The organism is Paraglaciecola sp. 25GB23A, assembly GCF_040012495.1.
Taxonomy (GTDB): domain Bacteria; phylum Pseudomonadota; class Gammaproteobacteria; order Enterobacterales; family Alteromonadaceae; genus Paraglaciecola.
Genome location: NZ_JBDYKM010000002.1, coordinates 403,487 through 448,213, shown reverse-complemented (window position 1 = coordinate 448,213; position 44,727 = coordinate 403,487). Strand labels below are relative to the sequence as shown.

Annotated in this window: 47 protein-coding genes and 1 pseudogene; 34 read left to right on the top strand and 14 right to left on the bottom strand. The window is 40.6% G+C overall.

Going from position 1 to position 44,727, the window contains the following annotated elements; translation table 11 throughout:
* Positions 1-180, top strand: a pseudogene (locus ABKW31_RS07320) (transposase); the annotation flags it as partial.
* 492 nt (positions 181-672) lie between these two features.
* A complete protein-coding gene (locus ABKW31_RS07315; protein WP_348615643.1) occupies positions 673-1,782 on the top strand; it encodes a cystathionine gamma-lyase in 1,110 nt (369 codons plus the stop codon).
* 201 nt (positions 1,783-1,983) lie between these two features.
* Here ABKW31_RS07315 and ABKW31_RS07310 read toward each other — a convergent pair whose 3' ends face one another.
* The gene (locus tag ABKW31_RS07310; RefSeq protein ID WP_348615642.1) at positions 1,984-3,195 is read right to left on the bottom strand and encodes an FAD-dependent oxidoreductase; all 1,212 of its coding nucleotides are present in this window, start codon (positions 3,193-3,195) and stop codon (positions 1,984-1,986) included.
* 381 nt (positions 3,196-3,576) lie between these two features.
* Positions 3,577-4,059, bottom strand: coding sequence for a DUF2165 family protein (locus ABKW31_RS07305; protein WP_348615641.1), 483 nt, complete (start codon positions 4,057-4,059; stop codon positions 3,577-3,579).
* Positions 4,060-4,552: 493 nt separating this feature from the next.
* Between ABKW31_RS07305 and ABKW31_RS07300 the strand changes: the two genes are divergently transcribed.
* On the top strand, positions 4,553-5,620 hold the full coding sequence (locus ABKW31_RS07300; RefSeq protein WP_348615640.1) for a hypothetical protein: 1,068 nt from the start codon (positions 4,553-4,555) through the stop codon (positions 5,618-5,620).
* A gap of 299 nt (positions 5,621-5,919) precedes the next feature.
* On the opposite strand, the gene ABKW31_RS07295 is transcribed toward ABKW31_RS07300, so the two are convergent.
* Together ABKW31_RS07295 and ABKW31_RS07290 are read right to left on the bottom strand one after the other, a co-directional pair.
* Entirely contained in the window at positions 5,920-6,693 is a 774-nt protein-coding gene (locus ABKW31_RS07295; protein WP_348615639.1) for an endonuclease/exonuclease/phosphatase family protein, read from the bottom strand.
* Positions 6,694-6,752: 59 nt separating this feature from the next.
* The gene (locus tag ABKW31_RS07290) at positions 6,753-8,207 is read right to left on the bottom strand and encodes a phospholipase D-like domain-containing protein (protein ID WP_348615638.1); all 1,455 of its coding nucleotides are present in this window, start codon (positions 8,205-8,207) and stop codon (positions 6,753-6,755) included.
* Between ABKW31_RS07290 and ABKW31_RS07285 the strand changes: the two genes are divergently transcribed.
* Together ABKW31_RS07285 and ABKW31_RS07280 are read left to right on the top strand one after the other, a co-directional pair.
* Positions 8,139-8,729, top strand: a complete 591-nt coding sequence (locus tag ABKW31_RS07285) for a PGPGW domain-containing protein (RefSeq protein ID WP_348615637.1) — start codon at positions 8,139-8,141, stop codon at positions 8,727-8,729. The genes ABKW31_RS07290 and ABKW31_RS07285 overlap by 69 nt on opposite strands.
* Before the next feature lie 265 nt (positions 8,730-8,994).
* Positions 8,995-9,333 (top strand): BON domain-containing protein, encoded by a 339-nt coding sequence (locus ABKW31_RS07280; RefSeq protein WP_348615636.1) that lies wholly within the window; start codon positions 8,995-8,997, stop codon positions 9,331-9,333.
* A gap of 189 nt (positions 9,334-9,522) precedes the next feature.
* Here ABKW31_RS07280 and ABKW31_RS07275 read toward each other — a convergent pair whose 3' ends face one another.
* Positions 9,523-10,350 (bottom strand): SDR family NAD(P)-dependent oxidoreductase, encoded by an 828-nt coding sequence (locus tag ABKW31_RS07275; RefSeq protein ID WP_348615634.1) that lies wholly within the window; start codon positions 10,348-10,350, stop codon positions 9,523-9,525.
* A gap of 514 nt (positions 10,351-10,864) precedes the next feature.
* On the opposite strand from ABKW31_RS07275, the gene ABKW31_RS07270 reads away from it, so the two are divergent.
* From ABKW31_RS07270 to ABKW31_RS07250, 5 genes are all read left to right on the top strand, one after another.
* Positions 10,865-12,166: a site-specific integrase gene (locus tag ABKW31_RS07270; protein WP_348615633.1), complete on the top strand. Its 1,302-nt coding sequence runs from the start codon at positions 10,865-10,867 to the stop codon at positions 12,164-12,166.
* 109 nt (positions 12,167-12,275) lie between these two features.
* Positions 12,276-12,983: an alpha/beta fold hydrolase gene (locus ABKW31_RS07265; RefSeq protein WP_348615632.1), complete on the top strand. Its 708-nt coding sequence runs from the start codon at positions 12,276-12,278 to the stop codon at positions 12,981-12,983.
* 258 nt (positions 12,984-13,241) lie between these two features.
* A complete protein-coding gene (locus tag ABKW31_RS07260) occupies positions 13,242-13,601 on the top strand; it encodes a diacylglycerol kinase (protein ID WP_348615631.1) in 360 nt (119 codons plus the stop codon).
* A gap of 147 nt (positions 13,602-13,748) precedes the next feature.
* Positions 13,749-14,273 (top strand): GNAT family N-acetyltransferase, encoded by a 525-nt coding sequence (locus ABKW31_RS07255; RefSeq protein WP_348615630.1) that lies wholly within the window; start codon positions 13,749-13,751, stop codon positions 14,271-14,273.
* A 66-nt stretch (positions 14,274-14,339) separates the two neighbouring features.
* Positions 14,340-14,519 carry a hypothetical protein gene (locus ABKW31_RS07250; protein ID WP_348615629.1) on the top strand — a complete coding sequence of 60 codons (180 nt, stop codon included), beginning with the start codon at positions 14,340-14,342 and terminating at the stop codon, positions 14,517-14,519.
* 150 nt (positions 14,520-14,669) lie between these two features.
* Here ABKW31_RS07250 and ABKW31_RS07245 read toward each other — a convergent pair whose 3' ends face one another.
* A complete protein-coding gene (locus tag ABKW31_RS07245) occupies positions 14,670-15,626 on the bottom strand; it encodes a sensor domain-containing diguanylate cyclase (protein WP_348615627.1) in 957 nt (318 codons plus the stop codon).
* Between the two features lie 216 nt (positions 15,627-15,842).
* On the opposite strand from ABKW31_RS07245, the gene ABKW31_RS07240 reads away from it, so the two are divergent.
* The gene (locus tag ABKW31_RS07240) at positions 15,843-17,237 is read left to right on the top strand and encodes an MATE family efflux transporter (protein ID WP_348615625.1); all 1,395 of its coding nucleotides are present in this window, start codon (positions 15,843-15,845) and stop codon (positions 17,235-17,237) included.
* A 37-nt stretch (positions 17,238-17,274) separates the two neighbouring features.
* On the opposite strand, the gene ABKW31_RS07235 is transcribed toward ABKW31_RS07240, so the two are convergent.
* Positions 17,275-17,916, bottom strand: a complete 642-nt coding sequence (locus ABKW31_RS07235) for a glutathione S-transferase family protein (protein WP_348615624.1) — start codon at positions 17,914-17,916, stop codon at positions 17,275-17,277.
* A 328-nt stretch (positions 17,917-18,244) separates the two neighbouring features.
* Here ABKW31_RS07235 and ABKW31_RS07230 point away from each other — a divergent pair, with 328 nt between their 5' ends.
* Positions 18,245-19,087, top strand: coding sequence for a M90 family metallopeptidase (locus ABKW31_RS07230; RefSeq protein WP_348615623.1), 843 nt, complete (start codon positions 18,245-18,247; stop codon positions 19,085-19,087).
* Positions 19,088-19,107: 20 nt separating this feature from the next.
* On the top strand, positions 19,108-20,175 hold the full coding sequence (corA, locus tag ABKW31_RS07225) for a magnesium/cobalt transporter CorA (protein WP_348615622.1): 1,068 nt from the start codon (positions 19,108-19,110) through the stop codon (positions 20,173-20,175).
* A gap of 42 nt (positions 20,176-20,217) precedes the next feature.
* Here the strand turns inward: corA and ABKW31_RS07220 are convergent, their stop codons facing one another.
* Positions 20,218-20,445: a LapA family protein gene (locus tag ABKW31_RS07220; RefSeq protein ID WP_348615621.1), complete on the bottom strand. Its 228-nt coding sequence runs from the start codon at positions 20,443-20,445 to the stop codon at positions 20,218-20,220.
* 238 nt (positions 20,446-20,683) lie between these two features.
* Between ABKW31_RS07220 and ABKW31_RS07215 the strand changes: the two genes are divergently transcribed.
* The 13 genes from ABKW31_RS07215 to ABKW31_RS07155 all read left to right on the top strand — a co-directional run bounded on the left by ABKW31_RS07215 (position 20,684) and on the right by ABKW31_RS07155 (position 30,407).
* Positions 20,684-21,676 (top strand): 2-hydroxyacid dehydrogenase, encoded by a 993-nt coding sequence (locus ABKW31_RS07215; protein ID WP_348615620.1) that lies wholly within the window; start codon positions 20,684-20,686, stop codon positions 21,674-21,676.
* A 25-nt stretch (positions 21,677-21,701) separates the two neighbouring features.
* Positions 21,702-22,787, top strand: coding sequence for an ATP-dependent 6-phosphofructokinase (locus ABKW31_RS07210; RefSeq protein ID WP_348615619.1), 1,086 nt, complete (start codon positions 21,702-21,704; stop codon positions 22,785-22,787).
* A gap of 129 nt (positions 22,788-22,916) precedes the next feature.
* Positions 22,917-24,383 carry a F0F1 ATP synthase subunit beta gene (atpD, locus tag ABKW31_RS07205; RefSeq protein ID WP_348615618.1) on the top strand — a complete coding sequence of 489 codons (1,467 nt, stop codon included), beginning with the start codon at positions 22,917-22,919 and terminating at the stop codon, positions 24,381-24,383.
* A complete protein-coding gene (locus ABKW31_RS07200; RefSeq protein ID WP_348615617.1) occupies positions 24,373-24,762 on the top strand; it encodes a F0F1 ATP synthase subunit epsilon in 390 nt (129 codons plus the stop codon). The genes atpD and ABKW31_RS07200 overlap by 11 nt, the downstream gene beginning before the upstream one ends.
* Before the next feature lie 4 nt (positions 24,763-24,766).
* Positions 24,767-25,123, top strand: coding sequence for an AtpZ/AtpI family protein (locus ABKW31_RS07195; protein ID WP_348615616.1), 357 nt, complete (start codon positions 24,767-24,769; stop codon positions 25,121-25,123).
* A complete protein-coding gene (locus tag ABKW31_RS07190) occupies positions 25,113-25,439 on the top strand; it encodes an ATP synthase subunit I (RefSeq protein ID WP_348615615.1) in 327 nt (108 codons plus the stop codon). Before ABKW31_RS07195 ends, ABKW31_RS07190 begins: the two co-directional genes overlap by 11 nt.
* A complete protein-coding gene (locus ABKW31_RS07185; protein WP_348615614.1) occupies positions 25,429-26,148 on the top strand; it encodes a F0F1 ATP synthase subunit A in 720 nt (239 codons plus the stop codon). The genes ABKW31_RS07190 and ABKW31_RS07185 overlap by 11 nt, the downstream gene beginning before the upstream one ends.
* Entirely contained in the window at positions 26,148-26,426 is a 279-nt protein-coding gene (locus ABKW31_RS07180) for a F0F1 ATP synthase subunit C (protein ID WP_348615613.1), read from the top strand. Before ABKW31_RS07185 ends, ABKW31_RS07180 begins: the two co-directional genes overlap by 1 nt.
* A gap of 3 nt (positions 26,427-26,429) precedes the next feature.
* A complete protein-coding gene (locus ABKW31_RS07175; protein ID WP_348615612.1) occupies positions 26,430-27,230 on the top strand; it encodes a F0F1 ATP synthase subunit B in 801 nt (266 codons plus the stop codon).
* Positions 27,227-28,780 carry an alternate F1F0 ATPase, F1 subunit alpha gene (locus ABKW31_RS07170; protein ID WP_348615611.1) on the top strand — a complete coding sequence of 518 codons (1,554 nt, stop codon included), beginning with the start codon at positions 27,227-27,229 and terminating at the stop codon, positions 28,778-28,780. Before ABKW31_RS07175 ends, ABKW31_RS07170 begins: the two co-directional genes overlap by 4 nt.
* 1 nt (position 28,781) lies before the next feature.
* The gene (locus ABKW31_RS07165) at positions 28,782-29,687 is read left to right on the top strand and encodes a F0F1 ATP synthase subunit gamma (protein WP_348615610.1); all 906 of its coding nucleotides are present in this window, start codon (positions 28,782-28,784) and stop codon (positions 29,685-29,687) included.
* Between the two features lie 145 nt (positions 29,688-29,832).
* On the top strand, positions 29,833-30,033 hold the full coding sequence (locus tag ABKW31_RS07160) for a hypothetical protein (protein WP_348615609.1): 201 nt from the start codon (positions 29,833-29,835) through the stop codon (positions 30,031-30,033).
* 11 nt (positions 30,034-30,044) lie between these two features.
* Entirely contained in the window at positions 30,045-30,407 is a 363-nt protein-coding gene (locus ABKW31_RS07155; protein WP_348615608.1) for a carboxymuconolactone decarboxylase family protein, read from the top strand.
* Positions 30,408-30,495: 88 nt separating this feature from the next.
* Here ABKW31_RS07155 and ABKW31_RS07150 read toward each other — a convergent pair whose 3' ends face one another.
* Positions 30,496-30,930: a hypothetical protein gene (locus tag ABKW31_RS07150; RefSeq protein ID WP_348615607.1), complete on the bottom strand. Its 435-nt coding sequence runs from the start codon at positions 30,928-30,930 to the stop codon at positions 30,496-30,498.
* Between the two features lie 204 nt (positions 30,931-31,134).
* On the opposite strand from ABKW31_RS07150, the gene ABKW31_RS07145 reads away from it, so the two are divergent.
* Positions 31,135-31,650, top strand: coding sequence for a hypothetical protein (locus ABKW31_RS07145; protein ID WP_348615606.1), 516 nt, complete (start codon positions 31,135-31,137; stop codon positions 31,648-31,650).
* A 165-nt stretch (positions 31,651-31,815) separates the two neighbouring features.
* Positions 31,816-32,613 (top strand): rhamnogalacturonan acetylesterase, encoded by a 798-nt coding sequence (locus ABKW31_RS07140; RefSeq protein WP_348615605.1) that lies wholly within the window; start codon positions 31,816-31,818, stop codon positions 32,611-32,613.
* Between the two features lie 9 nt (positions 32,614-32,622).
* Here ABKW31_RS07140 and ABKW31_RS07135 read toward each other — a convergent pair whose 3' ends face one another.
* Positions 32,623-33,831, bottom strand: a complete 1,209-nt coding sequence (locus ABKW31_RS07135) for a hypothetical protein (protein ID WP_348615604.1) — start codon at positions 33,829-33,831, stop codon at positions 32,623-32,625.
* 423 nt (positions 33,832-34,254) lie between these two features.
* On the opposite strand from ABKW31_RS07135, the gene ABKW31_RS07130 reads away from it, so the two are divergent.
* Positions 34,255-35,166 (top strand): universal stress protein, encoded by a 912-nt coding sequence (locus ABKW31_RS07130; RefSeq protein WP_348615603.1) that lies wholly within the window; start codon positions 34,255-34,257, stop codon positions 35,164-35,166.
* A 46-nt stretch (positions 35,167-35,212) separates the two neighbouring features.
* Here the strand turns inward: ABKW31_RS07130 and glgC are convergent, their stop codons facing one another.
* Positions 35,213-36,523, bottom strand: a complete 1,311-nt coding sequence (glgC, locus tag ABKW31_RS07125; protein WP_348615602.1) for a glucose-1-phosphate adenylyltransferase — start codon at positions 36,521-36,523, stop codon at positions 35,213-35,215.
* A 146-nt stretch (positions 36,524-36,669) separates the two neighbouring features.
* Positions 36,670-37,092 carry a universal stress protein gene (locus tag ABKW31_RS07120; RefSeq protein ID WP_348615601.1) on the bottom strand — a complete coding sequence of 141 codons (423 nt, stop codon included), beginning with the start codon at positions 37,090-37,092 and terminating at the stop codon, positions 36,670-36,672.
* Between the two features lie 271 nt (positions 37,093-37,363).
* Here ABKW31_RS07120 and ABKW31_RS07115 point away from each other — a divergent pair, with 271 nt between their 5' ends.
* Both ABKW31_RS07115 and ABKW31_RS07110 read left to right on the top strand, forming a co-directional pair.
* Positions 37,364-38,122 (top strand): hypothetical protein, encoded by a 759-nt coding sequence (locus tag ABKW31_RS07115; protein WP_348615600.1) that lies wholly within the window; start codon positions 37,364-37,366, stop codon positions 38,120-38,122.
* Positions 38,123-38,304: 182 nt separating this feature from the next.
* On the top strand, positions 38,305-38,670 hold the full coding sequence (locus ABKW31_RS07110; protein WP_348615599.1) for a hypothetical protein: 366 nt from the start codon (positions 38,305-38,307) through the stop codon (positions 38,668-38,670).
* A 75-nt stretch (positions 38,671-38,745) separates the two neighbouring features.
* On the opposite strand, the gene ABKW31_RS07105 is transcribed toward ABKW31_RS07110, so the two are convergent.
* Positions 38,746-40,866 (bottom strand): TonB-dependent receptor, encoded by a 2,121-nt coding sequence (locus ABKW31_RS07105; RefSeq protein WP_348615598.1) that lies wholly within the window; start codon positions 40,864-40,866, stop codon positions 38,746-38,748.
* 607 nt (positions 40,867-41,473) lie between these two features.
* Here ABKW31_RS07105 and ABKW31_RS07100 point away from each other — a divergent pair.
* From ABKW31_RS07100 to bfr (ABKW31_RS07090), 3 genes are all read left to right on the top strand, one after another.
* Positions 41,474-43,051 (top strand): cation:proton antiporter family protein, encoded by a 1,578-nt coding sequence (locus ABKW31_RS07100; RefSeq protein ID WP_348615597.1) that lies wholly within the window; start codon positions 41,474-41,476, stop codon positions 43,049-43,051.
* Positions 43,052-43,171: 120 nt separating this feature from the next.
* Positions 43,172-43,648: a bacterioferritin gene (gene bfr, locus ABKW31_RS07095; RefSeq protein WP_348615596.1), complete on the top strand. Its 477-nt coding sequence runs from the start codon at positions 43,172-43,174 to the stop codon at positions 43,646-43,648.
* A gap of 2 nt (positions 43,649-43,650) precedes the next feature.
* Positions 43,651-44,118: a bacterioferritin gene (bfr, locus tag ABKW31_RS07090; protein WP_348615595.1), complete on the top strand. Its 468-nt coding sequence runs from the start codon at positions 43,651-43,653 to the stop codon at positions 44,116-44,118.
* A 66-nt stretch (positions 44,119-44,184) separates the two neighbouring features.
* Here bfr (ABKW31_RS07090) and ABKW31_RS07085 read toward each other — a convergent pair whose 3' ends face one another.
* A complete protein-coding gene (locus ABKW31_RS07085) occupies positions 44,185-44,658 on the bottom strand; it encodes a hypothetical protein (protein WP_348615594.1) in 474 nt (157 codons plus the stop codon).
* Positions 44,659-44,727 lie beyond the last annotated feature (69 nt).

Sequence of the window (44,727 nt, the reverse complement as noted above, 5' to 3'; positions counted from 1 at the left end):
CCGATACTGCAACGCTTAGGGATTAACGATGAGCAATGGTTAACCTTAACCACAGAGTTTGAGCAACACTTCAGCAGGGCAGTGGGTAGCGAGCAGATGCTGCAACAATACAAAAATAATACTCACCATAAACGCATACGAGGCATGAGTCAGGCTAAAGCTTTATTAAAACGCGCCTAAGCTGAATAACCTCCTATAAAAAATACGTAACAACACCCAGTTGTTCAACAAGGCTGTCCGACATTTACCCAAAAGCCCGAAATCTAGCCTAACCTGCGATTTCTCAATTCAAATCAGCCTTTTCTAAAACGCAAACTGGGCATTCCGGCCAATTCTTTTTATTTTTGGGAAAATCTTGGAGTAAACAGATGATGTGTTTTTATTTTGGCTGTCATGATAATAATGATGGCTGTCATATTAACAGTCGCCAGCACTTAGAAGGGGACTTGGAGCAAGTAATTGATAGGTTGACGGTAAAGATATTTAGTATTTGGACTGCTTTCAATAAACTTTCGTGCTAATTGATTTGCGATCAGAAATTAATTGCAGTTACTTTGAGCAATAGCCAAAACGGGCTAAAATTCACCGTTAATTTGGCTTTATTCCTTTGGTTTACAAGTGTCATTTAAATACCTAATATGAGGGCAATTATTATTTTCATTGTTGTCTATTATGAGCATAAAGCGACACCGAGGCACCCAAGTCATTCATGCGGGTTTGCCCAAAGCAGAGCAGGGCAAACCGTTTAACAACGGACCTGCATTCGCCAGCACCTATCATCTATCTGGCCCAGCAGACAGTGCAGAACATCAGTATGGTCGATTTTCTAATCCTACTTGGCAGGCACTTGAACAAGGTTTAAGCGAACTTGAAGGTGGTGAAACTGTGATTTTTCCATCAGGCATGGCCGCTGCGGCTGCGATTATGAGTAGTCTAGTGGTAGCTGGTGAAACCATTGTATTACCCAGCGATGGTTATTTTGCAATCCGCGCTTACGCTCATGAATTTTTAGAGCCCAACGGAATAAACCTAAAACTAGTACGCACCAAAGATTTGCTTGCATTTGATTATACTAACGTGCGTTTGGTATTGGTCGAATCACCGAGTAATCCCTTGCTTGATGTGGTGGATATCAAAGCTCTTTCTGCTAAGGTTCACTCTGCGGGAGGTTTAATTGCTATTGATAACACTACACTAACGGTATTAGGCCAACGTCCACTTGAATTGGGCGCAGATTTATCCATGTCAGCAGATACCAAAGCACTAAATGGACATAGCGATGTGGTATTTGGCCATGTATCTGCAGCCACTTCAATGCTAATTGAACGGGTTCGCTTATGGCGTAAACTAGCGGGTAATATTCCTGGCCCAATGGAAACTTGGTTAGTGCATCGTGGTTTGGCGACTTTAGATGTACGCCTTGAACGTATGGTCAGCAATGCCCAAAAAGTGGCTGAGATGCTGGCTAATCATCCTGCGGTAAAATCAGTGCGTTACCCAGGCTTACCCAGTGATGCTTCATACGCTATAGCAAAAGAACAAATGGATCATTTCGGATTTATTATCAGTTTCGATCTCGGTTCTATACAAGCGGCAGATCGATTTTTACAAGCGGCATCATTAGTTTTCGAGGCAACTAGTTTTGGCGGAGTGCATACCATAGCCGAACGTCGAGCACGATGGGGGACAGACAATGTGCCAGAGGGCTTAGTCAGATTAAGTGTAGGTTGTGAGCGTATTGTTGATTTACTGGATGCATTTGAAACCGCCTTAGCCACTTAAAGCAAAATGTTAATGTTTATTGAACGATTATGCTCAGCACTAAAAGTGGTCGTTATGTCAAAAAATCATGATGCAATTATGATTTGAATCCGCTGAGCTCTGCTTCTTAAATTAATTGAAATTTGCACGTTTCAGGTCTTAATCGTTGCTCCCAGGAGGTCAAGACCTTATGATCGTAACTATTAGTGTCGAAAACATAAATTAAGCTATTCGCGTGAAACCAAATAATTTCGATAGTGGATGTTGCCGACCTTCAATATTAGCGCGCAACAAACCCGCACCGATCATGCTGTAAGTAATACCGTTACCACCAAAAGCCATGGCAAACTGTACCCTTGGTCCATATTGGGTGTTTTCACCAAAAAATGGTAGGCCGTCTATAGTTTCAGCAAAGGTGCCGCCCCAACTAAACGCTGGTGGGATCGACAGCTTAGGGAAAAGCGTTTTAACTTTTTTGCACAATCCTTTTGCCTTACTCTCTACTCGCTTATCACGCCGTGCTGGAATATCGATATCGTCGTCATCACCACCGACTAATAATCTGCCATCGCCTGTGGAGCGCATATATAAGTATGGTCTGGCAGATTCCCATACCATTGTTGAGGCCAACACGCCGAGGTCAGACTGGTCGATCGGATCAGTAATAAAAGCATAACTACTGCGATTAGTCGCTACGGTTTGTTTAAGCCATGTTTGCGAAGCGAATCCCGCTGCCATTACCACAAACTTGGCTTGAATCTGCAAACCTTCTGGAGTGCGAAGAATTACTCCGTCAGAGGAAGGTTCAATAGCACCGATAACAGTTCGATCGAAAACTCTCCCGCCGCGTTCTGCCAGCCGGAGTAACAATTTGGAAGCCATGTTGTAAGGGTCGATTCGCGCAGCAAGTTTAGTTAAAATTGCGCAGGATGCATTGATTCCAAAGCGTTGCTTCAAATTGGTCGAGTCTAGCCACTGCGCATCAAAACCATGCTTGATGCGCAGTTCATATTCTTCTCGCATTGCGAGCTTATGGGAGCGCTTACTGGCATAGTAAAGACTTTCTTGCATGCTGAAATCCACATCACCCAACTCATTGGCGATGTCACGTAAATTTATTATCGCATCCGCGCAAGCCCTGTAAGCTAATACCGCCTGTGATTCACCATACAGCTTAGTCAGATCAACCAAGTGCGTATCTATCTCGTACTGCAGTAAAGCTGTGCTTGCTGCGGAGCTACCCCAGCCTATATCTCGTTGCTCAACCACCACTACATCAAAACCATTAGTGCCTAGCTCGTCAGCGATTAAGGCACCTGTAATACCCCCACCGATTACCACTACATCACAGCAAATATTTGCCTTAAGTTGGGGGAATACGCACATCAGGCCATTTTTTATTGCCCAAAACGGGTAACCGCTCTTTAAGTCCATATTCTGATCCTTTGACAAAAGTAGGTAAAAGTTGTTTGCTCAACGAACGAATAAAATCTTCGGGAGGAGTGCTAGCTTATAGTCAAATTTGCTGATATTCATCTTGTCTCAAGTATTTATTTTTTGTACCCAGAAGTGTCGAAAAGGGAGTTTAAATTGCCTATTACACATGTTGCTCGATTAACTCAGTCAACTATTGCTATTTAATATTTAAAACCTGAGTTTTATTTTTGTAAACACACAGATAGGTACTGACATTCCGCGCGTTTATTCGCTAGGTCCATAGCATCAGTATATATGACACACGGTATTACTCTGTTGCTCGCTATTCAATTATTACACTTACGCTGCGTATCAAGACTTAGCCGCGCAAACTCGAGTTTAATCATTGCTTGCCACAAATATTGCTATAAGGGAAATCATGCCAGCATATCGAAAAGCTGATTGAAGTACCGGTCCGAGCATTGATTCCGAGCGCCAAAGTTCAAACCAACTTTCACCAATCACAATAAATCCACCAAACAACATAATTATTGCAATTGCACAACCAGTCAGAGCCAACTCTTTACCTGAATTATATGTTGTTACTTCTGTTCGCTGTGCTCGCCACATTCTTACAGCTCCAATGGCACATAGTGTCCCAGTTAATAACTTACACCCAACAATAAACAGCGCGCCCAACCAAATGACCAGTAGATTGGAAGTAGCCTGCCAACTTTCTGAGCCTCCGGGTATGGTAGCCATGGAAGTAGCCGCCCCCACAGCGCCGATTGTTCCGCTCCAATCAATCATATTGTGAAAGGCTCCTACAAAGCCCCAAAGTGCGACGGTGAAAATCATTATTGATTTAGATTGCTTAAGCATTGTATTTCTCCAGTAACAGACAAACTAAGTTGCCTATATAATCTAGCAGAATGTCTCAAAATCAGTAGTGCCGGACCATGTTTTTTAACCAGTGAAGGATCAAAGCAAATAGATTATTTGCTATCAGTTTTAGAGAATAATTTACACTTTTGGAGCTAAAAGTGTCAGAGAATTTTACGTTTTTCCATTGCAAATTAAAAAAGTTTCATAAAAACAAGAGCATCAAATTTGGCATTTTTAATGCTTGATTTTCATTGCGAGTGATTGGGGGATTTCGGCACATCGTGAATAAATTAACTGCTGTATTATGACGACCTGCTTCATTACTTCATAGACTCCCAAAATATGTTATCGAAAGTACGAGCTGGTTTTAGTCGCAGTGCAAAGGTTGTGCAGAAGGACGTGTGTGCATCTTGGCTAAAATTGGGTCCCAGCGTCTATGGTAAAACCTTAACTTTATTCGTTAATAAAAAAAGGAATAATAGCGATGATTATGACCACAAAAAGCATCTACCTCGATGTTGTTGATTTAGCCCCGACACAGAAGAAAACAGTCCTAGTAAGCCGGTGTAGTATCCTTGCTGCTATGCTGATAAGCAGTTCTTTTGTGCCATTAGTAGCAGCAACGCCAATAACGGTTACTCAGAAATTCACTTACGGCTACACCTATCTTCCCAAGTGTACAGCCTTCGACATCTTTGGAGCATGCATAAGCAACACAGACCCCATAGTCGTCGATTCAGTTACTCAAACAAACTCTTTGTTGCAAGCTCATACTCGCCTTGAGCCCGCCATTGAGGTTAAAGGAACAGACGAAACCTACGCTGAATTTGATATCGACGTCAATAATGGCGGTGTTGTCAAATCAAAGTCTTCTGTGCGTGCTAACAGTAATTACAGTGACGATGGAGTTAATTTTGATTACGTTACCGCTTTTAATGCTTCAGCGAGTACTTTAATACAATTTGAAGACTTGGTATCTACCGACAACCCTAATGGCAAAATTTTTCGCTTTCAGGCAGAGGTGACAGGACAGTTTCGCACTTTGAGGAACTTCTCAGATGGTTATGGTGGTCTTTATCCGCAAAACGGTGATCCTGCCGCTAGGTTCGATCACAGCCTTAGTTTGTCAGGTTTGCTTACCAATGACTCGCTCACAAGTGACTCAGCGAGCTTCAATAACTTACCGGGCCTGCAGCCTATCGATATTCAGGAAGATACAAAAGACGTAGATCTTACTCTCACCTTCTTAGATATATTGTACCCATCTACAACGCCTCAACTATTCTATTTCGATTTCAGCGACATCATGTCGTTTGAGATGAATAACCCTGATACTGGCGCTTGGTCGATGTTTATGGAGAACGATTTGTCAAACACGATCCGGATCTACGCGAGTGTGTTCGATGAAAACGGTAACCTACTGCCCGATGCGCGGGTTAACTCGTCTTTCGGATTTACTTACGACACACTGCCAGTAAACACCAGTAGTGTGCCAGCGCCAAATGGTTTGTTGGCTTTAGGTGGCTTAGTATTTTGGTTGCGACGCAAGTTTGCCTAGCACACTGTGCTGACTGAACAATTTTAATTTGCTCAGATTACTTGGCAGAAAAAAAGAGTGTTTATCACCGCATAGACGCTTTCGCCTTTTAACCTAGAAGTCAGTTGCTAAACTGGCTTCAAGCCAATAGAGTTTGATAACCTTGTGGGGGGAAAACACGGCCAGTATTTAGCAACTATATCGACAATAACTTTTAATTTACTTTGTATCAAAGTGCTCATTACCAAACAACAAAAGCCCTAATTTGCTACTTACCGCTAAGAATGAAGAGCTATTGATTTGAACTTAAATCACCGTGATTATACTTTTATAGCTTTACTTACTGTGCGTAAAGACAAGCTGATGGGGTAATGATCTGAAGAGTGAATATGGGTATGTACGTGTGCATCGACCACCTCCAGTCCGCGACAATAAATATGATCAAGATGCCGGAATAAATGGCTTAGTTTTGGCTTACGCAACATTTCAACTTCTTGTAAAGCAAACATCGTGGCAAGTTGATTAAAATATTTTAACCTTCTGCCATTCCAAGTATTAAAATCACCCGCCAATACTATCGGTCCATCATGCTCTTCCAAGGTTTGAAAAACTTGATCTAAGTGGGATTTGAATTTTGCAAAAGATACAAAATTAATAAGGTGAGAATTTACCACCAACAAAGACTGTTCAGGGGCAAATAATGGATAGACAGTTGCTAGCAACATTTTTTTAGTGTTAGAAATGGGCTCACTGTATTTTGATACTGAAAAATAGTGTTTTTCTGCAGCAACAGTTGAACCGGTCTTTACACCTGTTTCAATATTCGTTTTTAGGTTTTTAAAGCTACGTGCCATCATCCATTGGTGCTGCAATGATTTGTTAAAATGACTATCGAAAGGAGTGTTTAAAATAGCCTCCTGCAGGAGGATTAAATCTTTGTCACGGGTGAGTGTTTTAAAATCTTCTTGCCAACCCTTTTTTTTGCATTTGAATACATTCCACAGTAATACTTCGATGTCTGGTCCCATCAACTGTTTTGATGCACTGCCCATGGTTTTTAATGACTCAATTGGGCTAAAGCGACTTTTAAACATGAAAATAATGACCTTAAATTAAACAGCTTATATTTATATCCCTAATTGTAATACCTGCATTACAAATAGGGCGAGAACAAACGAAACAAGTTGTTGCGGATTTTTTTGTAATTAGGCAAACCATTGATCTGGGCCTCAATAACGGGGATAGCATTGTGTTTTTTTAAGGCAAAAAATACACTTAGTTTTGCATTAAGATCCTTATCAAAACATTCTAGGTTGATTTCAAAATTAAATTCCAGACTTCTGGCGTCCCAGTTAGTGGAGCCTATAAATGACCAAAGATCATCAATAATGACGATCTTACTGTGGTCAAACGGCCGACTATTTTTGTAAATCTGGATACCGTGTTGCATTATTCTAGAAAAATTGGCTTCCATCACCCAGTCAACAAACGCAATGTTACTGTGCTGGGGCACAATAATTTCGATTGCAACGCCGCGTAATGCAGCAGCGTGAAGAGAGTTCATTAATACTTGGTCGGGGATAAAATAGGGTGTCATGATTTTTACGCTGGTTTGCGCGCAGCTTAATGCATTAATTAAAGTCCAGCGTATTTTATTATGATCTTCATCTGGACCATCCTGAATGACTCGGGCAACAACAGATTGTTCTTTAGTTTGCTGTGCTGGTTTGGGCACAAAACAGGGAAATTGAATTAACTCACCTGTGGCAAAAAACCAATCCTCGATAAATACCTGACTGATCTGGTCAATTACGGGTCCTGTTACCTTAAAATGAATATCATCAATCGGGTGAACTGCGGTGCTAACCACATTGTTCTGACTCAAGTTCATACCGCCGATGTAAGCTACGTCACCATCTACGCAGAGTATTTTTCTGTGGTTTCTTAGATTAATAAAACGAATACTGGTAAAAGAAATTGCGGGCAAAAAACGGGCTGTCTTTATTCCCAGTTTTTTTAGTACCCGATCTGATTTGTGCCAGCTGTAGCCAATGCCTATTCCGTCTAATAATACATTTACAATGACACCACGTTGATGGGCTTTGGCCAGAGCATCAACAAATTGGTGACCAAGTGAATCGTAATCAAATATATAACTGGATAAAACGATGTAACGCTCAGCGTTATTAATTGATTGGAGCATAGCGGGGTAGGCGGTATCGCCATTAATCAAAGGGTCGACTCGATTGCTAGCAACAAAATTAACCGGGTGAATGGTATATCCAGCAATGATTGCGCAATGCCAATTTTTGGGAAGATGATGAAATTTAATGGTATTTTCTTGCTGGCGAAAATCTTGCTTGAGTGTTTGAGGATGCTCTTTTTGCGCTAAACGCTTGATGCGATTTATACCAAACAACCAATAAAAGAGGCTACCAATAACGGGCGAGAGTATAACTAAGCCTATCCAAGCTAATGAGGTACGTTCGTTTTCTTTGAACAATAGTACATGTAACGATGTCACAGCAGATAAGCTAATATGCACAATTACTATGATGGTTACCCAATGGATGTAAATCCAATTAACCATTGCTTCAAATATTTGCATAAAACCCAACCAGAAAAAACACAGTTAAATCATTTACGGAACACAAAAGTGCTAACAGATTATTATCATCAAATAGAAAATTATCTAACTGAAACTTTTGGCGCCAACTTTATTTTCTTAATCATACTGTTAACAACAAGCGCATCTATTATTTATTTCATTGCGATAAGTTACATCATTACACAGATGGATAAAGAATATTTTCTATCTATAAACAGGCGATGCATAAAAAACGCTACAGATGAGGACACTAAAAACGTTTCTTCCAGGTGGTTGAACAGGGGAGGGAGTTACTTAGTAAAGATCGTAAAAATCATTATTGGCATATTTTTATTGGTCTGTGGTATTGCGATGTTAGTTTTACCTGGCCAAGGTTTGCTCACCATGTTAATAGGTCTGAGCATGTTACCGTTTCCCGGAAAACATAAGATCGAACAGAACCTTCTCGCGCGCAAGTCAATCCGGTCTTCACTAAACTGGATCCGAATAAAAGCCAACAAAGAAGTCTTTATTTTTGACTGAAGCGACAACTAATTCTTGCAATAATCATAATATCGCCAGCTCCCTCGATTGAATTGACCGAGTCTCGTCTTTTGCAACGCTGAAGGTGTTAAAAAAGCTCATTATTGTCTGGATTATACCTGCTTATTTACTCCACTAGCAGAATCGCTTAAGTGCGTTACCGCACAGAACCATAGGCGGTAAAAATGTATGCTAAAAAGACCTTGTTGAGGTAAAAAGCTTTCCACAAATGGCGGCTTGCCTAGGCAATATTGAGGTCATTTCTATGAATAAAAGTTTTCCAAAATTAGCATGGGGCACCTTAGGTGTCGCTCTTTTACTATTGTCAGCTTGTAACAAACCTCCCGAAGTTGGCAGTACCATCCAGCCCAGCACCACAACTGCAGCCAATGTTTTGGATCTTGATGTCTCGCTTAATGTAAAGATGGCACTAATGAACGATCCAATTCTTAACACATTCGAAATCGAAGTTATCACAAGTAATGGTGATGTGCGCTTAATTGGCTTACTTGACAGCCAGGACCAAATTGATTCTGCGATAACGCTCGCCAAACAAGCAGAGGGGACTCTCGCTGTTCATAGTGAATTGACTATCAAGCAGTGATTATTTAACACCAAAAATTGATAGATACCTTCTATCGAGCGCTTTTTTTGGAGGTAGTGATGAACACAAATTTATTGATACGGGACAATTTTATCTTTTCATTGTGTCTTGGCCGAATATACATAAAACCCGCACTTAGCGGTTTAATATAGTACGTAGTTATTAACCTTTTTTGGTATCGAGCATTTATTATTCATTAATCTGTCGATGACGGTACTTGTCTTTATTCTTGCGTCCCATAGCGTATAACTTTGGACGAAGATAGCGACGTAGCCAAGGAAAAAGATAACCGAGGTTAACCATCCTGCCACTGGCAGCTGGCATGGCAATTTCTAATTTATTTCCTGCAGCTATGCTTAACACTGCATCGGCTACTTCGCTGGCACTGCTCATTGGTTGAGAAAAGACGATGTCTTCAACCTTATCAATCTCATCCATAATAAAACCAGTATCAATTGGCCCAGGAGATACCACGCCAACATATATGCCAGTACCACGCATTTCGTCGGCTAGGGCATAGGCAAATGCGCGCAACCCAGCTTTAGTGCCTGAATAGGTAGCCGCGCCTTGCAAAGGAGCCATGCCTGCAAGTGAACCAACCATAACAATTGCACCACCGCTAGCACGGCGCAAGTATGGAATAGCTGCGCAAGACAGCATTAGGGGGGCGCGAAGATTGATATCAACCATGGCACCTACGTCAGCTGGAGAAACCGTCTCAAGGTTACCTCGCTTGTGCATCCCAGCATTATTTACCAATACATCTACATTGCCAAATTCCGCCTCAGCTTTAGCAAACAGAGCTAAACATTGCTCGGTATCTGCTACATCCATTGCCACAGTTAGCACTTTGGTCTGCGCCGCTAGTTCATCTTTGATTAAGTCCAACCCTTGCTGACCTCTAGCCACCAATACTAGATTAGCCTTTTGCGCAGCAAAAGCTCTTGCACAGGCAGCGCCGACACCAGCAGAGGCACCCGTGATAACAATTGTCTTTCCTGTAAATCGTGCCGTCATAGCAGACTCCTTTGGAGCTTGTTAAATTAATTTAGTAAAGAGCCAAATTTTACATTACCTCAAAATCAAAATTCAATCTATCAATGACACGTACGAACTAGTCATAAAATAAAGGTATGAGGCCAAACAAATGGATGCAAAAATTAAACTCAAAATAGGTTTCTAAAACCAAAATCAACAGAAATGCTTAACGTAATTTATAGGATAAAATGAGAGTTTACTTAAAGGCACTGAGTAAATCAGGCAAAGTGTGATTAATATAAGAGCCTTATATTTGATTTAAACAAACTATAGAAGAGTAAATGTCACAGATTTCAAGCTAAAGCGTGTTTCATAGAACGCAGCTAAGAAAGAAACGGGTAAAACAGGATAAGATTCGGAGAGCACAAGCACTATAAATACAATATATGTATATTCGTAATAATAACTGTTATTACGAATTGACAATATAATACTACACACCTATTATCCTAACTATTACCTTAACCTTGTCTCTCTGAGTTTCTGCAGGCTTATGCAATATCATCCTATTACCGATTCATTTAAGTTAATCACTCTACAACGTGAGTTACTGAAACAGCCAGAGTTTAAATATATCTATCCATCACTCGATAGTTATTTAACAACAATGGAAAACCAAGGTGTACCTGCTTATCGTGATTTGGATATATTATTGAGCTATTTAATCAATGTCATTGGTAATGCCAAAGGCACCCAAACCCGTTTTAGAAATGAAGCTGAACGGTACATGTTGTTTTGCTGGACAGATAAACATAAGTCAGTCCTCAAATCTAATGTTGAGGATGTGCGAGATTATATTGATTGGTTATGGTCACCGCCCAAGGCCTTAATTGCTGATAACACCATCGCTAGCCGTTATAAAGCTAAAGGCGATTCAGATGTCAGATTAGTGAATGAAGCTTGGCGACCATTTGTATTACGTGGTGCTAAAGCCAATCGCAAAACCAATGAGTTTATTTCCCCAGAGCGCGCTAAACTGGCTAAACCTAAACAGGCTTACAGCTTAAACCAAACCTCCTTGCAAAACTCTTATGCCTCGTTAAACGTGTTTTTTAAAGAATTATGGGAAACTGAACTGATCAGTCGCAATCCAGTGAGTTTGGTTAAAAAAAGCTGCAAATATTTAGTTAAAGGTAAAATCTATCAACCACCACATACCCTAGATGATGAAACTTGGCAGTTATTTGTTGATACATTAACGACGGCAGCTGATGAAAATCCGCTGTTCGAAAAACACCGTTTTTTGGTTTTATCCTTAAAAGTACTATTTTTGCGTATTTCAGAGCTGTCTAACCGAGATTATTGTATTCCTATATTTGGTCATTTTAGACAAGACGCCAGTGGTGAAGGCTGGGTATTAAACGTCATTGGTAAAGGCAAAAAGCAGCGTTTAGTGACGGTGCCTGATGCTTTTATCGACGGAGTATTAGTACGTTACAGAGAATCACTAGGGCTAAGCCCCCTGCCCCATATCGATGAAAATATGCCCATCATGCCATCAAATAAAACTGGCCACGCATTACATCAAGACAGTTTGAATAATATGGTGGAAGAAGCCTTTGATTTAGTGATTAAATCACTCAAGGCCTTAGGTAAAACTCAGCAAGCCCACGCGATATCAGGTGCCTCATCCCATTGGTTGCGCCATACCGGCGCCACCCAAGCTTTAGCCGAAATTAATGAAACTATGTTGGCCGTTGAACTGGGTCACGCCAGCGTAAAGACCACAGTAGAAGTGTATGTTGCGCCAGCGCACAGAGACCGGATCAAGAAAGGAGTGTCTAGAAAACTTTAAGTTGTTGACTTGAGCAGCAACTAAACGTGTTCCCTGTACAAAAGTACTATGTTAAAAATTTGTAAATTCTTTATTGTGTTCATTTCCATCACTTAAAAGATAAACAACAATGAAAATTAACCAACTATTGAGCAAGTTTTCTAAACTAGTCTTCGTATCAGGCTTATTATTGTCGAGAACCGCCTTTGCCTGTGTCGATGCAGTGGTGTTAGTTCACGGTAATACAGCAACACCAGCGAGTTGGGATAATACCTACAACAAACTTATCAGTGAAGGATATTCAAACTCAGACATATACCGGCCTAACTGGGGTTCGAAAACATGTGCCTCTTGCAACAATCATAGTGGCAGCGAAGAAGCTCCGGTGCGCCAAGCTATTTTAGATGCCCTAGCAAATTCCTGTACGGGTCGAATTGACGTGATCGGACATTCCATGGGAGCCACGCTTGCCGCACAACAAATTAGCAAGTTGGCCGTTGCGAGCTATGTTGATACCTTTGTCGGCATTGCTGGTGCGTTCAGAGGATTGTGGAGCTGCGGTGTTTACCCCTTTAATGTTTGGAGTTCAACTTGTGGTTCTGCCGGTTTGTCGGTGCAAAGTCCGTTTCTGGATAGTCTTTATGGCGAGCCCCTTGCTAGCAAAGTCTATTCAATAAAAAGCTATATTGATCAGATAGTTTGCTCAACAGGTACCTGCACTGTAGGCGGAATACATAGCAGTAGTATTTGGAATGAGAACGCCACTTACAACTATGCTTTAGGTCATTTTGGTTTACAAAGTGACACTGCAGGCAAGCAATATGAACTAATTAAATAAGATATTTATTGGCATTTTACCTACTCCAACATCAGTTTATTCGAATTACAAATAAGCGCTCTAAGTAAATTTGAGAGCGCCTAATTAACAAAACTATTTTCAATAGTCACAAACTAGCAAGCCTTAACTTTTAAGTGTAATCATCAACAGACTTTAAGTTTTTATTCAGTCAGAATTGAGTTAATACTGACACAATCTGTCATTTGCGCTTTGATGTCGGCATAGGCAAAAATAAAACTAATGTTTAGTTAAATATGAATGCAGTATTCTGAGTGCACATTTAAACGCATTGTCTTAGCCGCTAAAAATTCGGCCAGAGCGCTCACTTGGCTATTTAAAAATGAATCTGCATTTCGACAGGAATGCGCCGCTTTACTGCTGGCGATTCCTATCTCTCTTATGTTGAATGTCACTTTAAGCCAACAGTTCATCCTGATTGGCGCAATCTTATTTGTAATGTTGTGCGAGATAGTTAATACCGCAATAGAAGCCATCGTTGATCGCATTAGTTTAGAAATGCATCCTTTGTCAGGATTGGCAAAAGATTTAGGCTCTGCTGCTGTATCAATCAGTATTGTGCTGGCCCTTATGATTTGGGGTCTTATTTGTTTTCGTTAAAGCCTGAACAGACTATTTAGTAGCTTCTTCACTTTATGGTTTTTCTGCAGTTTATTGATCCAGCTCAACAACACCTTTTAAACTAAGCGTAGTGTTCAATACCCCAGCTCATCCAATACCTATTAGATTGTTGAACAAGGAATGACCATGTTAAGTATTAACACTGTAGCCCAGATACATCACAAAATTGGTGATGTTGAAATTACGATACGTCCAATGACCTCTGAAGATAAAGAGATAGAATCGAGTTTTGTGCAACACTTGTCCTTTGAAAGCAAACATAACCGCTTTTTAGAGGGCATTAATGAATTATCCCCGACCATGTTAAAACGTTTATGTGATTTCGACGGAAAGACTGCCATGGCTTTTGTCGCCACTATTCAACATGAGGATAAAGAACAGCAAATTGGCGTGAGCCGCTATGCCACCGATCCTGACACCAACGAAAGTGAAATGGCTGTCACTGTGGCTGATGAATGGCAACATCATGGCATTGCAAAGTTATTAATGCAGCCTTTGATTGAGTATGCCAAAAATAATGGCATTACAGCGCTCTATTCAATCGACCTAGTGAGTAACACTGGTATGCATCACTTAGCTAATGATTTAGGCATGAGTAGTGAACAAGTGCCTGACGATGCGAGATTGCGTAAGTACATACTAAAAATTTAAAGGTAATTATTCAGCTTAGACACTGCCCTATTTGGTAATGAAAATTAAAAAGTGGAGAGCATCAGTATGAAATATAAAAAGCATGGTTTGAGCATTGGCATAAAGCGCTTTGATAGTGACTTTTTTGTGTCGCTAAAAGCGGTTGGCACCCTAAGCCATGCTGATTATATGGTTATCACTCCGATGATTGATGCAGCACTGCTAGGCTTCAAAGAAGCAAAAATAAAGATGTTGTTTGATACCTAAGAATTAGCTGGCTGGGAATTAAGAGCCCCATGGGATGATTTTAAATTGGGTTTAGCCCATGGCAGTGAATTTTAAAAGATAGCCATTTATGGCCATTTTAAATCTACTTTTAGTGGCTATTCTATTTTTAAAAAAGTGGTTTTGAAGTTGTTATATTTTATCGAATAAATACCGGCAGGTTTCTGGCGAGCACGTGTCACTTTGACACACGTGGTATCTTGTTGTGTTTTTCCCCTGAGTCTTGGCATTATAAAGATACTTGTCGGCTAACTCGATTACATTATTTCTATTAGTTAGACTCTGCGGGTAGGTGCACGCTAAGCCAATACTTACAGTTACATATGAACTCTTTTTTAGCGCTTCATGCTTGATGTGCAGGTCCTTTAAGACTTGATGCACTTTATGACAAATATCTACTGCTTGTTTTGATGTGGTATTACCTAAAATATAGATGAACTCTTCACCACCAAATCGACAAAACATATCAGTTGGTCTATTTACCAGTTTCTGTAATTCATTACTGATAACTTTCAAACAGGCGTCTCCTTCGACATGACCGTAGGTGTCATTGAATGTTTTGAAGTCATCAATATCGAGCATTATTACACTTATAGGCAATCCAGAACGGGCACATCGAAGCCACTCATTTTCAAAAAACTCATTAAATGCTCGGCGGTTACCAACACCGGTTAATTCATCAAGATTACAATCTATCTCTGCTTTTTTTTTCTGAGTAATATTTACATGTTGCAATAAGGTGTAAGTATTCTGTTTATATTTAAACGGAAAACAATTAAGTAAGAACCAGCGTTGAGTGTCTGGACTATGACAAGGGTATTCAAATGTGTAATTTATCAGCTCGCCATTAGCAACGGATTTTATAGCTGATAGAAGATGTGAAATTTCATCATCAGAATGACTTATTGAATTTTGACACACATTAAAATAATTGATGTTTAGCCAATCGGTAGGAGATGAAGAAGAATTATTGATTTCAAAATCAATCCATGACTGATTCACAAATTGAATATCGCCAACTTGATTGATAACGCAAATATGCTCTGGGAGAATATTAAACGCAGAGCCGAAGAAATCCAAATTTTTCATAAAACCATAAAGCTAACGAATATTATTTTTCAATTCATATAGTAGTCCAATCGCCTCAGAACCACAAAGTAGAGCTAGAAACGCAGATTTATGTAACCAGTGATAATTGTGCGTATTGTATTGCACAGATTAAGTGTTTAGCATTTGCGGATTAAGCAATATAAGGTTACAAGAGTGCAGCAAAATTTTAGAGCAACATATTAAAATGACTAAGCTGTGTTCAGAGCCATCGGCGAGTGTGTTGTGCTTAAAAACCGCCTTTATCAAGCTGACAGTTTGAAACCTCAACAGACTAATCCTGTCTTGACCAGTGGCTCTATTGTGGGACATATGATCCGATTGTCGATCCCTGCCTCCATCGGCATGATCTTCAACACCTTGTACAACTTAACTGACATCTGGTTTGCGGGCTATCTCGGCAGCGATGCGCTCGCAGGCTTGTCTATAGCGTCTAGCGTATTTTTTTTGTTGCTTTGCATCGGTATCGGATTACAAGCTGGTACCTCAGCCATGATAGCGCCAGGTGCTGGACGCGGTGAAACCCACGAGATCAAAGGCTGGCTCAACAATGTGAGTGGCATGGCGATTGGATTCAGTATTATTTCGATTTTGCTCGGCATAGTCGCCGCGCGTCCATTGGTCGTTTTATTAGGCGCAGAAGCCCATATTGCCCCCTTAGCATTGGAGTATCTGTGGGTCACTTTAGCCGGTTCTATCGGCTTCACCCTCTCCTTTGGTGCGGCGGGCGCATTGATTGCCTTAGGTGATACAAAATCTAACCGCAACGCGCTGGCAATCGGTTTTGTTGCAAACTTTGCGCTCAACCCGCTTTTTACCTTTGGCTTTGGGCTTGGAGTAAGCGGTATTGCTTTGGCTACCGTGGTTATTAAGCTCGGGACAGCGGCATATTTATTACGGGTACTTGCTAAGCGCTTAAACATAAACATCAAACCCGCCTTTGATTGGTCTCGCTGGCAAGTCCTACTCAAGCAAGTCCTGCCAGCTAGTTTTAACATGCTTACCATTGTATTGGGCGGTTTCATTACTGTTGCCCTCATTGGTCAATTTGGCAGCAACCATGTGGCGGGCTACACCATCGGCTTGAGACTAGAACAAGTGTTTTTACTGCCTGCACTAGGCTTAAACAGCGCAGTGATGGCGATAGCAGGTCAGAATATGGGCGCCGGTAAAAGCGCTCGAGTGGCCGAAGCCTATCAAAAAAGCTTGTTGATAGGACTGGCTATGGCTGTGGTTTGTATACCCATCATGTACTTTTTATCGCCGCTTATGGTGGGCCTGTTCACCGACAGCCAAAGCATCAAGCATACTGGCGTGACGTATCTTAGAATTGACACCCTAGCCTTCTACGCTTATGTAGTACTATTCCAAAGTGTGGCGGTTTTACAAGCCATGCAAAAACCCATGTTTCCCATGTACCTTGGTATAGCTAGACAACTCGTTATCCCGACAGCCATCAATTACGTGCTCATAATTTTATGGGACTATCCAATGGTATCGATGTTCTACACTATTGTTATTGTCGTGATGATTAGCGCGGTGGTTGCTTATTTCTATACAAAACGAGAAATAGCCCGATTACGCAGTGCCTGAGTCAATCTGCTTTCATTATGTGTTGATGAAAACTTAATTAGTTCTCCTTGAATACGCTCTGGTCAGCGCCTATGGCTGAGGCTTTTTTGAAAGCTGGACGAGCTTGTAGCCTGGTGAGGTAGTCTTTTACTTGTGGGGTGTATCGATTATCGAGTCCCAAAGATTGTCCCAAATGTAAGGCATAACCAACTGCGATATCGGCAATAGTAAAGCGGCCATCACATAAAAAATCACGTGACTCAATGTGTGCATCTAGGCGGCGTAAACGAGCAATAAACCAAGCTGCATAATCCTCTACAGCCTGAGGCAAACGCCTGTCTTCCTGCTCTAAACGGCTATAGCGCAGGACAATAGTTTGCGGGAAGGTCAGCGTAGCATCACTATGATAAAGCCAATTAAGATAGTCACCGTATTCAGCATGTTCTGGCTTTAGGCCAAAATCATGCTGATGATATTTATCAACCAGATAATGGCAGATACCACTTGATTCCGTCATCGTGGTTTTGTCATCTTTAAAAAAAGGCACAGTCCCAAGCGGATTTATCGCTAAAAATTCCTTTTGGTAAAAACGAGGTGGAAATGGCAGCATCTCCACCTCATAAGGAAGTTGCATTTCTTCCAATGCCCACAGAGGTCGCAAAGAGCGTGCGCCATGACAGTGCCAAAGTTTCATTTTCATATCTATTCCTATTTTAGTGCTTATAAGCACGCATAAACTCTAACGAATACCATAGATGCTCGGCATCGACTTAATTATTGCAAACCATAAAATTATTTTCTTTGCCTTTTGCCCTGAGATTGATAGCACGCACAAAAGACGCAAAGCATTTCTGTTTTAAATGCAGCAGTAATTGTTGCCACATAGCGCTCAGCGCATGTGCAGCGAACAGTAAACAATATTAACTTCATAATATGGATAAAGGCCTACGAAGCTAATTACTTTATTAAAGCCAACTTATGTTACCTTGTTAAGCTAACAATATATTTAATACTGCTATCAAATACCTATGCGTCAAACCATGATTTACTGTTTATTGAGCCTGCCACTTATCGGTATGTTTCTATGGTACTACTTCGAGGCACGAAGCAAAGTTGCCCGTGGTGTAAGACGTGAAAAACTGAGATCTCAAGGTATTCCAGTCGAATGGCAAACGTTGCTGAGTAAAGAGTTTGCTTTGTACAACAAGCTACCACAAAACTTACAACTTAGCCTAACAAGCCATATGCAGGTTTTCTTAGATGAAAAAGATATTGTTGGGCGCAATGGTTTTGCGGTTGATGACAGGGTTAAAATATTAATTGCTGCTCAAGCTTGTTTACTTATTATCAATCGCCCAGGTGACTACTATCCTGGTTTTCGTACTATATTGGTTTACCCTGAGACCTACGTGGCAAATAGTACGCGCACCGAAGGTATGTTACATATCACCAGTACCAGTGCTAGAGCGGGTGAATCTTGGCGCAGGGGACCGGTTATTCTTGCCTGGGATCATGTAATACAAGGCGCACGTGATAGTCGAGATGGTCATAACGTGGTTATGCATGAATTTGCTCACAAGTTAGATGAAGAAAACGCCGCAATGGATGGCCTCCCCTTATTACCAACCCTTGAACAATATAAACAATGGTCAGAAGTATTGAGCGCTGAGTTTACTGTGCAACAACAAAAATTTGCTGATGGCATAGAAGATATCATTGATAGCTATGGAGCGACCTCGCCAGCAGAATTTTTTGCAGTGGTAACCGAAACCTTTTTTGAAAAACCTCAGCAGTTGCACAGATTACATCCTGCTTTATATGAACAATTCAAACAGTGTTATATGCTTGACCCACTAAATTGGCTTAGTTAATACAAGCGCCTAGGAAAATCATGAAGCTATTTCGTAAACAATATAACCAACCTGGCACCCAACCTGGCGTCATCAACGAAATGCCAACAGGCGAGTTGGCTATCTCGCTATTTGATTACAATGAAAATCAGCTGATTGAAAAACATGATTTCACTACCGATCAATTTGCCGATTACCTCAATAATAACAATATGACTTGGATCCATGTTCAAGGCGATCCTGACAAAATCACCTTGACGCAATTGGCCCACGATTTCGGTATTCACGAACTGTTTATTGAAGATGTCGCCAATATGGGGCAAAGGCCGAAAATTGAAATTCAAGAAGACCAAATTTTTGTCATACTCACCCTGCCCCTGCTAATTGAAGACAGTGTCAGCTTGCAACAGATTAGTTTATTTTTGATGGAAAACACGGTGATATCATTTTGTAATGGCCAGTTTAATCCTTTTGCAGGGGTTAAGAGTCGCTTAAATTTAGCAACTGCCCGCATCCGTAAACGTAAGGCCGATTATTTATTTTACAGTTTGATTGATACTGTCATCGATTGGGGTTTTCCTGTACTTGAACGTTATGCTGATCGCATTGATGCCACTGAAGACTTACTACTGGAAAATCACGACAAACTTATTTTACAAAAGATACATCGCCTACGCCGTGAGGTTTTGCTGCTCAGACGGCAAATTTGGCCACAGCGCGAGTTGATTAATTCCTTGGTACGTGACGATACCTCTGATTTGATCGAGTCTGAAACCAAGCTTTTTCTAAGGGATTGCTACGACCACAGTATTTCCATTTTAGAACTTATTGAAACCTATCATGAAATGACTAATGGCTTGATGGAGCTCTATATGAGTGTTGTGAGCTTGAAACTCAATGAAGTCATGCGCGTACTAACCATTATCGCCACCTTGTTTATCCCACCCACATTTGTGGTGGGTATTTACGGCATGAATTTCAGTCAAAGTGCAGGCCCCTTAAACATGCCGGAACTGGCTTCACCTTATGGTTATATAGGTGTGTGGCTAGTGATCTTAAGTATGATTGGCGGCATGTTAGTGTTTTTTAAAAAACGTAAATGGATTTAGCGAGAATGGCGAGATAACAAGCCAATCTCGCTATTTGATGTTTTATTCTGAGTCGGATCCAAACGCTTTATTTTTATGCTTATTTCTACCAAAACGGACCAGTAAACCAATCAATATGCCAATGACTAAAACAAAGGCAATCAGCAAAGCGCGAGGCATATTGATTTGCCAAAATAAGATATCGACCGCAACAGTTTGCATATTTTGTAAAATAAAAATAGCAGCTAGAATCGACAAAGCGATCACTAAGTATTGATGTAATTTATGCACAAGTACCTCCTTAATTAATCACAGAGTATAAGTTTTATACCTAGATTTACCCCTGTATTTTAGCAAACGCTCAAATTTAAACACCTTGGCATTCTTTTGTCGTTTACTACTATAGTCCTATCCAACCTTCAGAAGTAGCCGGTGATTATAAAAGACTTGTTCCAAGTCAAGTTTTCGTAATTTAATTAGTATAAGATTATTCAGTCCAGTCCATGTAATCCACCAGAGGGAAGCCAGCGTGAAAATTGCATTTTTTAATACCAAAACTTACGATCAAAAATATTTTGACTCTATTAACAAGGAGCATGGTCATGAGCTTCACTATATCCCTTCACATTTAAACAGTGAAACCGCACATTTAATTCAAGATGAAGAAGTGGTATGTGCCTTTATTAATGACAGTTTAAATGCTGAAGTATTGACGACCTTAAAAAATAAGGGAGTGAAACTAATTGCCTTACGCTCGGCCGGTTTTAATCATGTAGATTTAGTTGCGGCAAAAAGTCTAGACTTGCCAGTAGTCAGAGTACCTACCTACTCACCATATGCTGTGGCAGAGCATGCTGTAGGTTTATTATTGTGTTTAAACCGTAAAATTCATCGTGCGTTTAACCGAGTACGCGAAGGGGATTTTTCCCTGCATAATTTGATGGGCTTTGATTTACATGGCAAAACAATAGGTGTTGTAGGAACAGGTAAAATTGGCCAAACCTTTATCAACATTATGTTAGGTTTTGGTTGCAAGATCATTGCCTATGACATTTGCGTAGACGAAGAGTGTCAGGAAAAAGGAGTTGAATATGTCAGTCTAGACAGCCTATTTGCGCAAGCCAATATTATCTCTTTGCATTGCCCCTTAAACGAAGCGACCCATCATCTTATAAACCAAGACTCACTCAATCTTATGCAAGATGGTGTGACCATTATTAACACTAGTCGCGGTAAGTTAATTGATACTAAAGCGGTTATTCAGGCTCTAAAACGTGGAAAAGTTGGCTTGCTTGGATTAGATGTCTATGAAGAAGAAGAAGCTATATTTTTCGAAGATTTTTCTTCTAGTGTAATCCAGGATGACCAACTTTCGCGTTTGTTAACCTTTCCTAACGTTATTGTGACAAGTCATCAGGCCTTTTTCACAGAAGAAGCCATGCAGAAAATTGCGGGCGTGACCTTAAGTAATATTACTGAATTTGCCAACTCTGGACTTATTCAAAACCAAGTCTCTCTTTAATTAACTGCCAGTAAAGGATCAAACAATGCGGGTCGGTATTCTAACAGGTGGCGGCGATTGCCAAGGTTTAAACGCCGCAATTCGGGCAGTGGCTAAGTCTTTAATGCTTAATCATCAGGCTGAAATTATTGGCATTGAAGATGGCTTTGCCGGCTTAATTGAGCGTCGCGTACGGCCACTTAGTTATGCCGATTGTAGTGGCATTTTATCCCAAGGCGGTACCATTTTGGGTACCAGTAATAAAGCCAGTCCTTTTAATTATCAAGGTCAAGATTGTGCTGCAGCTGTAGTCGATTATTACCACGAATTAGCGTTAGATGCAGTGGTAGTTATTGGTGGTGATGGTTCGATGTCAATTGCATATGAGTTATCAAAGCTGGGCATGAATATCGTAGGTGTGCCAAAAACTATTGATAACGATCTTATGTGTACTGAACGTACTTTTGGTTTTGATACCGCCGTCTCTATTGTTACCGACGCCCTTGATCGGCTCCGCACCACAGGTCACTCACATAAACGTGTAATGATCCTTGAGACCATGGGGCGCTATGCTGGTTGGATAGCCTTGCACGCTGGAGTAGCCGGTGGCGCGGATGTGATTTTACTGCCTGAATTTCCCTACGATATTGATGAAGTTGTGCGAGCGTGTAAATTACGTGCTAGTGATCAGCAGTATTCTATTATTGTTGTTGCCGAGGGCGCCAAACCACGTGGTGGTCAACTGAGTGTCCAACAAACGGTCGCAAATAGCCCAGATCCTGTGCGTTTAGGTGGCATTGGAGAAAGTTTAAAACAACAGCTAGAGCAGCATCTGCAGGCAGAGATCCGTGCTACTTCCTTAGGCCATATTCAACGGGGTGGCACGCCGACTGCGAGTGATCGTATCTTTGCCACTGATGTTGGACGTTACGCTGCAGACTTAGTCGCGCAAAGGCAATTTGCTCACGTGGTAGTCCAGCAAAATAACCGACTAAGTAGCGTACCTCTGGAACAGGTCGCAAATCAAACCAGAACCGTATCCTTAGCCGATCACACCATGATGACTGCGAGGTCGCTCGGCGTAAGTTTTGGTCGCGATGATTTAGGGTTAGTGAATCAGTACATCCCTTGAAATAAAGCTAGCAGGCGTCAGAAAAGGCGCATAGTAAAATCAATCAGTACAAATTTGATCAAGGTCAAAGTTTTTTTAAGGGACTAGCCCACACTAGATTTTTACTCACGCAAGCCAAATGACAGTTTAATGTCGAGTACAATGATGCCTATTGCAGTTGAACAAGCTTATACTGAGACGAGTGTGAACATGGGCGTGGTTACTGCTGTGCGCGGCAGTATAGTGGACGTGACTTTTGATGTATCCATTCCAGCGATTCACAATGTAATATATGCGCAAAACCGTACTATTACCCTTGAGGTAGTGTCGCAATTATCCAGTAAAAAAGTACGTACTATTGCCTTAACACCTACCCAAGGTTTAGCGCGAGGTATGCCTGCTGAGGATATGGGGCAGCCGCTGAGGGTACCTGTCGGTAAGGCGACATTATCACGTATGTTTAACGTTTTTGGCCAAGCCATTGATGGTAAAGATTTTGCCACAGATATACCGTGGCGAAGCGTACACCATTCGCCCCCTCCCTTGATTAATATATCGACCCAACGTGAAATATTTGAAACAGGCATAAAAATTGTCGATGCCCTATGCCCCTTAGAACGCGGTGGTAAAGCAGGTTTATTTGGTGGTGCTGGCGTGGGTAAGACAGTGCTACTAACTGAAATGATCCACAATATGGTCAGCCATCAGCAAGGGGTAAGTATTTTTTGTGGTATTGGCGAACGCTGCCGTGAAGGTGAAGAGCTCTATCGAGAAATGAAAGAGGCCGGCGTATTGGATAATATGGTCATGCTTTTTGGCCAAATGAATGAACCGCCAGGCAGTCGTTTTCGGGTTGGTCATGCGGCATTAACCATGGCTGAATATTTCCGAGATGATGAACATAAAGATGTATTGTTGCTGATCGACAATATTTTTCGTTTTATCCAAGCAGGTTCAGAAGTATCCGGCCTAATGGGGCAAATGCCGTCGCGTATGGGTTACCAACCTACCTTGGGAACAGAGTTATCTGCCTTAGAGGAACGAATTGCTAATACACCCAATGGCGCTATAACCTCAATACAGGCGGTATATGTGCCGGCCGATGACTTTACTGATCCTGCAGCAGTGCATACCTTTTCTCATCTTTCAGCTACCTTGGTATTGTCACGCAAACGCGCGAGTGAAGGGCTTTACCCATCCATTGATCCTTTGCAATCCAGTTCTAAACTGGCAACCCCTAATGTCATAGGTGAACGTCACTATGGGGTAGCCCAACAAGTGAGACAAATTCTGGCTCAATACGACGAATTAAAAGACATCATTGCAATGTTAGGTTTAGAGCAATTGTCTAGCCGCGATCGTGATGTGGTTACCCGAGCGCGTCGCCTAGAACGCTTTTTCACCCAACCGTTTTTTACCACCGAACAGTTCACTAATATGGACGGTAAATTTGTTAGTTTAGAGCAAACCTTGTCGGGTTGTGAGCGCATCTTAGCCGGTGAATTTGATAGTTATCCAGAAAGCGCCTTATACATGATTGGGGAAATAGATGAAGTCACTAAATCAGCAGAAACTAAGTCATCATCCTTGCCAGACGTGACAAGTCATGCAAGTTAAGATTTTGTTGCCTCATCAGGTTTTTGCCGAACTTACTGATGTGAGCAGCTTGGTCATAGACACTCCCAAAGGCAGCTTTGGGATTCTTCCTAATCGACTCGATTGCATCACGCCCCTAGTGCCAGGAATTTTAACTTATCAAACGGGCAATCAAGACAGTCACTATATCGCTATTGATGAAGGAATATTTGTTAAAACGGGTAAACAGGTAATGATTTCCGTTCGCAGGGCGATTAAAGGCAACACACTAGATGAATTAAAAAAAACCGTAGAGCTTGAATTTTTAAATTTAGATCAAGCACAACAAGAATTACGCAGTGTTTTGGCAAAATTAGAAAGCGGTTTTTTAAAGCAGTTTTCCGCCTTGGCGAAAAGGTGAGCTGATGAGTGAAAATAAGTCTCGTGGCAAAAACGTACCGATTCACAAACAACAGCAACTCATTAAACAAGTGGGGGCAAAGATGGCTTTAAAACTGAGTGCCAAACAACAAAAAGATTCAGGAGTATGGTTTGGGCTTGGCATGATGGGTGTTATTGGTTGGTCTATTGCCGTCCCTACCCTATTGGGTGTGGGCTTGGGTATTTGGATAGACAATCACTACGCTCATGAGCGTTCTTGGACCCTAGCATTATTATTAGCCGGCTTAGCTATTGGCTGTTTTACCGCTTGGACTTGGGTTAGTAAAGAGTACGCGGCTATGCAAAACGATAATAGGAACAGTGACAAACATGATGACTAGTATTAATACGGATATATTCGCTTTGTTTTTAGCCTTACTCGCAGGAGTGATATTGGGTTGTGCTTTTTTTTATAGCTTATGGTTTACCGTGCAAAAAGGTTTGCAATCAAACAATCCAGCCTTTTGGTTTCTGGGGGGCGTATTGCTACGAATGAGTAGTGCCTTACTGGTTTTTTATTGGATGTCGAATAACAATATGTGGCGACTCATTGTTTGTTTAATTGGCTTTATACTTGGCCGATTATTAATTACTAGGTATTTAGCCAAAAAAGATAACAGTTCCGTGGTCGACGGAGAGCCTAACAATGCACCTTAGTCCCGATGAAATCATTTATTGGCAATATGGTTTTCTAAAATTAAATGCCACGATTGTATTCACTTGGGCAGTGATGCTTATTTTAGTGCTCAGCGCTTACTTAATTACACGTAAATTAAACAAAAACTTACATCGTTCACGTTGGCAAAATGGGCTAGAAATTGTGGTTATCACGATCATGCAGCAAATTACCGCCGCAGGTTTACGTAAACCCAAACAATATATGGGCTTTCTAGGCAGTTTATTTTTGTTCATTGCCATGGCTAATTTACTGACTATATTTCCTCATTTCGAGGCACCTACGGGCTCGTTATCAACCACCATTGCCCTAGCCTTATGTGTATTTATATCGGTGCCCTATTACGGAATTAAAAACAGAGGTCTTAAACTGTATTTATTGGCTTACGCTGAACCGACTTTTTTCATGCTGCCTTTTAACATCATTGGTGAATTATCTCGCACCTTAGCCTTGGCGGTGCGCCTGTTTGGTAACATGATGAGTGGCACCATGATCATCGCCATTTTATTGGTGATCTCGCCGCTTATATTTCCAGTGATCATGTCAATTCTCGGACTATTAACGGGCATGGTACAAGCTTATATATTTTTTGTACTGGCGTCCGTCTATATCGCAGCCGCTAGTAGCGTCACCAAACCTTCATCTCTTTCACTCAAAACACCTAAACCAGACAAAACCGAGGAAACTTAATGGACAGCCTAACCCTAATAGCAATTTGTTCAATCATAACAGCAGGATTAACCATCGGCATTGGTGTATTAGGCCCATCTTTGGCCGAGGGCTCAGCGGTGGCAAGCGCACTTAATGCATTAGCTCAACAACCTGATGCATCCGCTACGATCACCCGTACCTTATTTGTGGGTTTGGCGATGATAGAGTCCACCGCAATTTATTGTTTTGTGGTGTCGATGATTGTGCTGTTCAGTAACCCCTTTTGGAATTATTTTATCGCGCAAAGTGGAGGCTAAGTTATGCCGATAGATTGGTTCACGATCATTGCGCAAACCATTAACTTTCTTATTTTGTTGTGGTTATTAAAACGTTTTTTATATCGTCCGATCATTGATGGATTAGATGCACGAGAGAAAAAGATCGCCGATATTTTGGCTGACGCTGACAATAACAAAACCCAAGCTAAAACATTACAAAACGACTATGAACAAAAACTAAGTGACATAGAAAAAGAGCGAGTTAAGAGCCGCAATTTAGCGACAAGAGCAGCCGAAGCCGCAGCTAAAGACTTGTTTGATGAAGCCCACCTTAATGCAGAGTCTTTGGTAAAAAAACGTTTAGTCGCCCTGCAATTAGAAGTCAATCAGTTGAAACATGATGTTCTGCAAAAAAGCGTACATGAAATTTATGCCCAGTGTCGCAAAATCCTTGGTGACTTAGCCGGGGTTGAGCTTGATCATTTAATGTTCGATAAGCTCTTACAGCGGCTTGATAGACTAGACACTGAACATACTGAACAATTAATAAATGCACTCGATGCCTGTGATAACAAGGTGCTTATTCGCGGTGCTTTTGAACTTAATACTGAGCAATTAGCGCGTTTACAAGATGGTATTCAAACTAAACTGGCAACAGACGAGCAACGCCAGATTGTGTTCACTCAGAGTAAAGTGCCAGAGTTAATTAGTGGTCTGGAGCTCACCCTCAGTGGTTGGAAACTACCTTGGAGTGTGCATAACTACTTAAACGAATTACAACAACACTTAGACACCATTCTTGAACTTGCGCCCGTGCAACAAGATAAGAAAGCCATACAATGAAACATAGCTTTGAACGGGTATTTAAGCAAATGCGTCAAAGTCGTGAAACCCTCAAGCCAAATAGCATATTGCAAGAAGTTGGTACCATATTAAGTGTGTCAGCCGGCATTGCTATAGTAGAGGGATTGCCTGGTGTAGGCTTTGAAGAACTATTGCTGTTTCCGCGACATATTTACGGTATTGCTTTTAATATTGATGAGCACCAAATAGGTGTGGTTTTACTGGGTGACTACTGTTTGTTAAATGCCGGTGATGAAGTTAAACGTACCGGACGGGTGATGGATATAGTCGTAGGCAATGAACTTATAGGTCGAGTTATTGACCCCCTAGGCCGTGCATTAGATGGCAAAGGAAAAGTCTCAGGTACTCAGCGTCTGCCTATTGAACGCCCTGCTCCGGCTATTATGTCGCGTTCACCAGTTACTGAACCATTACAAACTGGCCTAAAAGTATTAGATGCCCTGTTACCCATTGGCCGAGGCCAACGTGAGTTAATCATGGGTGACCGGCAAACAGGTAAAACCTCCATTGCTATCGATACTATCTTAAACCAAGCAGGTAAAAATGTGCTCTGCATTTACTGTGCTATTGGGCAAAAATCAGCATCAGTGGCAAAAACCTTAGCTATTTTAAAAAACAACCAAGCCCTAGATTATACTGTGGTTATGGTGACCGAAGGTAACGACGCGCCTGGTCTTGATTATATTGCACCCTATGCGGCCACCAGTATTGGTGAATTCTTTATGGAAGCTGGCAAAGACGTTTTGATTGTTTATGATGATCTGACTCAACATGCCCGCTCCTACCGTGAATTATCGTTGTTATTGCGCAGGCCACCGGGCAGAGAAGCTTTTCCAGGCGATATATTTTATCTTCACTCTCGTTTGCTCGAACGTTCTACTCATTTAAACCAAGAACTCGGTGGCGGCTCTCTAACTGCCTTGCCCATTATCGAAACAGAAGAACAAAACATGTCGGCGTATATTCCAACCAATCTTATCTCTATTACCGACGGACAAATCTATCTTTCCCCCAGCTTATTTGAGCTTGGGGTCCTACCAGCCGTCGATGTGGGAAAATCAGTTTCGCGGGTGGGAGGCAAAGCACAAAGGCCAGCATTCAGATCCGTATCGGGTGCGTTAAAATTGGCTTATGCTCAGTTTGAAGAATTAGAAAACTTTGCCCGTTTTGGTGCCCGTTTAGATGACGACAGTTTAAAAACGATTGAACATGGCCAGCGTATTCGTAGTTGTCTTAAACAAGCTGAATCGTCACCTTTACCGGTTGCAGCACAAATTTGTATATTATTGGCTCTCACCAACAGGCTATTTGATAACATACCTGTGGATTCACTAAAAAATGCCCAACAAGCGATCGTTGCAAGCTTAAATACGCTGGAACAAGACTTACTCGCGCGTTTACAACTTGCTGAGAGTTTAAATGAAGCAGATAAACATCAGCTTATAAGCCTGTTTAAAACAACCTTAGTCAGCTTTAGTGAGTCTGATAAAGCCACAAAACTCAAGACTGTCGCAAACGGTACAGTTTAATATGAGTGAATCCAGTAGCGGTTTACAGCACAAACTAAACAGTGCCACAGACTTAAAATCAGTTGTACGTACTATGAAAGCCATGGCTGGCGCGAATATTAGTCAATATGAAGATGCAGTGCACTCACTTGATGACTATTACCACACTGTACAATTAGGATTGCTCGCTTATTTTAGACACAGCAAAGTGGGTAGTTCGTCGATTAAAACAGCAGGCAATCAAACCATCATAAATGGCAAAATTGGTATTATCGTGATTGGCTCTGATCAGGGCTTGGTTGGCCAGTTTAACGAAGCCTTAGTCACGTTTTTAAACACCAAATTGATTAACATGACAGCAGAGCAACTTTTTTGGCCTGTAGGGGAGCGAATTAACGCACGGCTTGATGATCTTGCTTTACCGCTGGAACGGTCTTTTATCCTGCCCAGTTCGATTGATGCTATCACCACACTAGTGACCGAAATGCTGCAAGAAATACACGAGCAACAACAAAATAATCATCTGCAAGAAGTCTATTTATTTTTTAATCGAACCCTAACTAAATCCCAATATGAACCTACTTTTCAACGGATATTACCCCTCGATAACGTTTGGCAACAGAGTTTTTTGTCAGAGTCTTGGCCGACAACCAGTCGACCGCAATTGTTGGCCACACACCAAGAAACCTTTAGTGCTTTAATTGGTGAATACCTTTTTACGTCGCTTTTTAGAGCCTGTATTGAGTCTTTAGCCAGTGAAAACGCCAGCCGTTTAATCGCCATGCAACGAGCTGAAAAAAATATTGAAGAGATCCAAAGCCAACTACTGCGTCAATACCATCGCCAACGTCAAAGTGGCATAGATGAAGAGCTTTCAGATTTAGTCGGTGGATTTGAAGCCCTTTCGACTAAAGCTGATTTATGTTAAGCCCTCTTCTGGGCCTTGCTTTGCTGACCAACCTTTAAAGTGAATAAATGACTTTAATGCGTCACTTTTTTGATCTGCATCAAAATGCAACTCCTACAACTCATTAATAATAAGCACTCTAAGTGATCCGCTTAAGGAGTGAATAATGAATATTAAACAAATTAGTGCCATAGCCAAAGACTTAGGCATCAGCCCCAAGAAGCACAATAAAAGTCAGTTGATTCATCTTATTCAGCAGGCAGAAGGTAACTTTCCCTGTTATGCCACGCCAAGCGCTGGTGAGTGCGACCAAGTGAATTGTCTATGGCGCCAAGACTGTTTGAAAACGACGGTGACCAAACATTAAAAGGATAAAACATGCAAAATCCAAGTCACATTAGTACTTATCAAAAGTTACGTACTCTCAGTGCGCAGTTAATTGCAGAAATTCCCGATACCATGGCAGGGTTTGGGGAGTTGCATGCTAATGCGGTGAGCAAAGGCGCACTGGATACTAAAACTAAAGAATTAATGGCTCTCAGTATTGCTATTGCCGTGCATTGCAATGGTTGCATTGCTTTTCATGTGCATGATGCTTTAAAAGCCGGTGCAAGTCGTCAGGAAATAGTTGAAACCATCGGTGTGGCTATCTTAATGGGCGGTGGCCCAGCAATGGTCTATGGCTGCGAAGCATTAGAAGCCTTGGAGCAGTTTGAAAAAAACCAAGACCTACCACTGTAAGCGGCATAAAAGTAACAAATGATTTTTGCCTCTTTGAAAAAAGAAGCAATGACACACGAAAAAAACCGCTTTTACTCATGACTATCTATTAGTTTAGCCGTTGGTACCATAGCGACACGTCACTGCCATGGGTAAACAAGTCATCTGAACAGCTCAGCCTATGCAAATTAGTGTAATTAACATGCACTTTACAATAATAAGTCGTCTCAGAAGAATTGAGCTTTACTTCTAATTGTTCTATTTTGTCTGGACCACAGGCAACATATTGTGCAGTACCTTGAAAAGCCAAATCCTCTTTTTTGCCTGACACATCTAAGCTTATCGCTCTTTCATCACCAATAAATTTTACCCACCCAGTATAAGCGCGGCCACTGTTCTGACTACTCCCCACTATCAGATAATTACCATGGAGGTAAGCGACCTTGTGCGCATCCGCTTCTAATAATGGCTGACACGTTGCAGGTGTAACCACACTAGAGGCAGCATTCAACCATGCTGATATAAGAATTAAGGTCGTAAACATACGTTCGTCTCACTTAGCTTAGCAAATTAATGCAGAAAACTGTTAACGGAAAAACCTTAGTCCTCATCTTAGCGTGTTTCAGCATAATTATTAAAATTTAGTAACATAAGATTCCTATTCTTAGCTATTAAAACGGGGCAAACTTTCTGGAAATTCTATGTTGTTAATTCAATTCATTGCCTTTTAAAACGCTAAGGACTTACCGTGAACCGATTAATGTGTTTATTTTTCAGTATTTTTGTCGCATCCTCATTTGCTAGCAATTATCAACAAGCGCCCGCAGATATAAGTCAAAAATCACAAACGATTTTTAGCAAAATACACCAAACGAATACCTTAGTCACCCAAGTTAAAACCCTAGTGAGTTATGATCCTGAGTTAAATATTGTCCAGCAATTTTCGGTTACGACCGCTATTGTCCTGCAAAGCACAATAACTAAGTCTAGAGGTTCTGTGAACCATAATGGCTCAAATCAGCCTTTGGATTTAAATGGTGACAGCGCAGAAGCTTATTTTCGTGCCTTGCCTCGTGATCAGCTTTTTCCTTTAGACGAACAGAAAACCGACGATGCTAGCGATTCCACTTATTCGCCAGTCAGTGAGGTTAATCAATTAAGTTGGCAAAAACCACTGGCAACAACAGTACAGACTGACAATCAGAATAATTTATTATTAGCACCCAGTTCTTTTGCCAAAAAACCAGTCCAAGTCATGTTTTAAGGTGCCGCGTAACCTTTCTTTTCTTGTAAATTGTTGCGTATCTATATGATTAAATTGATTATTCCTATTTTATTATTCAAATAAGAACCAAAAAATAACATTTATCTTTTGTTAGCCTTTTTTGCGTTAGTATCGCCTATTATTCCAGCTAATAGGTGATGTTCCATGCCACACTCATGTATGTCATATTGTCGCAATATCAATTTATTTTTACTTATTGTGAGTATTTTTATCTGTAGCTCTAATGCCGAAGAAAATTCGGCCCCGCAAATTTTGATGGCAGGTGATTCAACTATGGCCATTAAAGATCCGAAGGACTACCCAGAAACTGGCTGGGGAATGCCCTTTGCTAGTTTTTTTGCCGCGGACATCAAAATCTATAATTTTGCCAAAAATGGACGCAGTACTCGCACTTTTAGAGAAGAAGGTTTGTGGCAACAACTTATGAATATATGCCAGCCTAATGACATCGTATTTATTCAATTTGGCCACAATGACGAATCACCGAGCAAAGTCGACCGCTACACCACGCCAGAGCAATATGAGTACAATCTTAAACAGTACGTCGCTGATGTTCGTGCTAAGCATGCACAGCCGATATTACTGTCACCGGTCACGCGGCGCTATTTTGATAAACAGGGCCGCATTAAAGCCACCCATCCTTATGCGGAGATTGTAGCTGAGGTGGCAAAAAGTATGGCAGTTATCTATATCGATATGGATAAGATTAGCCGAGAGTATTTTAGCGCCCTGGGTGATGAGGGGTCGGCTATTCGCTATATGCATATTAAGCCAGATATCCATCCTAACTATCCCCATGGCGTGCGCGACGATACTCACTTTAACGAACTAGGTGCACGAGAAGTCGCACAACTAGTATTAGCAGAGTTAAAAAACCTAAACCATGTATTGGTCAGCCAGTTACAATCTGTTGATCCTAAACATTTAAGTTTGAGCTACTAATATCGAGTATTACTGCTTTTTATTAGTCGAATCCAATTGAACCCGGCGCAATATCATTGCTAACTGTTGTTTAACACTGTCTGTTAAGTCTTCATTTTGATAAATAAAGTGGCAGTATTTATTCACCAATGGCATCTGTTTATTGTTGCTCAGCAAGGACCAAACTGCAGATTGATATGTCGCATCTAAGTAGGCATCTCGCTTGAGTTCATCATTTAACTCGAGTTTGTCTTGTTTAATTTTATCAAGCGTCCCTTTGTACTTAACTAATGCCAAAGCACTAACAATTTTTTTGATAGGCTCATATCTACCTGTAGCTAAAAATTCTGACCACAACATATCAAGTTGCAATGGATGACTTATGTCGTCGCTTAATGCAGGAAAAGATATGTTTTGCACTTGTTGGCTAAAGTCAAAGAAAGTATCACTTTGCCCATAACTAGAAAGCTGATTTTCGCCAACAAAGTGATCGATTAATATAAATCGCTTTTGTTCCTCTAAAGAAAAACTATCAAACCTCTTAGCTATATTGTTGAGTAAATAAGGATTATCTGCAAACACACGACTAAAAAAACTTAATATATTCAGATGCTTAGTTATCCAATCTGGATCTGGCTGTATCATGCTGTGCAAAGCGGCTATGGTTTTTTGGGGACTCAGTTCTTGGTAATAATTCATCATCCAGACATTCGCTGCATCTACGTCTGCAAAATGAAACTCGACGCTAAAGGGTAATAGATTAATTGGCGTGGTTGAGGTAAAGGTTGTACCAGAGACATTGTCATAGGCCTTAACTTTTATGTGGTAAGTGCCGAAAGGATAGTCGTCAGTAAACATAACGCGCATTATTTGTTGATTTAGTAACAAGACGTCTGCATTTGCAGCTTGTCCCTGATAACCAACGATACCCTGGCCTTTATCTTCTGTAGGTTTACCTTGAGGATCGAAAATCTGCACATCATAAGTCAGGTTAATGTCATTGCGACTATCAATTGCATAGCCACTAAATAACACAAAGATGCTAATTAGCTGATTTTGTGCAACTTCCTCAGCTTGACGCAAATTAGGCCCGCTGTTGGCGGGAATTTTATACCAAGGATCTAAGTCAATATCCATCAATGAAGGCAGTGTTAATGTCTCAAACTTGGGTACTTGTGCTCTAGCCTCAGCACTAAAAATAACAACAATAACAACTAGAATAAACGCTTTCTTCAACATACTAATTTCCCTTTAATGTGTTTTTAACACGACTTTTTACCATAAATACTTAAAGATCATTAACAATTCAATGCGCCTTAATATAGATGGGGGCTGGATGTAATCCCTTCTTGTATTAAGTTAGAAGTCCACTTAATTTCGTTTAAAAGCCTATTTTAACTGTTGTTCAGCTAAGCGAATACACTTTATTACCCACAGAGAAAATCGACTTCAAAAGCTTCATGCCATTGATTTTATTTAATTATAATTTTGTTATGCACAGTTGTTTCAAATGGTTTCATGCCCGTTTTACTTTGCCTAGCTTGTTTCATTGCGTTTCACTTGTGGTTTTGTTAATAGCTTGTTGATCTACATCAAAGGATGTTTATCTAAGCGATGCTAGCCTAATTACTGGAAATTCTTAACCATGACAGAGGCCTGACAATGAAAATGCCTGAACACATTTTGGTGGTAATAAGTGGAAACCGAAAAAAACATGAAGCCTTAGAGCGTGCATTAAAGTTTGCTGAATATAATGATATTCATATCCATTTATTTAACGCTATATATGAACCCGTTTTAGAGTTGACTGATGTGTTGTCCACTGAACATCGTGAACAAATGAAAGAGCAACACTTAGCTGACCGTAGGCTATATATGAATACCTTAGCTGAAGAAATTTCGAGCCAAGGCATTGCTTGTTCGGTAAGAGTTGAGTGGCATCCTCATTTACATGAAATTATTGAAAAGGTTGTTAAAGATTTGCAGCCTGATTTAGTGATAAAACGTATTAGCGCTGAATCAATGAGTATTAATCCATTTGCCCTGCCCATTGACCGCCACTTGATTCGGTATTGCAAAGCCCCACTATTATTGGTTAATCAATCTGAGTTCTCAGACTCCCCTATTTTAGCAGCAGTAGATATTTTGACATCTGACACTGATCATATGAGTTTGAATAAAGACATTCTCGAATCTGCCAAATTATTTTCTCATCTTTATTTAGCGCCGCTATATGTAGTTAATGCCTTTATTACCCATACAGTAAGCGCTGGTATCGATTTTCCCATGTTAGATATGGAGCAATTAAATCGAAACACCGAGAGCTATCATCGAGAAAAACTCAGCGAATTACTTGAAAAGAATCACGTTGAAACCACTCCTAAGCAACTGCATGCTGTACCCGGTGTGCCAGAAGTCGCAATCCCGCAGGTGGTTAAACAATTTAATTGTCAGTTGGTGATCATGGGAAGTGTAGGTCGAAAAGGTTTATCGGGTGCTCTTTTGGGTAATACTGCTGAGGCGGTACTAGCCGAACTGAATTGTGAAGTACTCTGCTTAAAACCCCACCATTGATCACCTGTTTATGATAAACGGCTAATCAAAACAGATTAGCCGTTTTTTATGTTTGTAAAAGAGCCTCAACTTTGCTTGTTTCTGTTGCTTGCGATCTGCTTTCTAATGCCTGCAACATAGAAGGTGTTACTAATACAATACCGTCTTGACTAATGCGAAATCCTCTAGCGATGTCATCGGCTTGGTTTATACCGATTTGCATTCCACTAGGAATTTTGCAAGCGCTGTCGATAATGGCACGCTTTATTTTTACATTCCGACCAATATCCACTTTTGGTAAAACAACTGATTCTTCTACCTGACTATATGAATGCACATGGACGTCAGAAAATAGCAGGGATTTGTTAATAGACGCCCCCGAAATAATACAGCCCCCTGATACAGTAGAATCTACTGCGTACCCTTTGCGGTCAGGATCATTAAATATAAATTTAGCGGGCGGAGACTGTTTTTGATGGGTCCAAATAGGCCAATGCTCATCATAAATATTCAGCTGAGGAGTAATATTGATTAGATCCATATTGGCTTTGTAAAATGAATCTAAAGTACCGACATCGCGCCAATATGGTTGCTGGTGGTTTTCAATATCTCGAAAGCGAAAGGCTAATACTTTATTGTGGTCGATTGAAGCAGGAATGATATCTTTGCCAAAGTCGTGTTCAGATTTTAGATTCTGTGCGTCTTTAAGTAATTGCTGAATTAAAAACTCGGTATTAAATACATAGTTTCCCATTGATGCCAGGGTGTATCCTGGACGGTCATCTAAAACGCAGGGGTTTGAAGGTTTTTCGTGGAAGTTGATGATGCGGTTTTGTTTATCAACACACATGACGCCAAATGTCCCAGCAGCGTCTTCGACCGGAACTTCAATACACGAAACTGTCATATCGGCACCACTTTCGGCGTGTTGCGCTAACATGTCAGCATAATCCATTTTGTAAACGTGGTCGCCAGACAACACTAATACGTACTTGGGACCGTGCTCTCGTATAAATTCAATATTCTGAAATAAAGCATTGGCTGTACCCTCATACCAACATTCAGAATGTTGTTGAGAAGCCGGTAATAACTCGACAAATTCACCCAAATCTCGATTCATATGACCCCACCCTCGAGCCAAATGTCTAATAAGTGAATGGGCTTTGTATTGGGTCATTACCCCAATTTGTTTAATACCTGAATTAACACAGTTTGACAGTGGAAAATCGATTACTCGGAATTTACCGCCAAAATGCAGGGCGGGTTTAGCTTGAGACTGAGTGAGCTCAAACAAACGACTGCCCTTACCTCCTGCCAAAATGAGCGCCAGCGTATTGCGTGTGAGCTGACTAACATAACGTGTGCTTGATGTAATCATGATGAACCCTCCGATGACTTTAGAAAACTTGCCTAATGATCATCAATTAGTAACCTTTCATAAGCACTCTGTTCATTCAACTACAACCGACTAAGCCTCGAATGGAGAGTCTATTTTTTAGTTTCTCATAGGATAATTAAGAGTTATTACACTTTTACGGCAAGCACATCACATTTCACGCCGTGCAAAACACCATTGGCGGTAGAGCCTAAAAGTAATTTTAATCCACTGCGGCCATGGGTACCGATGACAATTAAATCAGCCTTTATATCATTCGCCGTGTTGTGAATTTCATCAGCAGGATTACCTACCGGGCTGAAAATCTGTGTTTCGGGAATTTTAAATTTATCAGCAAGCTCTTTAAGTTTTGCCTTACTTTGTAAACATAAATCATTAAAAAAGTCACCCTCGTAAGCCATACCAAAGGGTTGGTAGTTAACCATGGGCACAGTGACATAGACGATATTAATATGTTTACTTGAACTGGCAATCTGTAGTGCTTTTTCTAGCACGGGGTGGCTTTCAGCATATATATCTAGAGCCACTAAAATCTTTGTGTAATTACTCATTTCATTCCTCTCTATCTTGGGTATTTTGACCTGTATTTGTCTATTTGAGTTTAGCCTAATTAATACACCTCAATGATATTAGTTAGCTTATAAGTAAAAAGTTGTTGATCCAAATCAACAACTTCACAACAGGCCTGACAATATTGAACTAAAAAATTAGCTAACAGCAAATTTTACAGGTTAAATTTTAAGGCAAAAAACTTTTGTAAGTTGAGTATAAAGGTAATAAAATCCTTGCAGCGAATAACATCAGGGAATCAATAGCTAGTACATGGATGCTTTAAATAATACTCATTCCCCTACTTTATTGATGTTGCCCGGCTTAGATGGCAGTGGAATTCTTTTTAAACCACTAATCGATCTGTTACCCCTAACAATTAGAACAAAAATTGCCGTTATCCCCACGATATTGTTAAGCGGTCATAAGCAAATTGCCAAACAGATACTAGCTAACTTGCCTGATGGGAAATATGTCATTTTAGCAGAATCGTTTTCTGGACGAACCGCTTATGAATTGTGTCGAATGGCGCCTGATAAATTTAGTTATGTGGTTTTTATTGCTAGTTTTGTGAATAGACCATCTTATCTATTGAGGTTTGCCTTACTCCTGCCCATAACTCGCATTGTCAAAAGTAAATTAATAATGCAGCTTATGGCTAAATGCTTATTTGGTTTGAACAATACCAAAGCCTTGTTAAACGCGCTTTTTCAAGCCTTATCAACGCTGCCAAATGCATGTATCAATAATCGACTGTCTATACTCAACCGGCTAAAGCAACCCAGTATCCGCTTGGATGTCCCTTGTTTTATTGTTACCGCTAAACAAGATTTATTGCTCAATAGAAAAGCCCAAAATTCAATAAAAAAAGTGTTTAGTTACCATGCAGAACAGCAACTTGATGGACCGCATTTTTTATTGCAAACCCGAGCTAGACACTGCGTTAAAATCATAACGACCTTGTACGCAGGTTTGGCAGACGTTAAAAGCCCTGTAGTGCCGGTAACAATTGATCCAACGATTGCCTTGTAGTTACTGTTAAATTTCTCTGATTATTGAGCTAAAGCACAGTATAAATTTACTAATTTATAAAGGTTCCAGTATTTTTTTAGCAAAATAGCATATTTGTTGTAGAATCAGAGCAACTATGGATAGTGAGTCATATATTAAATTATCCGCATCCAATAAAAATAATAATAGGATAGGTTTTAACCATGCTAAGTGGAAAGTCTAAAACAGAACAAGTTGATGTTATTAAACAGCTGATACGCCAGAATAATTATAAAGACACAGACCTGACCTTCAAGCAATGTTTGCATATGGGCGTCAGCGTAAACCTCCACTCCTTAAGTCGTTTCGCCGAAAAACTTGAATTACTTGACCGCGCAGAGCGCAACAAGCAAGTCAACCAAAACAAAAAAACCTCTCCACCCGCCATGCATTCCATGAGTTATATGCAAGTAAAGCAACGTGAAACGGAAATTACCTTTGAATTAGGTGAACTGAAAATACGTGAAAATAAATTGTTGGAAGAATTAAACGGGCTGTCAAAAATGCTGGATCTTAAACAATTTAATTAAAACAAACGCAACAAAAGTTAATGTCATTAAACAAAAACGGATGTCATCTGACATCCGTTTAACTTAATTAAGCCCTCAGAATCTTGCCCTTACGCCAAGAGAAAAAGAACGAGCAGGTAATGGCGCTTCATCTTTTAAATATGATGAATGAACACGGCCTTCCTGATTGCTTAGGTTTTCACCTTTGAGATAAATCGTCATATCGATATTATCAAGATCAAGATAGTAGTTAGCTGAAGCTGATAGCATGGTATAGCCTTTAGTATCAGTCTCAAATATGGCTATTTTATCTTGTTTGCTGTTGCGGATAGCTTCTACTTCGGCGTGCCAGTTGCCATATTCATAGTGCAGTGAGCTACCCACTCTCATAGGAGGGATGCGCGGCACATTGCCGCCAGAATCTAGCTTAGCCCGCGTATAATCTGTAAACACTTCCCACCGCCATTCATCATTTAAGTGCCAATCAACCTGAGCTTCAAATCCATATAACCTAGCATCTTGCTGACTAAATATAATAACCGGCAAACCATCGGATTCATCACCTGACTCACCATTTTCAGCAATATTTTTTTCAAAATCAGCTTGAGTAATGAGTGATTCACCACTAAAAACAAGATTGGTACGTTGTTCAAAAATATAATTGCTGACTTGATTATTAAACAGACTGAAGGTCGCATTCCACGTTTCGACATTATAGCGATAAGTAATATCGATATTGTTAGACACTTCCTTGTGCATATCTTGCGATCTTTGTACTACATTATTTTCGCCATTTTGCTCAGCGATTGCGAAGCCACCGCCTATTTCAAAGGTACCAGAACCAATATGAGGGCCATAAGAAACCATTTCAGATGCAGAAGGTGCTCGTTCTGAGTAAGCATAATTAAACGCTAATGAACTTTGCTCATTAAGAGTCCAGACCGCACCACCTGAGCCAGAAATTGCGGTGTAATCTTTTTTATCAAAGAAAATAGTATTTTGTTGTGGTTTCTGGGCAAAAAAATCATTATTTACATCAAGAGCTATTTGCTCTGCCCTAGCGCCAAATTGCCATAAAAGCGCGGCCATTTTGCGTTCTTCCATTAAAAACACCGCTACACTATTTGTTTCAGTCGGCGGGGTAAATGCTTCTTCACCTATAGCCTCAAAATCAGATTTATTATAATGCAGGCCCATTACCCCTTTCCAACCACCAACTAGTTGATGTTCGGCCCATAACCTTGATTCAGTACTTTGGTTTTTAAACGTAGTGCCAATGTCTACGCCATCTATTTCCGAATGCTGATAATCAGTGTAGGCATTTTGCCAATGCACTGATTTTAGGAAGCCACTTAAATTATCCCAATCAACCACAGCTTGATAACGGTCTTGCTGCAATTTTACAAACACGCCATCTTCGCCGGGCAAACCGTATTCAGAATCCATGCGCCCATAAGCCAAAGCCACTCTCGTTTCGTCTGTTATCCAGCCTGCTCCAAGATTATAACCCGTGGCATTCATATCTGAATTTGTTAATTTAGAGCTGCCGCCTTTTTCGTCAATATTAGCGGGAACGGGTATCTTATAATCAGCGTTTTCTCGATTATAAGCATCAAGGTGCCAAGCAAAATTCCCCGTCCCACCATTAAGATCAGTTGATAAGGTAGTAGCATTTGCAACATTGTCATACTTTGCAAAAGCTTCCCCTGAAACGCCTTCTTTACGAGTTACAGGCAAACGGTTATCGACAACATTAACTACACCTCCTATTGCGCCACTGCCATAAATCAGAGTTGCGGGTCCACGAAGTACTTCAATTTGGGTCGCAGTAGATGTCTCGGTTGCGACTTGATGGTCAGGCCCAACCCTTGAGGCGTCAGATGCATCTAAACCATTTTGCACTACTTTTATACGTGGCCCGTCTAATCCACGGATAATAGGGCTACTCGCCACCGGTCCAAAGTAAGAACCATGCACGCCGGGTACGTTTCTGAGCGTTTCACCTAAGGTTGCTGCTTGATTTTGATCTAATTCTTCGCCACTGATAATTGTAACCGGTGTACTTGATTCTAATACAGTGCGCTTTAGAGGAGACGCATTAATCACCAAAGTTTCAATGTCATGTTCATCTTTTTGTAGTTCTTTTTGTTGTGCGTTTGCCTGAGTTGTAAGCGCAGTAACCACGGCTAATACGATAGTCGAGTATTTTGTCTTCATTTTGTCATCTCTTATTTAATATAACAGTGTTACGCATATCCTTAGATAAGCGAAATTGTAGGTCTAAATTAACTAAAATCAGATAACAAAAGGGGGGTCGCGATTACCAATTTTTGGCTTCAGCGAGGATGGCAAAACAGCAAGTGTATAGCTTGTTGTATTTGCGCGCTGGGCAGGAATACTGAACTTTAACGCACTAGTCGTTAGCCCATGATCGACGTTATGAGATGAAAGACACAGAGCGCAATGCAGATCTGTTTTAACAATGTGTGAAGAGTCATGAAGAGCTGAAACATTGCCCATAATAATGAGCAACAATACCGCTAAAGCGACTGCATATTTCAGCATCGTGCGTGGATTTCTGTAGTCATGTAAGGAATGATTCTGCATAGATGTTATAATATAACATAATATTTTTTCGACTGTCGACACCCTACAGAAAATTTTTATTCACTTGCCTGCTAAGATTGAGCCGCGACAAGTCAAATTAAACAATTTCTAGAAATATTGTTTAGAAACGCCCATTTTAAGTTGAAATTATTTATACTCCCCCTGATTTACAAAAAAACAAAAAAGCATCACTCGCCCCCATTTTTAGGAGACAAACTTGGAATTAACTTTTGTACTGGTCGCTTTTGTTTTTGGTTTAGCCTTAAAAATAACTGGCTTCCCTCCTCTGATCGGCTTTTTGATGGCAGGCTTTACTCTAAATTTTTTAGGTTATGAAGCGACTCCCTCTTTAGAAGTATTAGCTGAATTGGGTATTACTCTAATGCTGTTTACAATTGGTCTAAAACTCAACATTCGGGATTTATATAAAAAAGAAGTTTGGCTAGGCAGTGTAACCCATTCCCTTCTGTGGATAACGGTGGTCAATATTATTGTTACCGCTTTAGCTTGGTTTGGTCTGAGTGCTTTTAGCGACCTAGATTATATTGATATCACCCTGCTTGCGTTTGCCTTAAGTTTTAGCAGTACGGTGTGTATTGTCAAAATTCTCGAAGACAGTGGAGAAATAAAAACCCGCCATGGCAAAGTGGCTATTGGTATTCTGGTTATGCAGGATATTTTTGCGGTGCTGTTTATGGTGGTTGCAACGGGGAAAATTCCTTCTGTATGGGCCCCACTTTTACTTCTATTATATTTTGCTAAACCGCTGTTTAAAAAATCTTTAGAAATCGTCGGTCATGGTGAGCTTTTACCACTATGTGGTTTTCTTTTAGCCATTGGCGGTTATGAATTATTTGAATTAGTGGGTATTAAAGGCGATTTAGGCGCTTTAGTGATAGGCATGTTTTGGGCACCTCATAACAAAGCAGCTGAGTTGTCCAAATCACTGATGAGTTTTAAAGATCTTTTTCTCATTGGTTTTTTCTTAAATATAGGTTTTACCGCCCTACCTACCCTAGATTTAGTCCTCACAGCATTGCTTTTATGCTTGTTTATTCCTATCAAATTCATTCTCTTTTTTAGACTCTTTACTTGGCTTAAATTACGCGCAAGAACCTCTTATCTGGCCAGTTTAGTTCTATCAAATTACAGCGAATTTGGTTTGATTGTGGTTGCCCTGCTAGTCAGTAACGGGGTACTGGAGGCCAAATGGTTAGTGACCTTAGCCCTTGCTCTTTCATTTTCTTTCCTTGTAACGGGCTTGCTTTATCGCAGTTCACACAATCAATACAATAGATTCAAACACTATTTAAAAGTCTTTGAACGCCCTGACAGATTGGCGGAAGACACCTATGTACAGCCCAAAGATGCTGAAGTATTAGTGCTTGGAATGGGTCGTGTGGGTAAAGGGGCTTATTCATCCTTAAACAATATTTTGGGCGCCAAAGTATGGGGCATGGATGCAGACCCAGCTAGGATAGCAAAACTGCAAAAAGCTGGCTTACAGGTCTTAGTTGGCGATGGCGAAGATATTGACCTGTGGGACAATATTGACCTAGCGAATATCCGGTTAATTTTACTGGCCCTGCCTTCAATAGAAGATATTTGTAATATTACCGAACAACTACAACATGCTAATTATCAAGGCAAGATAGCGTCCATTGCTAGATATGAAGATGAAATCCAAGCGCTTTTAGACGCTGGGTCTGACAAGGTATTTAACTTTTTCACTGAGGCAGGTACCGGTTTTGCGGAAGAAAGTCTGCAACTGTTAGAACCCTCGAATAGCTTGTAGGCTAACTATAAATAAGAATGATTATCATGTTGTTTTATAAAGATTTTTTCTATTTTATTGGTTTTGTTAAATGACTCTCGCTATACTGCAGGAATATTATTATTAATCAGGAAATACCTCATGTTAGGTGACAGACAGGTCATTAGTGCTTTAAATGAAGTACTAACCTTTGAATTAACGTCAATAAACCAATATTTTTTACACGCACGCATGTTTAAAAATTGGGGGTTCGAGCAATTAAACGAGAAATGTTATAAAAAATCCATTTGTGACATGAAGCAAGCAGATAAATTAATTGAACGTATATTATTTCTTGAAGGATTGCCCAATTTGCAGATGTTAGGCAAATTGATGATTGGCGAAGAACCCGTCGAAATGCTGCAATGTGATCATCGTTTCCAACTTCAGCAACTGCCCCTGCTTAAGAAAACCATAAAACTAAGTGAAGACAAACAAGACTATGTCACACGAGATCTTTTGAGTGAGATATTGCATGACGAAGAAGAGCACATTGATTGGCTTGAAACACAAGAAATGCAAATTGCCAGCCTAGGGGCGCAAAATTATTTGCAAAACCAAACACAAGATGAGGATTAAGCATGAAAGGAAATAATACCATTATCGCCCAGTTGAATGCCCTCCTCGCTTATGAATTGGCTGCGATGGATCAATACTTTGTCCACTCGCAAATGTATGCAGATTGGGGATTTCACAAATTACATGAGCGTATTGCCCACGAGTTTGAGGATGAAAAGGGACATGCTACAAAATTAATTGAGCGCATTTTGTTTTTAGAAGGCACGCCAGATATGGTAACGCGTGATGGTTTACTTATTGGCCATGATGTTCCATCGATGTTAGAGAGTGACCTACGAGTTGAATATGCTGTTGCAGCAAAATTAAAACAAACGATGGCACTATGTGAGCTAGAGCAAGACTACGTCAGTCGCGACATGTTGCTAGTACTACTAGACGATACTGAGATGGACCATGCGCGTTGGTTAGAGCAACAAATACGGATGATTAAATTTGTCGGATTGCCTAACTATTTGCAATCACAAAGTTAATTCAACTTAACTTTATCCGTGATTAAGATTCTTGCATGGCGGCTAATGATTGGGTGTGTCGCCATACTATGACAAATCAGTAGCGAAATTAACAAAAAATCGCTCAGTTTTTAGGGTTTCACGGTTTTCTAACTCAATAATTAGCTGCCACCGCATATGGGGTTCACTACAAGAGCCAATAAAAAACCATAAGCTATGTGTATTATTAGTTGGCTGACTAAGCTCAGTCTGCTCAAGGACGGCAATTTTACCCATGTACATATTGACACCCTGAATCCAAATTTGCTTTAGATTCCAAGTTTCAGGGAGTAGAAGCTGCACAGTATTTTGCTCTTCTACTAACACTTTTGTACTAAAGTTAACCAAGACTATTTCGTTGCTGTACTCAGTCAGGTTAAATTGACAAATTAGCGTGTCGTTCAATTGACATTGTTTACTAAAAGTTGATCCACCCTGCTCTGTACCCGTTAAATAAACGGCAAGGCTTAGCACTAAAATAAATGCGCTTAATATGGATAGGGATTGAATAGTTTGGTTCAAATTGGCTTATTCATTTATGTTATTCCTTGTTTAACAAGTTTGCGGTAAATAAAGAATAGGAACAAGTCG

Coding starts and splice junctions, on each gene's coding strand:
- ABKW31_RS07315 (WP_348615643.1), top strand. CDS start 673: ATGAGCATAAAGCGACACCGAGGCACCCAAGTCATTCATGCGGGTTTG.
- ABKW31_RS07310 (WP_348615642.1), bottom strand. CDS start 3,195: ATGGACTTAAAGAGCGGTTACCCGTTTTGGGCAATAAAAAATGGCCTG.
- ABKW31_RS07305 (WP_348615641.1), bottom strand. CDS start 4,059: ATGCTTAAGCAATCTAAATCAATAATGATTTTCACCGTCGCACTTTGG.
- ABKW31_RS07300 (WP_348615640.1), top strand. CDS start 4,553: ATGACCACAAAAAGCATCTACCTCGATGTTGTTGATTTAGCCCCGACA.
- ABKW31_RS07295 (WP_348615639.1), bottom strand. CDS start 6,693: ATGTTTAAAAGTCGCTTTAGCCCAATTGAGTCATTAAAAACCATGGGC.
- ABKW31_RS07285 (WP_348615637.1), top strand. CDS start 8,139: ATGCACAATTACTATGATGGTTACCCAATGGATGTAAATCCAATTAAC.
- ABKW31_RS07290 (WP_348615638.1), bottom strand. CDS start 8,207: ATGCAAATATTTGAAGCAATGGTTAATTGGATTTACATCCATTGGGTA.
- ABKW31_RS07280 (WP_348615636.1), top strand. CDS start 8,995: ATGAATAAAAGTTTTCCAAAATTAGCATGGGGCACCTTAGGTGTCGCT.
- ABKW31_RS07275 (WP_348615634.1), bottom strand. CDS start 10,350: ATGACGGCACGATTTACAGGAAAGACAATTGTTATCACGGGTGCCTCT.
- ABKW31_RS07270 (WP_348615633.1), top strand. CDS start 10,865: ATGCAATATCATCCTATTACCGATTCATTTAAGTTAATCACTCTACAA.
- ABKW31_RS07265 (WP_348615632.1), top strand. CDS start 12,276: ATGAAAATTAACCAACTATTGAGCAAGTTTTCTAAACTAGTCTTCGTA.
- ABKW31_RS07260 (WP_348615631.1), top strand. CDS start 13,242: ATGCAGTATTCTGAGTGCACATTTAAACGCATTGTCTTAGCCGCTAAA.
- ABKW31_RS07255 (WP_348615630.1), top strand. CDS start 13,749: ATGTTAAGTATTAACACTGTAGCCCAGATACATCACAAAATTGGTGAT.
- ABKW31_RS07250 (WP_348615629.1), top strand. CDS start 14,340: ATGAAATATAAAAAGCATGGTTTGAGCATTGGCATAAAGCGCTTTGAT.
- ABKW31_RS07245 (WP_348615627.1), bottom strand. CDS start 15,626: ATGAAAAATTTGGATTTCTTCGGCTCTGCGTTTAATATTCTCCCAGAG.
- ABKW31_RS07235 (WP_348615624.1), bottom strand. CDS start 17,916: ATGAAAATGAAACTTTGGCACTGTCATGGCGCACGCTCTTTGCGACCT.
- ABKW31_RS07230 (WP_348615623.1), top strand. CDS start 18,245: ATGCGTCAAACCATGATTTACTGTTTATTGAGCCTGCCACTTATCGGT.
- corA (WP_348615622.1), top strand. CDS start 19,108: ATGAAGCTATTTCGTAAACAATATAACCAACCTGGCACCCAACCTGGC.
- ABKW31_RS07210 (WP_348615619.1), top strand. CDS start 21,702: ATGCGGGTCGGTATTCTAACAGGTGGCGGCGATTGCCAAGGTTTAAAC.
- atpD (WP_348615618.1), top strand. CDS start 22,917: ATGTCGAGTACAATGATGCCTATTGCAGTTGAACAAGCTTATACTGAG.
- ABKW31_RS07200 (WP_348615617.1), top strand. CDS start 24,373: ATGCAAGTTAAGATTTTGTTGCCTCATCAGGTTTTTGCCGAACTTACT.
- ABKW31_RS07195 (WP_348615616.1), top strand. CDS start 24,767: ATGAGTGAAAATAAGTCTCGTGGCAAAAACGTACCGATTCACAAACAA.
- ABKW31_RS07190 (WP_348615615.1), top strand. CDS start 25,113: ATGATGACTAGTATTAATACGGATATATTCGCTTTGTTTTTAGCCTTA.
- ABKW31_RS07185 (WP_348615614.1), top strand. CDS start 25,429: ATGCACCTTAGTCCCGATGAAATCATTTATTGGCAATATGGTTTTCTA.
- ABKW31_RS07180 (WP_348615613.1), top strand. CDS start 26,148: ATGGACAGCCTAACCCTAATAGCAATTTGTTCAATCATAACAGCAGGA.
- ABKW31_RS07175 (WP_348615612.1), top strand. CDS start 26,430: ATGCCGATAGATTGGTTCACGATCATTGCGCAAACCATTAACTTTCTT.
- ABKW31_RS07170 (WP_348615611.1), top strand. CDS start 27,227: ATGAAACATAGCTTTGAACGGGTATTTAAGCAAATGCGTCAAAGTCGT.
- ABKW31_RS07165 (WP_348615610.1), top strand. CDS start 28,782: ATGAGTGAATCCAGTAGCGGTTTACAGCACAAACTAAACAGTGCCACA.
- ABKW31_RS07160 (WP_348615609.1), top strand. CDS start 29,833: ATGAATATTAAACAAATTAGTGCCATAGCCAAAGACTTAGGCATCAGC.
- ABKW31_RS07155 (WP_348615608.1), top strand. CDS start 30,045: ATGCAAAATCCAAGTCACATTAGTACTTATCAAAAGTTACGTACTCTC.
- ABKW31_RS07150 (WP_348615607.1), bottom strand. CDS start 30,930: ATGTTTACGACCTTAATTCTTATATCAGCATGGTTGAATGCTGCCTCT.
- ABKW31_RS07140 (WP_348615605.1), top strand. CDS start 31,816: ATGCCACACTCATGTATGTCATATTGTCGCAATATCAATTTATTTTTA.
- ABKW31_RS07135 (WP_348615604.1), bottom strand. CDS start 33,831: ATGTTGAAGAAAGCGTTTATTCTAGTTGTTATTGTTGTTATTTTTAGT.
- ABKW31_RS07130 (WP_348615603.1), top strand. CDS start 34,255: ATGAAAATGCCTGAACACATTTTGGTGGTAATAAGTGGAAACCGAAAA.
- glgC (WP_348615602.1), bottom strand. CDS start 36,523: ATGATTACATCAAGCACACGTTATGTTAGTCAGCTCACACGCAATACG.
- ABKW31_RS07120 (WP_348615601.1), bottom strand. CDS start 37,092: ATGAGTAATTACACAAAGATTTTAGTGGCTCTAGATATATATGCTGAA.
- ABKW31_RS07115 (WP_348615600.1), top strand. CDS start 37,364: ATGGATGCTTTAAATAATACTCATTCCCCTACTTTATTGATGTTGCCC.
- ABKW31_RS07110 (WP_348615599.1), top strand. CDS start 38,305: ATGCTAAGTGGAAAGTCTAAAACAGAACAAGTTGATGTTATTAAACAG.
- ABKW31_RS07105 (WP_348615598.1), bottom strand. CDS start 40,866: ATGAAGACAAAATACTCGACTATCGTATTAGCCGTGGTTACTGCGCTT.
- bfr (WP_348615596.1), top strand. CDS start 43,172: ATGTTAGGTGACAGACAGGTCATTAGTGCTTTAAATGAAGTACTAACC.
- bfr (WP_348615595.1), top strand. CDS start 43,651: ATGAAAGGAAATAATACCATTATCGCCCAGTTGAATGCCCTCCTCGCT.